The 57,671-nt window shown below is 46.5% G+C and carries 48 protein-coding genes (2 of these 48 cut by a window edge); 19 read left to right on the plus strand and 29 right to left on the minus strand.

From position 1 onward, the window contains the following. A protein-coding gene (locus AB432_RS03680) for a MocR-like pyridoxine biosynthesis transcription factor PdxR (RefSeq protein WP_048031083.1) crosses the window boundary here: on the plus strand, positions 1–681 show its end. 822 nt of this gene lie to the left of the window's left edge; the window shows 681 of its 1,503 coding nt (coding positions 823–1,503); its start codon lies beyond the left edge, outside the window; the stop codon is at positions 679–681. Between the two features lie 38 nt (positions 682–719). Here the strand turns inward: AB432_RS03680 and AB432_RS03685 are convergent, their stop codons facing one another. After that, complete coding sequence (locus AB432_RS03685) at positions 720–1,256, minus strand: hypothetical protein (RefSeq protein ID WP_048031084.1); 537 nt, start codon at positions 1,254–1,256, stop codon at positions 720–722. Positions 1,257–1,441: 185 nt separating this feature from the next. Then, entirely contained in the window at positions 1,442–2,203 is a 762-nt protein-coding gene (locus tag AB432_RS03690) for an IclR family transcriptional regulator (protein ID WP_048031085.1), read from the minus strand. 201 nt (positions 2,204–2,404) lie between these two features. On the opposite strand from AB432_RS03690, the gene AB432_RS03695 reads away from it, so the two are divergent. Genes AB432_RS03695 through AB432_RS03715 form a run of 5 tightly spaced genes read left to right on the plus strand, consistent with a single transcriptional unit; the run spans position 2,405 to position 7,418 of the window. After that, positions 2,405–3,523, plus strand: coding sequence for an ABC transporter substrate-binding protein (locus AB432_RS03695; protein WP_048031086.1), 1,119 nt, complete (start codon positions 2,405–2,407; stop codon positions 3,521–3,523). Positions 3,524–3,531: 8 nt separating this feature from the next. After that, a complete protein-coding gene (locus AB432_RS03700; protein ID WP_048031087.1) occupies positions 3,532–4,626 on the plus strand; it encodes an ABC transporter ATP-binding protein in 1,095 nt (364 codons plus the stop codon). Positions 4,627–4,629: 3 nt separating this feature from the next. Then, a complete protein-coding gene (locus AB432_RS03705) occupies positions 4,630–5,472 on the plus strand; it encodes an ABC transporter permease (protein ID WP_048031088.1) in 843 nt (280 codons plus the stop codon). Beyond that, positions 5,469–6,269 (plus strand): ABC transporter permease, encoded by an 801-nt coding sequence (locus AB432_RS03710; protein ID WP_048031089.1) that lies wholly within the window; start codon positions 5,469–5,471, stop codon positions 6,267–6,269. Before AB432_RS03705 ends, AB432_RS03710 begins: the two co-directional genes overlap by 4 nt. A 12-nt stretch (positions 6,270–6,281) precedes the next feature. After that, entirely contained in the window at positions 6,282–7,418 is a 1,137-nt protein-coding gene (locus AB432_RS03715) for a M20 family metallopeptidase (protein ID WP_048031090.1), read from the plus strand. An 80-nt stretch (positions 7,419–7,498) separates the two neighbouring features. On the opposite strand, the gene AB432_RS03720 is transcribed toward AB432_RS03715, so the two are convergent. The 22 genes from AB432_RS03720 to AB432_RS03825 all read right to left on the minus strand — a co-directional run bounded on the left by AB432_RS03720 (position 7,499) and on the right by AB432_RS03825 (position 42,953). Next, positions 7,499–7,795 carry a hypothetical protein gene (locus AB432_RS03720; protein WP_048031091.1) on the minus strand — a complete coding sequence of 99 codons (297 nt, stop codon included), beginning with the start codon at positions 7,793–7,795 and terminating at the stop codon, positions 7,499–7,501. Positions 7,796–7,974: 179 nt separating this feature from the next. Next, complete coding sequence (locus AB432_RS03725) at positions 7,975–8,328, minus strand: hypothetical protein (protein ID WP_048031092.1); 354 nt, start codon at positions 8,326–8,328, stop codon at positions 7,975–7,977. A gap of 86 nt (positions 8,329–8,414) precedes the next feature. Further along, on the minus strand, positions 8,415–10,853 hold the full coding sequence (locus AB432_RS03730; protein ID WP_048031093.1) for a hyaluronate lyase N-terminal domain-containing protein: 2,439 nt from the start codon (positions 10,851–10,853) through the stop codon (positions 8,415–8,417). Beyond that, on the minus strand, positions 10,853–13,951 hold the full coding sequence (locus AB432_RS03735; protein WP_082195865.1) for an SPRY domain-containing protein: 3,099 nt from the start codon (positions 13,949–13,951) through the stop codon (positions 10,853–10,855). Before AB432_RS03735 ends, AB432_RS03730 begins: the two co-directional genes overlap by 1 nt. 3 nt (positions 13,952–13,954) lie before the next feature. Continuing rightward, a complete protein-coding gene (locus AB432_RS03740; protein ID WP_053079541.1) occupies positions 13,955–15,052 on the minus strand; it encodes a discoidin domain-containing protein in 1,098 nt (365 codons plus the stop codon). A gap of 6 nt (positions 15,053–15,058) precedes the next feature. After that, entirely contained in the window at positions 15,059–16,198 is a 1,140-nt protein-coding gene (locus AB432_RS03745; protein WP_053079542.1) for a discoidin/SUN/FTP domain-containing protein, read from the minus strand. A gap of 41 nt (positions 16,199–16,239) precedes the next feature. Next, positions 16,240–19,098 carry a mitotic spindle assembly checkpoint protein MAD1 gene (locus AB432_RS03750; RefSeq protein WP_048031094.1) on the minus strand — a complete coding sequence of 953 codons (2,859 nt, stop codon included), beginning with the start codon at positions 19,096–19,098 and terminating at the stop codon, positions 16,240–16,242. A 20-nt stretch (positions 19,099–19,118) separates the two neighbouring features. Beyond that, the gene (locus AB432_RS03755) at positions 19,119–20,267 is read right to left on the minus strand and encodes a beta-xylosidase family glycoside hydrolase (protein ID WP_048031095.1); all 1,149 of its coding nucleotides are present in this window, start codon (positions 20,265–20,267) and stop codon (positions 19,119–19,121) included. A gap of 12 nt (positions 20,268–20,279) precedes the next feature. Continuing rightward, the gene (locus AB432_RS03760) at positions 20,280–24,905 is read right to left on the minus strand and encodes a hypothetical protein (protein WP_048035682.1); all 4,626 of its coding nucleotides are present in this window, start codon (positions 24,903–24,905) and stop codon (positions 20,280–20,282) included. A 44-nt stretch (positions 24,906–24,949) separates the two neighbouring features. Then, the gene (locus AB432_RS03765; protein ID WP_235617604.1) at positions 24,950–28,264 is read right to left on the minus strand and encodes a 3-keto-alpha-glucoside-1,2-lyase-like domain-containing protein; all 3,315 of its coding nucleotides are present in this window, start codon (positions 28,262–28,264) and stop codon (positions 24,950–24,952) included. A gap of 82 nt (positions 28,265–28,346) precedes the next feature. Beyond that, positions 28,347–29,438, minus strand: a complete 1,092-nt coding sequence (locus tag AB432_RS03770) for a hypothetical protein (RefSeq protein WP_048031097.1) — start codon at positions 29,436–29,438, stop codon at positions 28,347–28,349. 14 nt (positions 29,439–29,452) lie between these two features. Beyond that, positions 29,453–31,261, minus strand: a complete 1,809-nt coding sequence (locus AB432_RS03775) for a hypothetical protein (protein ID WP_048031098.1) — start codon at positions 31,259–31,261, stop codon at positions 29,453–29,455. Between the two features lie 13 nt (positions 31,262–31,274). Then, positions 31,275–31,694, minus strand: coding sequence for a hypothetical protein (locus AB432_RS03780; protein ID WP_007717420.1), 420 nt, complete (start codon positions 31,692–31,694; stop codon positions 31,275–31,277). Between the two features lie 6 nt (positions 31,695–31,700). Then, positions 31,701–32,120, minus strand: a complete 420-nt coding sequence (locus AB432_RS03785; protein ID WP_048031099.1) for a hypothetical protein — start codon at positions 32,118–32,120, stop codon at positions 31,701–31,703. Next, positions 32,120–35,155 carry a M23 family metallopeptidase gene (locus AB432_RS03790; RefSeq protein WP_048031100.1) on the minus strand — a complete coding sequence of 1,012 codons (3,036 nt, stop codon included), beginning with the start codon at positions 35,153–35,155 and terminating at the stop codon, positions 32,120–32,122. The genes AB432_RS03785 and AB432_RS03790 overlap by 1 nt, the downstream gene beginning before the upstream one ends. Before the next feature lie 11 nt (positions 35,156–35,166). Continuing rightward, positions 35,167–36,582, minus strand: coding sequence for a hypothetical protein (locus AB432_RS03795; protein WP_048031101.1), 1,416 nt, complete (start codon positions 36,580–36,582; stop codon positions 35,167–35,169). A 48-nt stretch (positions 36,583–36,630) separates the two neighbouring features. Continuing rightward, the gene (locus AB432_RS03800) at positions 36,631–37,242 is read right to left on the minus strand and encodes an S-layer homology domain-containing protein (RefSeq protein ID WP_048031102.1); all 612 of its coding nucleotides are present in this window, start codon (positions 37,240–37,242) and stop codon (positions 36,631–36,633) included. A gap of 12 nt (positions 37,243–37,254) precedes the next feature. After that, the gene (locus AB432_RS03805) at positions 37,255–40,626 is read right to left on the minus strand and encodes a hypothetical protein (RefSeq protein ID WP_048031103.1); all 3,372 of its coding nucleotides are present in this window, start codon (positions 40,624–40,626) and stop codon (positions 37,255–37,257) included. A gap of 59 nt (positions 40,627–40,685) precedes the next feature. Continuing rightward, positions 40,686–40,916, minus strand: a complete 231-nt coding sequence (locus AB432_RS03810) for a hypothetical protein (protein WP_235617605.1) — start codon at positions 40,914–40,916, stop codon at positions 40,686–40,688. A 98-nt stretch (positions 40,917–41,014) separates the two neighbouring features. Continuing rightward, entirely contained in the window at positions 41,015–41,419 is a 405-nt protein-coding gene (locus AB432_RS03815) for a hypothetical protein (RefSeq protein ID WP_048031105.1), read from the minus strand. A gap of 146 nt (positions 41,420–41,565) precedes the next feature. Further along, positions 41,566–42,417, minus strand: a complete 852-nt coding sequence (locus AB432_RS03820) for a hypothetical protein (RefSeq protein ID WP_048031106.1) — start codon at positions 42,415–42,417, stop codon at positions 41,566–41,568. A 104-nt stretch (positions 42,418–42,521) separates the two neighbouring features. Then, a complete protein-coding gene (locus tag AB432_RS03825; RefSeq protein WP_048031107.1) occupies positions 42,522–42,953 on the minus strand; it encodes a hypothetical protein in 432 nt (143 codons plus the stop codon). 134 nt (positions 42,954–43,087) lie between these two features. Between AB432_RS03825 and AB432_RS03830 the strand changes: the two genes are divergently transcribed. The 9 genes from AB432_RS03830 (at position 43,088) to AB432_RS03870 (ending at position 48,320) form a co-directional block, all read left to right on the plus strand. Further along, a complete protein-coding gene (locus tag AB432_RS03830) occupies positions 43,088–43,342 on the plus strand; it encodes a hypothetical protein (protein WP_048031108.1) in 255 nt (84 codons plus the stop codon). Between the two features lie 95 nt (positions 43,343–43,437). Then, on the plus strand, positions 43,438–43,698 hold the full coding sequence (locus AB432_RS03835; protein WP_048031109.1) for a hypothetical protein: 261 nt from the start codon (positions 43,438–43,440) through the stop codon (positions 43,696–43,698). A 91-nt stretch (positions 43,699–43,789) separates the two neighbouring features. Further along, positions 43,790–43,957: a hypothetical protein gene (locus AB432_RS30635; protein ID WP_164724532.1), complete on the plus strand. Its 168-nt coding sequence runs from the start codon at positions 43,790–43,792 to the stop codon at positions 43,955–43,957. A 318-nt stretch (positions 43,958–44,275) separates the two neighbouring features. Continuing rightward, the gene (locus AB432_RS03845; RefSeq protein ID WP_048031111.1) at positions 44,276–44,830 is read left to right on the plus strand and encodes a sigma-70 family RNA polymerase sigma factor; all 555 of its coding nucleotides are present in this window, start codon (positions 44,276–44,278) and stop codon (positions 44,828–44,830) included. Between the two features lie 37 nt (positions 44,831–44,867). Continuing rightward, positions 44,868–45,287: a hypothetical protein gene (locus tag AB432_RS03850; RefSeq protein ID WP_048031112.1), complete on the plus strand. Its 420-nt coding sequence runs from the start codon at positions 44,868–44,870 to the stop codon at positions 45,285–45,287. Positions 45,288–45,291: 4 nt separating this feature from the next. Next, a complete protein-coding gene (locus AB432_RS03855) occupies positions 45,292–45,867 on the plus strand; it encodes a dTMP kinase (RefSeq protein ID WP_048031113.1) in 576 nt (191 codons plus the stop codon). Further along, positions 45,861–46,442: a lytic transglycosylase domain-containing protein gene (locus tag AB432_RS03860; protein WP_048031114.1), complete on the plus strand. Its 582-nt coding sequence runs from the start codon at positions 45,861–45,863 to the stop codon at positions 46,440–46,442. Before AB432_RS03855 ends, AB432_RS03860 begins: the two co-directional genes overlap by 7 nt. A 22-nt stretch (positions 46,443–46,464) precedes the next feature. Continuing rightward, positions 46,465–47,271 carry a sigma-70 family RNA polymerase sigma factor gene (locus AB432_RS03865; protein WP_048031115.1) on the plus strand — a complete coding sequence of 269 codons (807 nt, stop codon included), beginning with the start codon at positions 46,465–46,467 and terminating at the stop codon, positions 47,269–47,271. A gap of 74 nt (positions 47,272–47,345) precedes the next feature. Next, positions 47,346–48,320 carry an aldo/keto reductase gene (locus AB432_RS03870; protein WP_048031116.1) on the plus strand — a complete coding sequence of 325 codons (975 nt, stop codon included), beginning with the start codon at positions 47,346–47,348 and terminating at the stop codon, positions 48,318–48,320. Between the two features lie 148 nt (positions 48,321–48,468). Here AB432_RS03870 and AB432_RS03875 read toward each other — a convergent pair whose 3' ends face one another. Next, the gene (locus AB432_RS03875; protein ID WP_048031117.1) at positions 48,469–49,968 is read right to left on the minus strand and encodes an IMP dehydrogenase; all 1,500 of its coding nucleotides are present in this window, start codon (positions 49,966–49,968) and stop codon (positions 48,469–48,471) included. A 117-nt stretch (positions 49,969–50,085) separates the two neighbouring features. Here AB432_RS03875 and AB432_RS03880 point away from each other — a divergent pair, with 117 nt between their 5' ends. Continuing rightward, on the plus strand, positions 50,086–50,880 hold the full coding sequence (locus tag AB432_RS03880; RefSeq protein WP_235617722.1) for a GNAT family N-acetyltransferase: 795 nt from the start codon (positions 50,086–50,088) through the stop codon (positions 50,878–50,880). A 33-nt stretch (positions 50,881–50,913) separates the two neighbouring features. On the opposite strand, the gene AB432_RS03885 is transcribed toward AB432_RS03880, so the two are convergent. Continuing rightward, a complete protein-coding gene (locus tag AB432_RS03885) occupies positions 50,914–52,329 on the minus strand; it encodes a sensor histidine kinase (protein WP_048031118.1) in 1,416 nt (471 codons plus the stop codon). Beyond that, on the minus strand, positions 52,326–53,027 hold the full coding sequence (locus AB432_RS03890) for a response regulator transcription factor (RefSeq protein ID WP_048031119.1): 702 nt from the start codon (positions 53,025–53,027) through the stop codon (positions 52,326–52,328). Before AB432_RS03890 ends, AB432_RS03885 begins: the two co-directional genes overlap by 4 nt. Before the next feature lie 179 nt (positions 53,028–53,206). Here AB432_RS03890 and AB432_RS03895 point away from each other — a divergent pair, with 179 nt between their 5' ends. The 3 genes from AB432_RS03895 (at position 53,207) to AB432_RS03905 (ending at position 55,385) form a co-directional block, all read left to right on the plus strand. After that, positions 53,207–54,262: a DUF3048 domain-containing protein gene (locus tag AB432_RS03895; protein WP_048035684.1), complete on the plus strand. Its 1,056-nt coding sequence runs from the start codon at positions 53,207–53,209 to the stop codon at positions 54,260–54,262. Between the two features lie 119 nt (positions 54,263–54,381). Further along, positions 54,382–54,672, plus strand: coding sequence for a YerC/YecD family TrpR-related protein (locus tag AB432_RS03900; RefSeq protein WP_007717484.1), 291 nt, complete (start codon positions 54,382–54,384; stop codon positions 54,670–54,672). 17 nt (positions 54,673–54,689) lie between these two features. Further along, a complete protein-coding gene (locus AB432_RS03905) occupies positions 54,690–55,385 on the plus strand; it encodes a heptaprenylglyceryl phosphate synthase (protein ID WP_048031120.1) in 696 nt (231 codons plus the stop codon). A gap of 51 nt (positions 55,386–55,436) precedes the next feature. On the opposite strand, the gene AB432_RS03910 is transcribed toward AB432_RS03905, so the two are convergent. After that, positions 55,437–57,137, minus strand: a complete 1,701-nt coding sequence (locus tag AB432_RS03910; protein ID WP_048031121.1) for a DUF4179 domain-containing protein — start codon at positions 57,135–57,137, stop codon at positions 55,437–55,439. Then, positions 57,134–57,671, minus strand: the 3' portion of a protein-coding gene (locus tag AB432_RS03915) for an RNA polymerase sigma factor (protein WP_048031122.1). It continues 20 nt past the right edge of the window; only the last 538 of its 558 coding nucleotides appear in the window; the start codon falls outside the window, past its right edge — the gene reads right to left on this strand; it ends in the stop codon at positions 57,134–57,136. Before AB432_RS03915 ends, AB432_RS03910 begins: the two co-directional genes overlap by 4 nt.

Raw genomic sequence — 57,671 nt, forward strand, 5'->3', positions numbered from 1 at the left:
GCCAAACGGCTAAAGCTGCTACACTGGGCGAATCAGACGGGGAGCTACATCATGGAGGATGACTACGACGGTGAGTTTCGCTATCATGGCAAGCCGATACCTTCCCTTCAAGGGCTGGATACGCAGGGACGCGTCATTTATTTGGGGACGTTCTCCAAGGCGTTGCTGCCGTCGATTCGGATGAGCTATATGGTTTTGCCACAAGCGTTATTGGCGGTGTATCAGGAGAAATTGGCGGATTTTGACCAGTCGGCATCGCGTATTCATCAGGAGACGCTGGCCTTGTTCATGAAAAATGGCGATTGGGAGCGGCATATTCGCAAGATGCGGACGCTTTACCGCAAAAAGCATGGGGTGCTGCTTCAGTGCTTGCAGGAACACTTTGGAACGTGCATCCGGATCAAAGGTCAGGATGCTGGGCTGTCCGTAACGGTAGAAGTGGAAAGCAAGAGCACACCGCAACAGTTGACACAAATTGCGGCTGCATCAGGCGTTCGTGTCTATCCAACCGCACATAAATGGGTTCATCCGCAGGAAAATGGACTTCCGGCTTTTCAGTTCGGATTCGGGGGGCAGACCATCGAGGAGATTGAGGGTGGGATTCGTCTGTTGAAACGTGCATGGGAGCCTTATTTGCAAGTGGAACGGGAAAATAAAAACCCAATCCAAGGGATCGGGTGAGGAAAAGCAGCATCCCAAAAAGGGAGTGCTGCTAATAATTAGGGGACGTACTGTTCTGTAACTTTTGTGATGATTCCATTCTTTACTTCAACGTGGAATGGTATCTGATAAGGAATTCCCTTGGATAGTACAAACTTTTTAAAAGTATCGGCGTTTACTGCTTCATTCCAATGGAAATTCTCGCCTTGAGTAGAGTTGGTTTGAAGAGTAAACGAAGCCTTTGGAGAAATTTCAAACGTTCTAATTTTAGGACTGCTATTACGAATGTAATATGGCATAGGATAGTCCTCTTTTTCTAATGGATGATCTTGACGATAAGCTTTTACAGCTGCCTCACCGAAAAACCATTGAACATAGTCCAGCGAGACGATTAGTTTTCCATTTTTCACTTGTAGCGTTTTCACATATGCCATTGATTTTTCAAGGGTATTTCCTTGTTTATCCTTGCTACTTGTTGGAACCATTACTTGGGGAGGAACAGGTGCAAGCGTTCCTTGCTGTGAAGCTGCATGAGCGTCAGGAACAAGCAAAGCACAGAATAACAAAGAAGAAAGCAGCAAATATGTTTTTCTCATAGGATGTCATTTCCTTTCTGTTTACACGTAAATACGTTTCACAATTAGTAGACGAAAAACGAACTAAACCGTTTCTCCTCAAGATGAAAAATTTGGCAGGCGATGAGTCAGCATAAAGAGAAACCTCCTGTCATCGGAGCAGACTGATGAACAGGAGGTTTTTTCATATGCAACTCAAGCTATGCTCAAGACATTCGATACCCTAACTGAGCAGACATCGCACGTACCGTCGCTAGCGTTTCTTGTAAAATCTCTTCTTGTTTCGGCATCACGCGGTCGGAGGGACCGATGACACTGACGGATGCAGTTACGTGTCCAGTTGAATCAAAAATCGGGGCAGCGATTCCGGTCACGCCTGTATTGCGCCGATTCGAGCTGATTTCATAGCCTCGCTTGCGGATCGTCACCAAATCTTCTTTGATTTGCTCGATTGACGTGTACGAATGAGGTGTGTAGCTTTTCAGCGGGTGTTCCTGCAAAATCTCATCCTGAAACTCCTCCGGCTGATAGGCGAGCAAAACCCTGGCGGCGGAGGTAGAGTAAAGGGGAAAACGTCGGAAGGATTCGACGGTAAACCGAACAGGATGAAGCGAATCCTCTTTGGCTACATAAATTGCGTCCTTGGAATCTTGTACACATAAGACCGCCAATTCGTTTGTCCGTGAGACAAGCTGGTCCAGAAACGGTTTGGAAAAATCAACGATATCGTGATTCGTGAGCACCTTCGTGCCCAGCTCCAAAAGCGTGTAGCCAAGCGTATACTGCTTGGTTTTTTCATTTTGGCGGATAAAGCCTTCAGACTCCAGCGTGGACAGGAGCTTGTGAACGGCTCCCTTAGACAGCTGGAGCTTTTTGCTGAGCTCCGTTACCCCGAGTTCCTTTGGCGAATCGAGAAATATTTTTAACAGCCGACAGCCATTTCGAACAGAAGACAATACTTGGTCCATACAAACGTCTCCTTTGCTTACAATAGCCTTATTTTACGTGTAAGAAACAATGCTGACAATCTCGCAATTCAGGCAATGATGATGGTATTACGACTACCTTGAATAGTCAGTATCTTTATGCTAGTATAACATTATCGTTCTCGAATAGGAAACGATGTTCTCTATTCGTGAACAATACAGACAATCGGGGGTCGAACTTACATGAAGAAAAAGGCATTATCCGTCTTGTCCATTTTCGCTTTGACTGGTTCCTTGCTGGCTGGATGTGGCTCCTCCACACCGCAAACATCTGCTCCTGCACCGGCTGCTGGCAACAATAGCGGCACCGAAGCACAAGCTCAGCTGGAAGACACTTTGGTAGTAGCAGGAAACGGCGCGACCGTTGAAAAGATGATGAAGGATGAAGTCTTCAAGAAGTTTAACGAGAAGTATCCGAATGTAAAGCTGACCTATGTTTCCGGAGTTTCTACGGACATTGTGGCGAAGGTTAAGGCACAGAAAAATTCTCCGCAAATCGACTTGACCATCGTGGAGGGCGGCGAGCAAGAGAAAGGTCGTCAAGAAGGCTTGTGGGAAACCGTATCGGCAACAGAGATTCCGAACATGAAAAACGTACCGGAAGATTTGCATGTGACAGAGGATAGCGGTGTCGTCGTAAACTTCACGCCGATGGGGATTTCCTACAATGCGGATCTGGTAAAAGAAAAAGGCTTGCCTGTACCGAAATCGTGGAATGACCTGGCGAAGCCTGAAGTGAAAGGCTACATCACGATGACAGACGTAGCGAGCAACTTCGGACGCTCTGCGATGATCATGCTGGCGTACGCAAATGGCGGGTCCGAGAAAAATATGGAACAAGGCTTCAAACAAATGGAAACGATTGCAGGATACATGCCGACCTTTGCGAAGAGTGCAGCACAGCTTCAGCAAAATCTGCAAAACAAGAGCGCAGCGTACACCACTTGGACGATGGCGCGCAGCTTGACACAAAAAGAAGCAGGCGTACCATTGGAGTTCGTTTTCCCTGAAGAGGGAGGAAACATCGTACCGAACGTAGCTACGCTGGTAAAAGGTTCGAAGAGTCCAAAAGCGGCAAAAGCATTCGTCGATTTCCTTTTGACAGATGAAATTCAAACGATGTACGCAACGAAGCTGTACTACAATCCGGCAACATCTGTGAAGCTACCAGACGATGTAGCGAAAACATTGGAATTCGATCGCACAAAAGTTGTCAACTTCGACTATAGCGTAGTGAGCAAGGAAACATCTGCTTGGCTGGATCGCTTTAACAAAGAAATCGCACCTAAAACAGGAAAGTAGGTATTCACGTGACCAAGGTGATTGACGTTGAACTGCGCGGCATCATGAAAAAATTTCAAAGCAATGTCGTGGTTCAAAACTTCAACCTGCAGGTGGAGCAAGGCGAATTCATCTCGTTCCTCGGCCCATCTGGTTGCGGTAAGACCACGACCTTGAATATGATTGCCGGTTTTTTGGACCCGGATGGCGGAGACCTCTTGATCAAGGGGCAGCGAATGAATGGCGTGCCTCCGTACAAACGGGAGCTGGGAATGGTGTTCCAGACGTACTCGTTGTTCCCGCATATGACTGTGGCGGAAAACATCGCCTACGGCTTGAAATTGCGCAAAGTGAACAAGCAAGAAATGCAAGAGCGTGTGAATCGTGTACTCGGGCTGGTCAAGCTGCCAAACGTAGCAGACCGCTACCCGAAACAGCTCTCTGGCGGACAACGTCAGCGGATTGCGATTGCACGGGCGCTTGTTATTGAGCCGTCGCTCCTGCTTTTGGATGAGCCGCTCAGTAACTTGGATGCCAAACTTCGTGAAGAGCTACGCGATGAGTTAAAGCGCTTACATCACGAAATCGGCGTTACGACTATTTTCGTTACCCATGACCAAGAAGAGGCGCTAGCGCTCTCTGATCGCATTGTGGTCATGAATCACGGATTCGTGGAGCAAATCGGTACACCGCTGGAGATTTACAATCAGCCCGCATCTGAATTCGTACATACCTTCATCGGTAAGACGAACCGTTTGGAAGGGGAAGTCATCGGATTGGACGGGGATGTACTCACGCTGCGGACGACTGGTGGAATGCTTGTGAAGGCAGCAAAGCAACAGCGAACAGTGGCACTCCATGAAAAAGTGATCATTTTTATCCGACCAGAGAAAATCAAGCTGACCGATACAGCAGTCAGCGAGGAAGCGAATCGGGTAAAAGGACATTTGCAGCTTGCCTCCTTCCTGGGCTCGTACACAGAATGTGAGGTCAAGGTCGGGGAGCATACGCTTTCGGTAAAAGTCCAAATGACCGATAGTTCGGTGGACCGCCAAGAAGGTCAAACGGTTTACTGTCAATGGAACGCGGACGACGTACTGGTCATGCCCGCAGGAAGGGGATGACGGATGAGCAAGCGTCTCTCGGTTACATTGTTGACAGCACCTGCGATGATTTTGTTGCTTGGCGTATTCATCATCCCGATGCTGATGATGCTTTTGCTTAGCTTTCAGGATGAGAATCAGGCGTTTTCTTTGCACAATTATTTATTGTTTGTACAAGATCCGTACTACTTGGAAGTTCTTTGGCGGACAATTCGCGTGAGTCTCTGGACGGTATTGGCGAGCCTCTTGCTTGGATTCCCTGTAGCGATGTACATGGCGCAGGCTACAGGGAAAATGCGTGGAATCGTCACGATGCTGATCCTGGCCCCTCACCTTATCAGTGTTGTTATTCGCAACTTCGGTTGGGTAGTAGTTTTAGGGGAAAAAGGGTGGATCAATGAAACGTTGATCAGTCTGGGGTTGATCGATCAACCATTGCGGCTGTTGTACAACGAGCTGGGTATTGTGATCGGTCTGACGGATTCCTTTATTGCCTACATGGTTCTGGCGATTGCAACGAGCCTGTATGCCATCGATCCGTCCCTGAATAAGGCGGCATCGATTTTGGGGGCTTCCCGCGTACGTACGTTTTTCAGTGTGACTTTGCCCTTGTGCTTGCCGGGGATTATTGCCGGTACGACACTGGTGTTCAGCTTGTCGATGAGTGCTTTTGTAACACCTGCCTTGATGGGGGGAACGTCCGTTAAGGTCATGCCTGTCATCGCCTATGAGCAAATCATGGCGACACTGAACTGGCCTTTGGGTGCGGCACTTGCCTTCCTGCTTCTGGGAAGCACGATTCTATTAGTGACTTTGTATACGAAGCTAATTGAAACCAAGCGGTATAAAGAGGTGTTTGCGTCATGAAAAAAATAAACGTACTCGGACTCATCACATTCTTTGTGCTTGTTTTGGTCAATCTGCCGTTTCTGGTCATTATCCCGAGCTCCTTTACCGCAGCAGGATATCTCGGGTTTCCGCCGGAAGGGTTTTCGTGGCAGTGGTATGAGATGATTTTGGATCGACCGGAGTTCATCGATTCGCTGTGGTTCAGTCTTAAGCTCGCTACGGTAACGGCAATTTTGGCGACTCTCATAGGGACATTGGCTGCATTCGCGCTGTCCAAATACAAGTTTCGTGGGAGCGGCATCATCAACGCACTGATGCTTTCACCACTTACCGTTCCTTCGCTCATTATCGGGATTTCCGCGCTGCTGTTTTTCACGCGAATTGGTATCGCTGGGACGTTTACGGGGCTTTTGCTGGCGCACATGCTGATCTCGATTCCGTATGTCGTAAGGCTGGTGCTCACAGGGCTTAGCTCGTTCGATTATACGTTGGAAAAAGCGGGATACATGCTCGGGGCCCATCCGTTTCGGGTGTTCTGGGATATTACGTTGCCACTGTTGCGTCCGGCCATCGTGTCGGGGATGATCTTTTCGTTCTTGACGTCGTTTGACAATGTGACGGTTTCCTTATTCTTGGTGGCACCGGATACAACGACGCTGCCACTCGCGATTTTCACCTATATGCAGGAAACACTTGACCCGTTGGTGGCTTCGATTTCCTCAGTGGTCATCCTGCTGAGTCTGGTGTTCATCGTCTTGTTGGAAAAAGTGTACGGACTAGAGCGCCTGTTCGGACTCAATTCACAATCTCACTAAGGAAGAGGCACTATGTCAATCCACACTTATGTACAAGAGAATATGTCCCACTATCTACAGCTACTCGAAGAGGCAGTCAACATGGACTCGCCTTCTCGTGACAAACAGCTAGGCGACCGCATGGCGGGCTGGTTCGCCCTACAGTTTCAACGGCTGACAGGGGGAGTAGCAGAGCTGATCCCGAATAAGACATATGGCGATCAGGTGCGTTGTACGCTGGGCAACGGGGAAAAGCAAATCCTCATCATTGGCCACTACGATACTGTATGGCTAGAAGGAGAGGCGGCTCGCCGACCGTTTGCAATCCGGGATGAGAAAGCGTACGGGCCAGGCGTATACGATATGAAAGCGGGCGTTTTGCAAGCCATGTTTGCGATGCGGGCATTGGTGAAGCTGGACCGCCTGCCTCCAGATAAAAAAATTGTACTTCTGCTAAACAGCGACGAGGAGATCGGCAGCCCGACTTCTCGCCGACTGGTAGAAGAAGAAGCCGCGCGTTCGGTGGCGAGCTTTGTGTTGGAGCCACCAACCGAACCGAGCGGCGCACTCAAAACATGGCGGAAGGGAAGCGCCCATTTTACCGTGGCAGTCAGCGGTATTTCCTCACACGCTGGCGTCGATCATCAAAAAGGTGTCTCTGCTATTGAAGAGCTGGCGAGACAGGTGCAATATCTGCATGCCTTGACCGATTACGAGAAAGGAACGACCGTCAACGTGGGCGTCATCAAGGGCGGAATCGGCTCCAATGTCGTAGCCGACTCGGCAGAAGCTGAAGTAGACGTGAGATTTATCTCGATGCAAGAGGCATTACGCATGGAGAAGGTAATGAGTGAACTCACACCAGTGCTAGCCGGTACAAACATCAGCGTAAAGGGAGGCATTCGCCGACCGCCGATGGAGCGAACCGAAGAGACAGGCAAATTATTTTCCCTTGCACAATCCATTAGCATCAATGAACTAGGGATGGCTTTGGAAGAGTCGGGTACAGGCGGAGTCAGCGATGGCAACTTTGCTGCTGCTTGTGGAGTCCCGACACTGGATGGACTTGGTGTAAAAGGTGGCTACGCCCATTCGCCGGATGAATGGATCGAACTGGGAGAAATATCGACGCGCGCTACCTTGTTGGCGCGGTTGATAGAGGAAGTATAGAGAGAAAAGAGAAGAGGCACCTGCCTTGATGCGTGTGACGTTGCATCAGGTCAGGTGCTTTTTTGTAGGGAAGAATGAGGCTATTGCTTCGAGGATGTATTCAGCTTTTTCACAAAGCTGTTGAGGTAGTTCGCTCCGCGGCTGGTGAGGATACCAGCCAGCACGGCAGAAACGTAGTAGCCGCTGCCCTCAAGACCAAAGGGGTTGACTTGAAAAGCAAGGGAGAGCGAAATGCCAATGAGGATAGAGAGGAGGTAAGTGGAGCGGTCTTTTAGTACGGGGAAGGCATTTTTTAAAATTTCCGTTACGGCTTCGATCAAGATCGCCATAAAAGTAAGCAGACTCAGGCTGTGAATGAATTGGTCAATGTCAATCAAAGGTTGTTCCTCCTTTTGTTAGTAAAGCGGGGCGTACTTCGGGGATGTAAATAGTGATCAAGACTGAGGCGAGGCGAGATTTCGCCCCAAGGAAGGTAGGTGTCACCTTCGTGGATGGCACCTTGGACCAAGCGGTCATTGATGAGGAACAAAAGGAGATGCGGCTGGATCAGTTACATCTAGGAGACCCTTCCCTGCATGTACGTTTTGAGCTCGGTCTCCAGCTCTTTTACACGAAACTCTAGCTGTTGTCTCTCTACTACCAGCGTCGTGTATTTATCTCGCCACTCCTGCACGATGGTTTCAAGCTCCATGCAACGGTTGCGCCAAACATGGAGTTCTTCCCGAAGCTTGTCCATTTCCTGACGAAGCTCCTGGCGAATTTGCTGGTTTTCCTGCGAGATTTGCTGCCTGTCTGTAATCATCAACTCTTTCTTGTTGTTGTGGCGAGCAACCAGATAGGTGACGATTGCCGTCAGCATACTGGATACTACCAAAGGGAGAGTGGAGGAGTTGAGTAGTGTTTGGATCATCCGTTTGTTCACCTGCTTTCTCTTGTGAGGTCTATATATAGAGTAGACAGTTCGGGGAAATTCTCACGGTGGTTTGAGTGGAAATGCTACCACAACTGCTTGATTTGGAAGTAAGAATAGGTAGGGAGGGCTTCTACGACGCCATTGGCAAAAAACGAGTAACCGAAAAGCTCTACATAGTCGCCGGGCTGTAGACGAACGATGCTTGAGCCGTTTAAGCACCAGGCATGATTCGAATAGGAAACGTTGCTGCTGAGTACTTTTTGGAGTTCACCATTGATTCGGACCTCTAGTTGCAGTCCGTTTGGAGAGCTTGTCGGGCTTTTGATGCGGGCTGATCCGATAATTAAGTAGTCGCCCGGTGCTTTTGCCACAAAACGGCTCTGGTTTTTATCGAATTCTTGCAGACCGTCTTCGGTTGTTGTATTGAAATTGATTTTGGTGAAGGTGTCCGGGGCGGATAGGGTTTGGTCTGCTGACATGGTAGCTGTTAGATTAGTCCCTGTTTGGGCCGGGGTGAGTAATAGGTTGGAACTGGTCAGGGTGTAACCAGAGATGGCAGGGGATTTCACGGAGCCAGAGGGCGAGGTAATGACTGCTTTTACTCGTAAATCTGCATAGAGCGGGTTCTTAAAGGAATGTTTGCGTCCAAGGACTGCTGATTCCCAAGTAGCGCCGCCGTTGTTGGATAGGTACCAGTCTATCGAGCCTTCTTGAAGGGTTTGGTCAGCGGTAAGCGAGGCATGGGCAATGGGAGATACGGAAGGGAGCTTGGTGCTTACAAACTCTTGGATGACCTCCCCTGAAAGAGTGCCTGTAATTACCCGATAACCATATAGCTCTGGGGATAGATTTGTAGTAGGTGAGTCTAATCTGGCTCGTATAAGTAGTGAGGTGGAAGGTGTTTGGAATGTAACTTCTTCTCCGGGTAAAGCATTTATCCAATCTAGCCCGTTGTTATTGGTTACCTCCAACGTAACGGTAGCTTTGGATGCTCCAAAAGTGTATTCGTCGATGGCCTGGTTTGTTTCATATCTGGAAGTTAACGATAACGAACGAAGAACTCCGTTGCTATCTTTAAAGGGAAAATGCTTGCCGGCATAGGTCGAGACCGTTACAGAAGAATCAATGACGGTTAAATCGGAAGCCTTGAAGGTAGTGAGATAGTATTTGTTTAACTCTGCATAGGAGGAGTAAACGAAGTGGTAATTTGAGCCGTCAGCAACTAGTCTGGAAACCCAATTTGCGTTGATGTTTGCGACTGTAGTGGTTTGAGCAAGTGTTTCAGGATGAAGAGAATAGAGTTTAACTGTGTAGGATGTCGTTGCGCCCGTATAAATCGTTTGTATAGCGATGTATCTATCGAGATCCGAGTCGTACATCATGTCCAGTGAGCCGTCATGTCCCCCGCCTACAGTTATATTGACATTTCGAACAATGCGAAATGCACTATCAAATAGGATTACTTTGAATGCATTTGAATTTATTACAGCTACAGCAATTTGATTTCTTATAGGGTCGTAGGTTGAACGTAAGTAACTCGTAGTTCCGGAACTAAGGATATTAGTCAAATCCTTAACTAAAGAACCATCACTGTTAAAAACGTGAATTCGTGTATAGTCGGCAACAGAATGAAATACCCAAATTCTGTTTTGCCTATCTACTGTTAGTGACGTTGCGACTACCTCAAATGATCCTAGATAAATGGGGGACCAATCCTTGAATGTGGTACCGTCGCTATTCACGCTACCAATTACACCGTCTAAGGATGCGTGTGAGATGGAGAACCAAACACGATTGTTGTAGTCGACGACGTAATCTATCGATTGAAAAGGAAGAGTATGAGTATTCCCTGTAAATGGCAAGATGGTTCTTTCAAAAGCCAGGCTGCCATCAGGATTTGTTACTTTTGCATAAATCCCCTTACCATTGACAAGCGCCACCTTCCAAGTACGATTCGTGCGATCTGTAAAACCCATAGGCTGCGAAAAGACACTTCCGGAATAAGAAAAGCGAGTGGCTTCTGAGAATGCGTATGCGCTAGGCTCGTTGGCTACAGCGTTAATGGTGACTTTACTTGTGTTAGGGATGGTAATCGGCTTGGCGTAAAAAATACCGTTTTTAATCCCTGCGGAATTCCTGATCAGACGGTTAGTTGTATCTACGGTGACTCCCAAAGAATTCGATCCGTCATAATAGTTTGTGGTACTGAAGTCTTCGGTAAAGTCAGGGGTAACCGTAGGAGTTACTCTTCCCCCTACAATTCCAGCAGTTGTCTTTTCGGAGTCGACATAGGTTAATGTATCAAATTCTTCGGTGTAGGTGCTGGACATGGTACTTCTGTTCATTTCAAGTTCTTCTACTCGATTTGCAAGAGTGGGATCAGATGCTGCGATGGGCACTACACTTTCACCTGTTCCGACAAAAAGTTCATGGGTATCGGTTGTAAAAAGAGGCTCTCCTGCTGATGCAGCGGAGGGGAGATTGGCTTTTAGACCGCGTTTTAGTTTGATTGGTAGTGTCATTAAAAAGTACCTCCATCTACTTCTGTGAGCGTGGAGCCGCTGCCGCCGCCAGAGCCAACGTTAATTTTGTAGTCTCCATTTGACAGCAAGAGGACTCGCAGATTGGTATTTCGATTATATCCATATTTGTAGTCTACTCCTGGCATCGCCATGTCCCAGGAATCTAGTAAGTCCACATCCATGGTAAGAGAGTCCAGACTTGTTTCATCAGCGGATGAAGACTGTTCGAAGTAGAAGGCGCATCGCAAGTTTCTAGCTTGGCCAATTTTCTCGTCCCATTCAGAGATGCTATTGAAATCGTCTATTGTCATTGCTTTTTCTTTGAATTCAATGGGGGTAGTAACATCGACTGTTGTCCACGAGCCATCCTTTTGTTTTGCTTCCCATGTTGTTCCACTGTCCGTACTTATTGCGACTCTTAGAACGCCTTTCTCTGTACCTGATAAGGTTAAAGAGTTGATTTTAGCTACGCCGAGAAAGCTAGTATCATTTTTCATTTTTACGATTCTTGGTACAGGAACTCCAACGAGATGAGCGACTGTTGGCTCTCTTTTAGGTTTTGAAACAAGGATTTTGAGGTTGGATTTGTCTTTTAAATCTTTCAAGTAGGGGGCGCATGTAGAGAGGTCGAGCATGCCTTTATTTAGAAACATATCGTCTGTGGGAGGAGTAGTACCAACGGTTTCCCAGCCGGAAGAAGTGTACGTTTTCACGTCTGTGCCGTCTAGTATGAGGAATCTGTTATTATTAATTGATTCAATCAGAAGAACTGGACGGAAGCCTCTACCTGGGGTTGTAAGATCTGTTGTACCAGATGTCCAGTTTGTAAGACCGTTATAACCCCGAATTACGCGGGCCTTTGCATTCGATTGATCGGTCGTACTTGTCCATGAACCGTGATTGACGTTATTCCAGATACGATCATCGGTCATGTATTTATCCCATTCATTGTCTTTATCGTTTGGGGAAATTCCTCCCGTTAGAAGTCGCAGAGTGAAAGCATGAGTAGGTGTAGGAACAAGACTGGAATAACCGAGAGGGACTTCATACCTAAAAGGATTGTGTCCAAAATTAAATACGGCTTTTAAATGATCTGAGCTTGATCCACTAAAGAAAAGTGGGTAGACGGTGCCTAGAGATTTTAAGTCTGTAAATGCGGCTCCTTGTGAGACTCCGTTTTTATAGAAAGTTAATGTCCCCTCATCCATATCCAAACCAATGCCAATTACGTCTCCGCTGGTGTAACTGGAGCCATAAGAAGCAGCTGATCCATTCCACTTTAATCCCGATCCCGCATAACTTCTAACCACTGCTCCTGAACCAACTGGATTTGATAGAGCAACATTGGATGTTGCAACCCCAATGTGAGTGTTGGAGCTGCCAAGAACGAAAGCTTCCCAATACCATTTTCCACTAGTAAGGCCTCTATCTGTTCTTACCCCGCCAGCACCGTTGATTAATACAGTGTTATGAGATGCAGATGCTCCACCGCCAACAAGGAAAGTATCTTTGAAGTCAGAGAGTGTCGTAGGAAGTCCACTGCCTGAAGCAATCCCTGCTGTATTTAAAACATCCATAGAGATGCCAGATTGAATGTTTCTGTCCGAAATCAGTATTTTTCGACCTTTATGATCTGTGTCAACCATGATGAAGTAGAAGTCACCATTTGGAGAAGTAGTGGGTACATTAGGAAGCAATTCTTTTGATTCTTCTCCTAGGCCAGACACAGTACCAAATAAGTTATTTGAAGCAATATAGTTAGCGCGTATTCGTTTTCCTACTTGTAAGTCATTTAGGTCTGTTACTTCATCAGGATGCAGGAGTCTGCCGTTGGAATCAATATCAATAGCATCCATCTGCACATTATTTGTCCCAACGTCAGGCGGAATACTAATTTCAACAGTATGCTCTCCCTCTGTCAATCCAGTTTTCTCGTAAAGCAATGACTGGTACTGTACTGCTGATTTAAATTGATTGTAAGTTTCGGAAACCCCATCAATCTTTATCGGCACAGCGATTGACTTATTCGGAGTCAAGGGCGCAATAATTCTAATCTTCGTGCCTGTAAATTTAAAAGATATTTTTGCGCTTATGTCGTTAGGATTAGAATGTTTTGCAGTTCCGCCATAATGAAGACCGCTACTTTCTGTAACCCATGTGCCAGAGAAATTAATTGACGGACTTGTGTCATCATATCTTTTCCATCCTATTTCTGGTTCAGTTAAACGTTGTCCTACACTGGTAGTAAGATAACCGGTGTCATCAATATCAATAGCGTCAAAAATAAATCCCAGACCATCAAATGGTTGCTGAACAATTTCAACAGTGTGGAGTCCAATTGGTAAATTCGCTCTTTCAAAAATTAGTGTCTGGTACAGTGAATTTCTATCGTTGATGAGGGTTGAGTATTTAACTCCATCAATGTAGATATCTATTGGGTCAGGCGTGTAAGCACTATTACACACGCTGATAATTCTTATTTTCGTGCCATAAAATCTAAATTTAACTGACGCTGGAGTCTTGTTACCACTTAATTGATGCCAATTGCCACCAGAGGTTGAAGTATTACTACCACTAACCCATGCACCTTCATATATGAGTTTTGGTGAATTATTTTCAATCCTTATCCAACCATTTTCGGGTGCTGTGTACTGTTGACCTATCCTACCAATTAGGTAACCACTTTCATCAATATCAATAGCATCAATCTGAATATTATTTGTTCCAATATTTGATGGAATACCAATTTCAACAGTATGTTCTCCCTCTGTTAGTCCAGTTTTCTCGTAAAGCAATGACTGGTATTGTGTTACTGATTTAAATTGATTGTAAGTTTCGGAAACCCCATCAATTTTTATCGGCACAGCGATTGACTTATTCGGAGCCAACGCCGCAATAATTCTTATCTTCGTACCTGTAAATTTAAAAGATATTTTTGCGTTAAGGTCATTAGCATTAGAATGTTTTGCATTTCCACCATAATGAAGACCGCTACTTTCTGTAACCCATGTGCCAGAGAAATTAATTGATGGGCTTGTGTCATCATATCTTTTCCATCCTACTTCGGGTGATGGTAAATATTGTCCCACTGTTGCCATATCTTACAACTCCTTGTATTCAAATACTGGGCGAAAGCATGCCAAACTGGCTGTTACATTAGAGCTTAAAATGTATCCAAATTCCTTTGCGTTTAAATGGCCTCTGCCCACTCTGGCTGAATTTACAGCAGATGGCATCGAGAGACTAGGCGTGTCTTGGCACCAAGTAGATACATCCATGAAATGGAATACATCATTAAGTGTTTTGTCTGGTCGTATCAAATGATTTGGGAAATTCACTACGTATTTATCCCATTCATTGTTAACTGGCCAAGCTCCATTTTCTTTTTCAGTAGTAGACAGGTTTCCTTGCCCATCTGCATAGGCTACTCCGCCTGTTAGAGATCGCGCAGTTATAGCATCCTTGCATTCTCCGAAATATAGCCCTGCTCTTAATGCTATCCAGCCTCCTACGTAGCCGTTAATGACAAGCCTGTAACCTAAATAGGCAGTCGAATTATTAAAGGTAATCACTTTCGTTCCACTACTCGAGTAGGAAGCATTTGCAAGTGTGATATTCCAAGTGGAACCATCACTTGTCGCTTGAACGGATACGTTTGATGTATATACCGAACTGTTAAAATCTGTGAAGCCTACTGCATTAACCACTTGTGGTTCACCAAAAATGTAACCTACCCATTGAGAAAGGACAGAAGTTCCCGCATTCCAGTACCCCTGGTCAGGATTAAACAAATTCTTTGCAGCTTCATTTCCAGAATTGTATTGATTGCTATATATAACCCGACCTCCATCTGAACCGTTATCTGACGTTGTTAAAGCAGGTACTTTATTTACCACAAGTACTGGAATTCCTTGAATGAATCGATTGGCGTTTATGGTATTCCACGATACAGAGTGAACAAGTACACGATCTGCAATAAGTAAACCTTTTGCAGATTTCAGGAAATAGAAACTACCAAACCCTGAAGCATTGCCGGTGAAAGGAAATTCTGGTGCAATTGTAGAGGGAGGGGTACCTAATCCCATAAATGCCATCTGGCTATTAGTCTTGTCATAATAAAATCTACAAGGAATGTAATCCCCAATTTCCATATCAGAAATTTTTGTTCTTAATTGTCCTGTAGTTGCGGGCATTGTCATTTTCAATCACTTCTCTCTATATTCAAATACAGGTCGGTATCCAATTGTCGTGCTGCTAATGCTACTAACCGAGAAATTGGAATAGTTCACTTCTTTTCGTACAGAACCACTTGTATTAGTAGAACCTCTCCATATTCGATGCCCAGAAGCACCAGTTGTGACTCCGTCATGGTGTCTCGTTCCAGTGACGGGTGTTTCTTGACACCAAGTAGCTACACCTACATTCCAATGGAATACATCATCCAGTGTCTTTCCTGGCTGAATTTTATCAATAGGGAAATTCACAATGTATTTATCCCACTCATTATTGGCAGGCCATCCACCTTTATTTTTATCAATAAGGGACAGTTGCCCGATTTCGTCTGCATTGGTTACACCGCCAGTCAAAGATCGCATAATACCCCCAAACTCAAACATTTCCAATTCACCAATGCTGAGAAATGCTGAGCCGTTATTTGCGAGAACGTTCATGCGATACTTCATATAAGGTTTGTTGTTATCGATAGGAAAATGGCGTTTCTGCGATTCAGACCAATTTATTTGAGAGGTAACATAATCTAATTGAATCCAATTGACTCCATCCCAACCTTCAAAAAACCATTCCTTTGGAGAAGAAGCTACCGTGTCAGTTGCTTCGCCGCAAGTAACAGCATATTTTCTCACAATTTTTGGTTCTGGGAATTCATAGGCCAACCAACCTTTAGACTCCCCATTTGTATACCATACATTTTTTCCTGCGCCACTTAATTTGCCATCGAACGCTTGAAAAGCACCATATTGATTGCTCCCTACACTACTTGCAGTAACGATACCGCTGGGAGACGTATTACTGGTCATAAAAGGAATGAGATTGGAGCTATTCCAACTATTTCCCTCTATTGCCTTTTGTTTGTTAAGACTGTCCCATGAGACGGAATGTGAACGAACCCTGTCTGCAATTAACAGGCCTTTTTCTACTTTCACCATGTAAATGAAGGTATTTAAGAGACTTAGTTTGGTTCCATGGATAGGAGTTTCTGTGTATCCTGCAGTACTTCCACCGAATTCGTGAAGACCTGTTGAAATCACCTTCATCACAATGTAATCAGCGATTTCCATGTCAAAAACATTTTCTCGGAGTTGCCCAGTTGTTGCTGGCACTGGCATTTTTTTCACCTCAACTCTTGAATTGAAGGCCAATAGAATATTTAAGTCACCTCAATTTTCTCAATACTCGAGTATTGATTAACATCGAGATTAAAAGAGTACACACTATTACCAGAGGAAAGCACGACGTCTTCTGTCATTTCAATCAAATAGTCGGTTTTAAGCCGTAACATACCCTCCAACTCCAGGTAATTGTCATGGTCAAAGTTAGAGGCTTCGTTGCTAGAAAAGGATGCAATTTCGAGGGAGTAATTTTGTTCACCGGGGGCAAATTTCAAAACCTCAATAGGGGGTAATTTATAGTCGGAAGTATATGGGATGGTTATGTTTACTTCTTCAGGTGTGTTAGGGGAGGCTATAACTCCGAATTTATTAATTTGGATTAAACCGGTTGATCCGGTGTTGCCACTTCCCGGTGTGACCTTGATGAATTCGACTGAATCATCGAACCATCCATAACCTAATGATGATAGAGTTGACCCTGTGGAGAGAGTGGCACGAATGCAAACTTCTTTCCCACCAGTTACCTCCAAAAACTTGTCGAGAGTAATGTTGTTCAACCAGGTATTTCCGCCGTTCATAGATAAATCGTAGATGACTTGCCCTTGGTGTTCCGCTATAACAATCATTTTCTTAGGTTCTACAGGAAGGGATTCCACGTTGGTATATATAGTGGTGGGACCAGTAGAGTACAACTCTATCTCATTGACAAATAAATGTTTTTGGTTCTCTCCCGTACCGCCAATAGAATAGCCTACGCGATAGTATCGATATGGGGTAGAGTTCGTGAAGGTAAAGTCAACCCATTTTCTAATACCATTGCCACTTAGACCACTTGGCTCATGAAAAAGCAGAGTCCAATTGCTGTTGTCATCCGATCCATAGACGTATAGCTCGGGAGGATAGAAAATTCCAGATACCTGATACTCACAAAACATGGCTTTGACACGATTAATTATTTCTGGAACGGTAAGGTCAAAGTCTACCGTAGAAATCGATCCAGGAATCCCTAACTGACTAATCCAAGAGCCATCAAGATAATCGGCAGCTGAGCCGTCTTTTCCGGCTTTACCATCAGTTAGTTTTGAGTATGGTGTATTATCTGGATAATTTTTTGTTGGGATAGGATTTAGATAGTAAGTCTTGCCTTTAACTGCGTTATGTCCCATGCGTTTGACTTCACCTTGTTCAACGATGAAGCCAGAAGATCTTGTTTTATCAATGCCCGAGTCGTCTATAAATGAGTCAATGATTAAATTTTTAGCGGTGTATTTGGGGAGATTGAGAGCTTCGGCAGCTCGGAAATTGGCTGTGATGAGGCCAATGGTATCGTATAAAAGGATCGAGCCAAGTGAAGGATCTACCTCTACTTTGGTACCACTATTACCGGGGTCTTTTCCTCCAGAACTACCGCCTACCGTATCTGTATAAGTGGGGAGAGTGTCTTCGTCATACCAAATGCAGCCAATGCTGTTGAGTAATGCTTTATCAGTAAGATTGGCTCGAATGACAAGAGAATTGCCTGGTAGGAAAGTGCTTAAGTCAACCAACTGATTCAAAGGAAAACCAGCTGTGAACGTGGTTCCTCCATCGAGTGACAAATCAATGCTGATATTGCCTTCGTACTCTGCATCCAGCACAAGATGGGTCGGAGCTTTTGCCAATGGAATCGGTTTAGAAACCATGACAGGATTTTTGTCAGATGCTTGCAGTATTTGTATTTCAGTAACGGTCATGTATGTGCTTTTATTCCATACCGTTACTTTGACCTCATTAATGAGATAGTCTAGGCTGATAGGGTAGTGCCATGAACCATCGCCATGTATACCTTTGTCAGTCGAAGAGGCGAGATTTATTCTTGGTGTTACTGCATCCCACTTACCTGAAAAAGGATTCTTAACAAAAATTTGATGATCACAATAGTGGTGACCGTTACTACCAAAACTCCCATTCATCCAAAGAATGACTTTCGAAACATCAACAAGGGCTTCCCATTTCATGAACAAGTCAGCACTTGTACCACTTTGTAACCAGTAATCAGAATATCCGCCTGGAGACGCAACGGCATTATCATCTGCGATTTTTTCAACAGAGTAGACAGATGTGGTGCCGTTTGCTTTGTATGGGCGATAGCCAGTATTGCTATTGCTGTAATCTCCAACAGAAGAAGCGATCTGTACACCTAGTGTCTTCCAGCTATAAACTGAGCCAGCTGATTTGGTGAATTTGCCACTTCCAATTTGAAATGATTCGGACTTTGATATATCAACCCCCGACGTATTTACAAAAGAATCGGCATACAAATTATGCCGTACCGTCGCTCCCTGCCCCGTACTTTCCAAAGTCCGATAAGCATTACGCAAAATATTAGTAGCAGCAACGACGTCAACTAACGGCTTCGTGGTAGTTGTTCCACCGCCATCGTCCCCCGTACCAATCTTCCCCTGCATATCATCCAACCGAGCTTTCAGACTGGGAAACGTCCTGCCATCCCGATCCCGACGTGCAGCAACCACCTCGGCGTTCGGGTTAGAGGAGACATCGCTTTGTAGCTTCAAAATGGCTTGGTCTTGCTGGGCGTTTTTTTGTTCGACTTGCGAAAGACGAAGATCTTGCGTCTGATTTTTCGCTTCTGCCGCACTGACCGTTGACGATAACGTATTCAGCCGCGCTTGAATGGTAGAAACATCACTTTTCACGGCATCAAGCTGACGATCCTGTTCGTCGTCTTTGTCTTTTAGCTCACGAAATCTATCCTTTAAGCTCGGTTTATCCTCTCTAGCGTCATCCAGCTCCTGAAGGTAGGAGTCGATTTCAGCGTGGGTACGTTTTCCCTTGTTGGCCAACTCATTATGATCCAGGACGACCTCGTTGCCTGTTCGGGTGATTCTGACCGACATACGTTCAGCTCCTTTTCGATTTATTTGGTATAAACGGCGGACAAATTGAGCCCAAAATGGACATGCGTCGTTTTATCTACGAGTGCTGGATCGATTTCTCGAGAAATCCGCGTCCAGAAAACTTGTTCTTTTCCTGCGGCAGTATCCGGCAGGGTGAAAGAATCGCCCCACGTGCCGGGCACACCGTTTTGGTCTACGGCGACATCTACAAGCCGCTTGTACTGATCGGTACCTGCATAGGAAGTGAGAACACCTTGGATACCCGTAAAAGTTCCATGAAGCATGGTATTTCGGGCGATCATTTTTACTTCCTTGTACTGGCCTTGGAGCATATGACCGAGAAACTCCTCTGTGTTGTCTTGCAGGTGGACCTCATTTCCTTCGCCATCGATAAAAAAGAGGGTGGGAGAGGGGGAAAAGTCGTATTCGTCGCCGCCCCACATTTTCATCTGGTCGCTGGAGCTAATCGTTGTTTTGCCGTCTGCTTCCGCAAAACGAAGAGAGCCAGTGAAAGGGATAGGACGCTGAGTCATATCAAATTGAATGGATGTTTGGCTTGTCCGACACGTTTTGGAGTCGACAGCGGCTCCTGTGGAATCGAGCAGCTCCACGCGGGTGCCGGGAGAGAGGTTTGAAACAGTGAGAGTAGGGAGGGAGAAAACGCGGACGTGTTCCATGTCCAGATAGTCGTCTGTAGCGCTGCTGTTGAGAAACATACCGATTTTGGGAGCAAGGCGATTGAATTCTTCCGAACCGATGATGTGCCAGATGACGCCGTCCTCGGACCAATAAGCGGTGTAGGTATTGTAGTCGCGTACTAGCCGGAGCCAGGGGAAGGTTTTCGCAGTGCCTTGCGTTGCATCGTAATATTCTTCGACGTGGAAAAAGTCATTGTGGTTTATGAAGACAGTCAATCCGCCTGTGCTTCCGGAAGCTTTCGGATTGTATGAATTTTTCATATCGAGGACGAATTGCTTCACGGGGGTAAGTGTGTCTAAAAAGAGTTGAAGTGGCTCAGCTCCGCCTTTTAAACGGAGAGAGCCTGGTGCGTCTGTTAAAGACCACCTTGAAGAATCATTCGGTGTCATGTTCCACTTGGAATCGAGGGTAAGAGAATCGAAAGAATCCTCGAAGAGAAACCCCGATTTACGCCGAGAAACTACACTCATAGAAGTACCTCCTTACGTAAATAGCCATATTCGTTTGCCAATCACACATGCCTCAGGGCGTTGTTTCCAGATCGCCAGCAAGCATTTGATCAGTGCTTCGACGCATTTGTCTCCGCTGCCGGGATCGCAGTAGGGGGTGACGAGGACCTTGTCGCAGATCCAGTTGGTTAGTTTGATGTAGTCGATATTGCAGTAATCCCAGACCTCTGTTGTACCTTTTGCTGTAAATACCCAGGTGAAAGTATGTCTTCCTCTATCTACTTGAAACACAGGAGATCCACCAGCATTTGTATAGCTGCCTCGAAGAACGCCATCAATGAAAAAGTCCAATTGGCTATTAAAAGGAGAGGGGACAATTGTCCAATTTTCCGATGCCTTGAAATTTCGTAGCTTGAACGTAGTCAAATAACTTTTACCAGTCCACTCGCTTATTTCGCCTTTTTGTTCTGTAGTAATTTCAACGCGTACTTTGGTAATGTTGGGTTTGGATAGGTTTTCGAGGGTAAAGTCGTAGTTTCCGGACAGATTAACAGTAGTGTTTTGAAGTTTGTTGCCTGTTTGATCATAGATGTTTACCTGAATATTGCTGCCATTGCATCCACCCATCCATATTGGGACGTTGGCTGTTGTTTTGAAATTGTAGACAAACGCCGATGATTTAGGGAGGGGGAGTTTATCGTGGAAGGTATATTCTCCATTACTTAATCTCGCTTCGGCATCGCAATCCGTATAGAACTTGATTCGGATAGAATAATTTTTCCCTTCGTCAGAATCATTGGTAATGGCAGCCTTAATTGTTTGGATATCATCAAAATCAGAGTATTTCTCTTCGGATAGGATGGTTCCGTTGTCTTCGTCGTGAACTCTTACGCGGACATAGGCATCACGGCATGGTTTTGATTTTTTACTTTGCCTGATCTCGATTGTATCGATCCAACACCAGGAGTCGTCAGGTATGATGACTTGAGTTGGTGGAGGGAGATTGGGTTCATATGGAGATTGGTCTCTTGGATAAGTGGAGCCTAGTTTATCGATACAATATTTAGACCACTTTTCTACCGCTTTTCCTTGACTTAGAGTAAAGACACCTCCGTTGTCATCTAATCCTCCCCTCTGGCTTATTCCCTTTAAAAGCTTGTAATCAAAACGATAGTGTTTACCTAGAGGGACATCGTACTCTATGAAATGTTCAGCCTGTCCTGTAGGACCTGCTGATAAGGGGTAGGAATCAATAATTCTTCGATTGGTTATATCCGTTACAGTAACTTCTACTTTAGTGTCGTCATAGTTGTTGCTGAATTTACGGTGTTTATTGGATGTTAATTTGAGATTGCGAATAGCGATGTAATAGGGGATACCATCTTTTCCAAACGTTGAGTCTTTAAAAAAAGTTCGTCGGACGTCAAAGACAATGCAGTAGGGACCTGGCTTATTACAATAAAATTTTTTGGGACCATGGTGTTTAGCGCCGCTCCAATCTTTTATTTTATAGGGATTCTGTATGTTCCCTACATTCATCCTCGTATTACCTGTGGCTGTGATTGTTGGGGTATTCCAGCCAATACCTCTACGTGTTACAAATAGATGAGAATTCGTTTTAGGATCATATTCCGTCGCTATTGCGTAACCATATAATCTTCTCGTAGAGACTTGTCGCCCATTTTTATTACCTTGTTGACTATCTAGTTCGTAACAATAGTATTGATAGTCAAACTCAACTTCTAAATGTTCGTTCCCTACACTGTCAAATACAACGTACCAATAAGTAGAGGAAATGTGTTTATTTGCAACCTGTTCGGATGTTATCACATAGGTATTGTCATAGTGTATCGGTGTCTTTTTAACAGCGTCAGGATGAGAGCGGAAAACCCATTTGACAGGGACATCGAATGCATTTGGAACATTATAGCCTTTACCAGCATAGATTTTTAATCGCTCTGAATATTTGGCTGTTGTAATGGGAGAGTTATTAATATGCCGTCTGATTGTAAAACCATCTTTTTCGGTACCTTGAGCAATGGGTACTGAACCATCATAGTAAATCTTAATGGGTCTATGAGCATTGGTGTTCCAGGCTACTCTAAACTTTCTTTTGGATTCACGAACTGGCTGAGGGTCATAGTTAACACCGTATTCAGCCAGATAAGTCTCTGTTCCAGCCGGATAGCACTGCTCGCCACCTGTAGAAGGATCTGGTTTCGTCGGCGGCTCATAATCGGAATCGGGGTCCTCAACCTCAACTTCATCGTAATCTTCAAATACCCACTTTAACGTTTGCTTTCCTCGGCTAAGTGGAACTACTACCGTATGACCAAGAGGATCACTTGTGCTTTTGTTTTCAGACCAAATTAACCGATTGTTACTATATAAACTGAGATATTCGTAGTCTGAAAAGGAACCGCCATATTCGAACTTTACGAACCCCGGTTCATCCAAATCTATATTCTCGACATAAAGGCGGTTCCGGGTACCGTCTTTATTCTCGACCTTAAGTACGCCGTCTCCTCCGTGACCTTCTCCATGATAACGAGTAACGATATCTTCCCATTCCCAATTGTCATCGACACGAATTTCACGTGCATAATTATCGCGATCATTGAAATCCTCAGAGAAAATTACTTCATATTCATCTTCCTCTGATTCATCAACGAGACTTTTCAGCTCCAGTTCTTCCGAAAAGTCAAAGGAGGAACCAGGGTTCAGGAAGATGTCGTAAACATTTTCTGCACGATCTTCTTTTGTATAACTCGAGTTTCTGTCTGTTTTCCATTCCCGGTCTACATCAATATAGCTGCTCATTGGTGTTTTATGTTTGCCGCTTGACGAGCGATAAGAGAATTCACCAGGATAAGTTTCTTCAAGGGGTTCTTCTGTCAGGTCATCTTGAATTCGAAAAATAACGGTATTGCGGCCTTTTACTAATGGGAGCTGTACATTTTTCTCCCATTCATCTCCCGTTGCTTCTAGTTGTTGTACGTCATTGATAATGACGAGGAGTCTTTCTGTATCACGTAAACCAGTGGTAAAACTAAACTCAATCCACCCATCAGCCTCCAGGTCAAAAGTATAGGTGGCATCTCCATTTCCAGAAACAATAGGGTCCTGCATATAAATTCCGCTGCCAAGTCCGGGAATCGACTTCCATTCCCAGTGACTCACCCCGGTGAAGGAGAAGTTTAAAGGATCAGAAACATTGGTGGTTCGTTCCTCATAGTGATCAATCTCTAGTGGTGGACAAATCAGTTGGACATCTCCTGTTAAATCAACGGTACAGTTGTCACCAATTTCAATATCATAGGAAATGATAGCTGAATCTTCTTGAGTGGAGGAGGAACGTCCATCTAATGACCACTGCCACCCATGTTGTGAGACCGCGGTACTTCCTCGTACTCCTTCGCCGATTTGGGTACGGGAAGCAAATCTTTCATCGAAAAATAGAGCAGATTCATCCGTATATGGCGGGTTATCCACTCCCATTTCGTATTGAAAACTGAAATCTCCAGCGCACTCCGCATCAAGTACTCTCTGAACTTTCCTTGAAAGTGTATCGTTTACTCCTGAAAAATAAGTGGTGATGATGCTCTTATCTGAAAACGTAATCCATTCCCACCCTGGAATGTTATAAGCTGCATCCCCCAACGTATCCACATCCGGCGGCGTCTGCTCATCCAAGCTCTGCACCACCTCAACACACTCTACATCTTTAACATAAACCGCATTTTCCCCAAACCGCCGATCACTCATCCTACGCACAAACCAATCAAACTTGTACGTCTGCCCCGGCTTGACGTGAAACTTCGCTTCCTGCCAGCTGCTGTTTTGATTCCATTCCCCGCCAACCTGATTATTGTTAATAAAAAACAGCAACCCATCGCCGGGAGCGGTGCTAGCCATGTACTTGAAACGAATGAAGCCTTGCTTTTTAAAGCGCCATTGAAAAGTTACTTTACTGGAGTTGCCATGCTTGAGTGTGGTCACATCCAGCTTCATGATATTTTCGTTCCCCGCCATCTCATTGGAGCCGACGGAGTGAACCATCTTCCATTCCTGATCCTCGGTGGAGGAGACGTAGCGGAACAAGCCGTGAAACTTGTCTGACAGCGGGAGGGTCCGCATATCGAAGGTCGGGACTTCTTTATCGATGGCATCGTAATGATTGAGATAGTAGCCACTAAAATGATGATAGTAAGGAGCCGGGCAGACTGGCAGCGAAACATTTTGGTGGGTTCCATCTGGCTGCTCAGCGTTTTTCAGGATTTTGTAAATGCAATCGCGTACCATGAGCAAGGCGCGCTGGTAGTCGTTTTTTTGCGGATCGATTTGCTGGTTGACCCACCATTCCAGGCGACGGTACATGTTCCAAAGCGCTTCGCGGCAACGAACCTTGGCGTACCAATTTTTGTCTCGGACAAATTGCTCAATCATCTGATCAATCATGTTTTCGAGAGAATCGAGATTGACCGTCTGCCAACGGCCGATCTGACCTTTGCCAGGATCACCTAAGAGCGGATTCTGATACCCAGCGTAGCGATCCTCTGCACGAGGCCGATTGGGGCTGTCCGGATTGTCCGGATGATTCGGGTGGAATGCGCCCTCTACCAATGAGGAGCGCATTTTTCCGAATGTGACGTTGCCCACTGATTTAGAAAAAATGCCAAACGTATGACCCAAAATGATCACCTCTAATCCGTAAAATCGTATTGCAGGTTATGATCTACCCAGACGCGGATGCGGTTACCCGTAACCCAAACACGCAGCGTGTACCATTTCTCTTTTTCCCAGGCAAACGGGTTCATCGGGGTAGAGTACATGATTGATCTACCATTCTCTACCTTAAAAAGCTGCATGGGTCGCGGCATACCGCTGGCGCTTCCGTCACTGACGACAAACATCCAGTAGTTCTGAGCGTTGTGATATTTGAACACGATGCCAGCGCTGTCACCATCTGCGGGCTCATCGACTTTGAAATCGACCTCAAACTGATAGTCTGTATAGGTAAAGTCGTTTCGGATGTAGCCACTCATGCCACTGGAGCCTTTTGGATGGGTAAATGTGCCTTGGTCGCGATTATGCTCCCATGTGCCAGAACCAAAACGAGTCCAGTTGTCTTGCCCCATCGCGAGAGCATTCATATCTGTCGTCCATGGATAGTACGCATTGAATGGATCGTGGGGATCGTATACTTCTGGAACAGAAAAACCACCTGACCAATGCTCTGGATCATGTTCAGATTCGAGTACATCATCCGAGTAGTCGTAGACTAAACCTTGTCCTATTTCTTCTATACGATCTGCCCACGCCTTCTTGTAGTCGCGAACGGAAAGTAATGGTTGCTCGATATGTCCTTTTCTGTGATCCAATTGGCCAGCCAAGTATTCCAGGATGACGGCGTCTGCGAGTTCTTTTTTACCCATGATTTGAGTGAGAAGAGAGGTAGCGCGCTCTTGGTTGTTTGCTATCCAATCCGTGTTGATAACAGCTTGATCCAGTTGCTTGTAGCTGAGGATGGATTCGATCAAATGAGCTGCTGCTTCTGGCTGATAGGCAATCAGTTGCTCATGCAATACCGTTTGTTCCAGCGCGAGTTTGGCATACTTTTGCCACTCATCGTCCTGCAGTTCTCCATCACGCGCGCTTTTTTCTGCCACATCGTATAAATCGAGGAGGTAACTGGCTCGTTCATGTGGGGAGGTAGCGAAGAGATAGCCGCTGCACAATTCCGTGATTCTGCTGCGCAGCAGTGCGGTGACCGGCAACTCGTCAAGATCGCTGGCGTGAGCAGATTTACGGGCTGTATGCTCGTCAAACAAAAAGGACGGATCGGGTTCCATGTAACTAAAAGGATGCTCAATTTGCAGCTCGGCTGGACGGAATACATCTTCGCCAACGAGTGCTTCTGCAATAGTTGCAGGGGCTGCCTCCATTTGGCTGGTGATTTCTGCCTCATCAACCGTGGAAGAGAGCAAAACTTCCCGTTTTCCTGCAACCCCGTCTTCCTCCAGATGCGAGAGAACCTCGTTCGGACGGGTGGACTCCCATGTCTCAAAGGAAAGAATGCCGGCCCTGTCTTGCAAGGCTTTACTGAAAATGACCTCCGATTCAATCAATGCCTGAACCCGCGTCCGCACACCCTCCAAAAATTCCTCATCTACGTAAGCATCGAAAGTCTTGTTGGTCAGTGCCCATTCCATGAGTGCTTCCAGAATGCTTTGGCCGTCTGTAAGGCGCGAGGCAAAAATCATGTCGTCCATCAGGTGGGAAGGAAATTCTTTGGAAGCAAGGATGTCTTCCAAAAGATGAGCGGGCAGTAAGCGTAACATTGCTGCGAAGATCATCTCTTCTGCCAACAAGCCATCCATAGTTGCTTCGCGAGAATAGAGCTGGGCAGCGAGCGATTCTTGTAGAAGACTTGGGCGTACATTTTCCAGGTTGGCGAAAATGTCATCCTCATTCTGATAAAAAGATGGCTTAGGTGCTTTGCCCCCACTAAGATCGATGGCGCGTTCCTTTTCCCAAAGATGAGCAGCATGCAAGAGCTGGCGATTTGCGCGAATATCATCCCTGATAATCGAAGTGGAGCGAGAAAGATCTTTCTTTCCGAGTTCGAAGTGCTGAGGAATCCAGAGCGGATTGGTTCTTTCACGAAGAGAATTATTGATGGGATTGGGAACAAACAAGGGGTGGCTGTTGTGGCGGGAGCTTTGTTCCAGATAGGTCATGAGCGAAGCATTTGTTTGAATCGTTCGGGTTCCCGTAATCTGTGATAGGAAAATAGCGAGGTCTGAAACCACGTCCCGATTCCCGATTGCATATTCCGTCATGAGTGTGCCTAAGGATTGATAGGGACGAGTAGCATGGAGTCGAGAGTGATTGATGAACAAGTCATTTTGGTAGGGTCGGAAGGCTGTTGGTGAAAAGGAATCGAGGGAGAGAAGACGCGTGAAATCTCGATAGCCCCAGTCGTGCGTTTGTAAAAGGGAACCATCTTGACGCATGCTTCGAAAACCTGTAGAAGCTCGATGGATAGCTAAGTCTTGCGTAGCAATCCTGCTTGCACGTTGTAGGAAGTGCAGCAAAGCGTCATACTGACGGGCTTTGAGGTAAGCCCAGTCCATGTCACGAAGCACCTTCGTTGGCTGTGTTTTCATCCGGTGGAAGGCTTGCACGAGGTGTCGGGTCATCTCGAACGTAAAATGACGCTCGCCAATGGAACGGGACCAATCCGTAAACATGGCATGTCTGTAATCCCGGCTGGAAAGAGGTAGGCTGTTCTCAATAGATAGGTTGTGAGTGATTGATCTGGTTGCGTATTCTCTTTCCATCTGCACAAAGAGAGAAGCCCAAAACTTTCGCTCAGCCAAACTTCTTTCGGTGCTGATGAATACATCAAATGTAGAAGTACGCTCTCCCGTGAACCATTCGTTTATCTTTTTTCCTGCGAATCGCTCAGTTCGTGTTGCGCTAGGTTTCTCTTTCTCAACGGCAGCTTCGGTAGAAATGGAACGGCTAGCCGATGCTGGTGGCAAATCAATATGCAGCTCATCCTTATTTACGCGCACGGACATTTGGGTTGGATCGAGCTGTGCCATCCCTGCTGTTTTGATCCGATCCGATAAATGAACGCGACGAATAACTTGTAATGGCTGCTTAATAATCCGGTCAGCGTCCAAGGTCTCGTCCTGAAGCAAGCTCTCTTTAAGCGGAGAGCGATCGGATACCACGACCAGCTCCATGGGACTGGCCATGCTAGTATCATTCCGGATCATATCCTGCAAGGAGTCTTGAAGGTCAGCGGCAAATGATTTTCGATTCGCGAGCAAATAATCCAGCATAACCATACTGGCACTTTGTCCGTAGGGAATATAGACGAAGGAATACTTACGGGAGGGCGAGGTCGTGAAGGTTACTTTTCCGATATAGTTGCGAATAGAAGCGTAGTGGTCTGCAAGTCTGAATTGATAGGTTGTTAGAGAAGAAATCCCGGTCAAATGGTTCACCTCCCAAAAAGAAGGGGGAACACCAGAGATGCGTTCTAGTTTTCCCCCTTTTGCTAGCTATACGGTTTTAGAGGGACTTCTTTTAGTAGCGAACTTCCTTCAGGAAAGCGACCCCCATTTTTACGTTGGCGGAGTAGTTCATGAAATTCTGCTCGGTATTGTGGTCGAAATAGCGGTAAACTTCCTGCTTGTGTTTCTTGGTCGTGTCGCTCGGATCGACATCAATGATCAACTCATCCAAGTGGAGAATGTTGTTTTTCGAAACAGCAATGCATGCATCCAGGCTGCCGCGGTATCCATCGTAGCCATGCACGACATAAATCGGACTCAAATGGTAACGGCGTGTCCAAGCAGATGCGTTAAAGCCTTGTGGCTCCAGAAGAAGACCCGTGTCCCCGAGCTTGCTATCGGAATATGCCTTGCCAGGCTGTGGAGCTTGGGTAATGAAGGCAGGGTAGTGTTTTTGGAAGCGAATGCCCGATTTTGTCGCCAGCATTTGCAAGGTGTTGTTGCCAAAAGAGGTGTATTGACCATAATCGTGTGGGGCGATTGGCGTAGCAGGCTCAGCAGCGACAGCACCAGCCGTCAGCATGATGTTTCCAACCACATCATCCATGTTGTACTTGAATGGTTTCAGTGCGCCCACATACAGGAAGCTCTTGCGATAATCTTCAAAGTGAACAGCCGGATCGCCAACGGCAACTAGAGAAAGGCGATTATTCATCACGTTCATGTACAGGTAGACAGGTTTGTCTATCGTACGATCTGTCGGTCGTTTGTCACTCGTGACGAATTTCTCGTCAGCCCATTCGAAATTGACTGGATGTCCTTCTGTTGCGAAGGTTTTGGCTGTCGCGTTGTATCCTTCCAATACTTGAACCGTCAAGGAACTATGCTCCTTCGGGTTGGTGAAGCCTGGATTGACGAATTTGACATAAAACTCTTTGGTCACGTTGTTAATGCTGGAGATGCCTTTCAGGACAAGCTCGGAGGTTTTGCCAGAAGCGGTATCTTTTTTAATCAGATCGGTCATGACCGTCCAGGTTGATTTTTCTTGTGTCTCTCCGGCGGCTGGGTTAAAGGTATAGTTGGTAAGTTGTTCAATTTCGGATTTAATCGTATCCAGGAGCTCTTTAGAAGTGGTGATTTTTTCAATGTATTTAAAATTGGCCATGTGAAATTCCTCCTTTAATATACTTCTTTTAAGATAGCGATGGTGCAATCAGTAGGGTTGGGGGAGTACTTGAAGAAGTTGACAGGGGTATTGATTCGAAAGAACTTGTAAACCTCTGTCCAGGTTCCGGCAGCGGGGTCCTTCGGATCTTTTGGTTCCTCTGTATCTACGACAAGCTCGTCCTTGTTGATCAGATTATGGTCCTCGATTGCTACGACACTGTCGAGGTAGCCCCGATAGCCTTCGAACTGGTGTACCAGATAGATTGGCGAAGCGTGATATTTCTTCGTCCATTTCGAGCTTTGGAAGCCGTTTGCTTCGAGTACCATCTTGGACAGCTCAGGGGGGATTGTGCCCACTCCATCGTATTTAGGGAGCTGGGTAATGAAGGCAGGGTAGTACGCTTGGAAGTAGACGGAGCTTCGGGTTTGCAGCATGGAGAAGGAGTACATGCCGTTGGAGGTATAGCGTCCCCAGCCTGAATAGTTAGGATTGGAGTCCTGTTTGATGTCGGCTGGAAGGAAGCCTGTCTTCTCTTTTACAAGATCCCCCATCCCTACCGTAATACCGAAGTTTCCTTTATGGTCGTAGTCGGCAAACGGGATAGATTTTCCGATATAAGCGAAGTTGGTATAGTAGGCATCCATATCAGGGGAAGGATCGCCTTCAATCACGATTGCTACTCGATCATTGCTGATAGAGAGGTTGTATTCGACCCAATAATCTGGGCGACGCTTCTTGTTCGGTACCCAAGAGACGACAGAGTCGGCGCCGTAGAAAAAGTGGGAGGAAGGACTTTTGATTTCGACCTTGTCATCGTAATCGAGAGCCCAAGCTTCGTGAGGTGGAGTATATTTGTCCGTTTCGTCAGGATTATTCCATTTCTTGTATTGGAGCTCGGCCTGTTTTTGGTCGAGGATGACTGGGACCTTACCAGGAATAATCGTGGTTTTATCGCAGGCCAGGAGGTAGGTATCAGCAGATTTTCCAACGGGATTTTTACCAGTGAAGCCTTTGCCGTAGGACACATCGAAGTAGTTGTATTGATTGTTAGGATGTTTTAACATGACGAAATATTCGTTAGATGTTTGGCCTGAAGGTACGTCAGGAACGGTTTTTAGGACGACAGTGCGATCGTAGTGGTGGACGGGATTGGCAATGTATTTGACCATTCCGAATTTGTAGGGAGTAGGGCGTACATAGGTCCATTCCCCTGATGCGTAATATGCTGACCATTGTCCTTTTGCCAGAAGATCATTCCAATCAGAAGGCATTTGTGTAATGGGTTTATACTCGTCCCACTCAGCTCCGGGAGTAAAAGTAACTCCATCTAACTCATACTTGCCTTGTTGTAATACATAGCATTTCTTTCCTACCGTATTAGTTGGATCTGGATCATTCACATTAACGACAAGAAGTCCGGGTACCGAGAGAATCATGTCGCTTCCATCCGAATCTTTGTAGGTAAACTCATTTACTTGGATTTTTCTACCTGTTTTTGAGTTGTTACGGTCACTTGTTTCGTGAATGTAACCATCAGTATCAACGAGAGGAACTCCTGCATATACAGCCCTCAACTCCCTCAAATCCGGCAAAACATAAACCGGATAACTCTTCCCATCCGTATGCTTGTACGTCCCTTGCGTATTCGCAACAGTCGTCTTTGTATACGTAACCCACTTATCTTCATTAACCTCAAACACCTTTTCCCAGCGGTTCTTCGTATCCGGGATTTTGGCATTGACGATTTCATCAGCCAGCTTGTTGATGAGCAAATCGGCTGTGACCTCGCCCTCGATCCAAGCTACTTGTTTACTAGGCATCCATACGCCTCCTTTACAGTTTCTTGCGTAAAAATTTCACATTGTACCAAACTTTCTTTTCCGTACCTGAAATGTTGTGGAAGTCAAAGCGGACCTGCGCATTTGGCTTCAACGGATAGACGATCCCAAAGCTGTTTCCCATCGAGACGGACTCCGGGAGCTCTTTGGTATAAATCGTTTCACAGACCTTCACGCCGTCCAGACTCAGCTCCCAGTAATCGCCGACGCAGTAATTATTGGTAGCAAAAGCTACGGATAAAAATTCTGTCGGATAGGGAAGGGCATAGGTATCGGAAAAGACTTGCTTGGACGCGGTCACATCAAGCATGCGTCCGCGAATGAAGGGCTCGGTAAATTTGGAAAAGTGCGGATAGGGGAGCTCTCGTACCTTGTCGATCACGCCCCCGCCCGAATAAACAACGGAGAAGCCCACTTGTACTCACCTCTCTTTCTCTATACGAAGGACATCGGTGCCAGTTAAGAGGCCCCTCGTATCATAGAGTAGACGGATCAGGTAAGATCCTACCGTTTTTCCGTCAGGTGCGTATCCCGCAGCGGTAACCGAGGTCAAGCGCCAAAGAGAATAGTACTCCCAGTCTGGATGGAGCTGATCGACTTCAAGCGGGAAGGTGGTAGTGTCTGTAGAGCCAAACGTGAGGGAAATATCCAGCATGTAGCCAGACTCGTAAAACAGCTTGGCACCCGTGACCTTTTCCGGGTCGAGGGGATGCTCCCGGATCAGACTTACAGAGGGTTCTTCTGAGAACGGGTCTGCTGTGACGGTCGTGGTACGGTGCACTTCATCACGGATCAGATCGAGGATGGGGTAAATCAAATAATCATTGGCAATCCCGGCCATTACACAATCGCCCCCTCGTTGTTGCTCCAAAATAAATCAAGGATTTGCATATAGCCGTTCTCTGCATCAAACATCGTGCGGATTCCTTTGATGGTATACGCTTCGCGGGTGGTTGTATTGGAGTCGATAATGTAAATGCGATCGAGGACATCCAAGGTAGGGTTGCCGGGGATGGAGATTTGCAGCGTACGGCACAAGCGTTTTATATCAAAAAACGATCGTCGCGCGGCCAGTCGCTTCAACTCATCTGTCTTCGCAAAAGGAACGTGCCTCACGCCTGTACGGACCTCGCCTTTCAGCTCCATCAAAATCTCCGTGTCTACGAAATGACCAGCCTTATTTTCTTCGTCCAAAATGACAAGATGGCTTCTGCCACGGGAAAAATCGATCGTCTTATGAATCGTGATCAAATTGTCGTGCTCCGTATACGTAGCCACAATCGGCCGATTCATATCAATCTCTTCCAAGCGATACGTACCATAACGGTCACAATAGGAACGGAAATCTGTATCCTTCATGATTTCCGCGATGGCTTCTCCCACTTTGTATTGATACGATTCGAATTTGCGGCCGGGCGGTTCGATAAAAGGATTTTTCCAACCTTTTGGGGTCAAAATGGATTCGGCATCGACTTCCACGAATTCGCCCTCTTTATCAGGCACAGCCTTGAAAACCTTGCCTGTTGCCTGCGTCACGTGGGTATAGCTAGTCTCTTGTACAATGGCATAGGGGTAGTAAATGTCTTGCGGATTGCTGCGCCAGCCATACATTCCTGCATGGGCGATCAAGTCTTGTACGATGGCCGATTTGAGATAGGCCGCTTTCGCAGCAGGCTCTGTCGGAACAGGTGCGGTACCCTCCCACTCTGGAATCGTATCAAACTCCGTGCTTGAACGGAACTTTTGATAGATTTGCCACACGCTGTTAGGCCAATTCGTATCGCCAGCCCATTGATAGGCTCCCTTGTCTCCTCCTTGCCAAAAAAATTTGACATCGTCGACAGATTGGAAACGCCACCCTTTGCTCGCCATGGCTTCCCGATAGCGAACGGCTCCGCGATAGAGCTGACGCTCGATCCCTTGGTATTGCGGGTCGCATTTTTCACCGGTAAAGCATCCATACCCGAGAATGAAGTCCCCTGGGGGCAGACCTTTCCCCAGCGTCCCCATTTTTGTCTCATGCTCGGCAATGGCAAGCAAAAATTTATAATCGAGCTCGGGACCCTGCTGCTTGGCCTGCTTTTTGGCCATTGAGATGATTTTGTCCCGACGAGACATCGAGGAAAAAACGTTGGTATCATGTGCAGCAGAATGTCCGACATCTGGGGGATATTGCTTGTCCTCGGTAATGACCTTGTTCAAAATCTTCTTATACATATCGCGGCAGTAAATGGTCATGGTCGATTCCTCGCCATTTAAATCGAGCTTGTCGATCAGGCCTGTAAAGACTCGCATCAAATTCAGACCATAGCCCATGTAGATCCGAACGGGAGTATTTTCAGAGAGGACACCGACATGGAATCCATTCACAAAATAAGACCAAGGGGTTTCCTTGTAGGTTTCGGGAAAGTAAAACGGATTATAGTCCGGGCTGTAGTAGCCGCCCGGGTTTGAAATTGTGATCCGTGCCTCACATGAATCCATTTCAAACTGGTCGTCCATTTCGATGTGGTTAATATTGTCCAGAGTAAGGGTGTCCATATAGACGAACTTTCCGACCTGGAGCGATACTTTTCGGGGCTGACCAGGCATGAAGGTGCTCGTAATTTCCCGTTCCTCAAAAAACTCCTGCTGGACAGTCGGGTCGACTTTGTCTTTGTTCCCGTACAGGTCAGGTCGCCCCTGCAATTCCTTGATCTGAATGTATTGGAGGGAAAAACGATTGACTTGTTTTCCATTCCAAAACAGCTCGATACGGATTTCCATTTCGCCATTGGGAAAGGGGATATCACGAATCTCTACGTTTTCTGTCCCGGAGAATTTGTTGACCTTGATTTGCATTTTTCCATTGAAAAAAACGCGCAGCTCGCCGGCACCTTCACCGAAGTTGGTGGAGAACCCCATGCTAAAAATGCCGGGGTGAACGGAGGTTAACTTGAGATTCATGCCTGTTGTAACGGTAGGGGATGGGAAGACGGTCTTGTACCCTTTGGGATCAAAGGTAAAGGTGAGGTTGCTATGCTCCGTCGAGCTTCTGGCGATCATGGATAGCTTTTTGGTCAGCTCGTCTACTTTATAGACAGATTTTGTGTGCCACGTATTATTGGTAAAGCGTTCGTCAAAAAGAGTTGCTCCTGGCGTTCCAACATAGGTGGCATCGGTTGTGACTCCTGCGCCGCTATTGGAAGAGGCAGCGAACAGATGCTTCGAGCCATTCATATAAGGAAACGGATCGATGACGGCTTGTCCGTTCCAGACCTCAAAGTGCAGATGAGCACCTCTTCCTTTGGAGCGGGGGGAATTGGGATCATCATAGGTGCCCATGTTCGTAACGCCGGCAGAGCGGACATCGCCTGTATTGCCACTTTTTCCGATTATGGTGCCCTGCGTGACATAATCCCCTGTTTTAACGTGGATTTCGCTCATATGGGCGTAGCGGGTCCATATGCCATCCGCATGCTGAATTTCTACGCGAAAGCCAAAGCTCGTATATTTTTCAGACACGGTCACTTTTTTTACTTTGCCAGCCCAGGCAGCTTTGATAGGCGTGCCGACTGGACAAGCGATATCGATCCCTTTGTGGTTGCGATTGTCGCCCATATAGGCTGTAATATCACGGATGCTTTTGCCCTCTACGGGAAAGACAAAAGGAATCTTGGATAGAGCAGTTCCGCCCTCTCCTGTACCATTTTGAATGATGGTGCGGGTCAGCGTCTTCTCTTCCCGCGGATCACTCATAATGAAATCGAGTTCTTCGGTACGGCCCGGCACGAAGACCAGTCGATCTACCTCGACGCGGCAAGCGGGCCTCGATAATTCTCCGAGTTTGAGTCTTTCGGAGAGAATTCTGCGCAACTCATTAGACATCGTTTGCATGAAAACACCTCCTATTTAAACCGTTCCAGGGACCATTTTCGAAAGCGATTCAAAAAAGAGACGGCCTGTGCCCGGGTGAGTAGCGAGTAAGGCATGAACCATTTTTCTTTCTCTTCCGCATTGGATGACGATACCTCGTACATATGGTTGACGACAGCCGCTCCATCGACGAAATTGTTGATCGCAATTCCTTCGATCAAGTAATCTCCGTTGCCAAACCGCTCGTCTTCCATAGAGAGGACGGATGGTGCCCACCAAGAAGGCTTGCTGCCTGCCATCCCACCGTTTAGCGCAATTTTTTCCCCGGTATTGCTGTTGTACATATATTTTTCACGCCCGACATCTTCAAAGCGGGTGCTCATCTCTTTGACATAGAAGAAATGAACGTTTTTACCTGCCGTAAGCGGCATGTTGAACAGTACCGTATGATCATCAAATTCCTGATAGTCGGAACTGCTCACCACTTTTCCATCCACTTTGACGGCAAGCAGCCCCTTACCCAAAGGGTAGGTACCGTTTAGGCGAAAAACACGTTGCCCCTCGTATGCCGTGTGGGATTCATCCAGCCGCTGTGTGGGAGGTTGTGAATCCGTAAAGCGTTGGTAAAAAGAGCGCCGAAGCCGGTCAATGAGCAGAAAAGCCTCTGCCCGATTGATGTAGGCGTTGGGAAAGAAGCGGTCGTTTCGCCATACACCAGGGCTTTTCACCGAAAAATAACCGCCTCGCATAAACAGAGCGCCGTTTTCGTAGCTGTTGTAGATGAAGCGCAACTGTACGCCGTTTAGATTGTAAGGAAGATAAATCGTGGCTCCGGGAGCAGGACTAACCATGTAGACGTCTTGCTTGAGTCCGATATATTTTTTGGCGAGATCTTGGGCAGGTGTCGATTTCCATTCCTCTTCTGGCACATCAATCCGCTTGAAGGAGCGTCCATATGCGTACAAATACTCGTTGAATTGGCGGCTGAACGGATTGTAGAAATACGTGTCTCCGTTATCGAGGCGTTTGTTCGGGTAAGCAAAGGAAGAGGAGTTGGGGGGGATCGGTTTTCCAAAACGGTCCAAGGCAGGCTTACCGAAGCTGGAAAAAGCGACAACTGAGTTGGCAGATGGTGCGTAATACAGCTCGACGTCCGTTTTGTTCGGGTCTGTTTGATTCGGCCGAATTTCTTTGAAAAGGGTTTGCGTGCCGTCAATATAGACAAAGAGGGGGTTATCTGCACTCGGTGTCAATTTGGCTGCGAGGGTAAATACTTTTTGTCCGGTGGAGCCCTTCTGCTCCTCATACAAGTAAGGAGCATTACTCTCAAAGGAGCCATAAGCAATTCCTTGAATGAACGGTTCTCCGTCAGCCATCAAATAATTGCTGGCCTCCATTACTTCATTAAAAAACCAGTCTTTTTCATTCACATCAGCCCAGCTGATCATTTTCATCACCTCCTATATAGAGTAGACAGAAACGCGGGACAGCTTCAGTTATTCCCGAATCATCCGCTCTACCAGCCGCCTTGTCCGATTCAAAAAAGCAATAAATTCGGCGCGCGTCACAAAATCATTGGGGCGGAAGTAAATGACGGGCTTCCCATCTCTGGTAATGACCGTGATTAGCCCAAGATCGGCCATTTCCTCGATGTTTTTCTGCGCCCAATGCCCTTCAATATCTTGAAACTGGAAGCGAGATTCGCGTTCGATCGAGTCTTTTTTGATAAGGATCAGGTCGACGGTTACGCTGTAGCGCCGTCCTGCCTCAAGCACATGGGGGGTGATGGATTCTGCACTTCCAAGGAAAATGCTTCCCTTTTCATCGTAAAACTTGTGGGTCCAGCCTGCGTAGCTCAAGTACTGGTTATACGATTCTTTGTCTGGAAAAAGCAAGGTCAATGAACATTGGTAGCTGCTAAAGCCGGCGTGGTGGATGTGCGAGGGAGCGTTGATGATTTTGATTTCACGCAAGGAAGGCTGGGGACTCGGCGGAGAATAGGGCTCGATGAGGCGGGCGTTTACTTCCATGAACTCGAAGCCTGTATCGACGAACAGCTTTTTTTTGTAGCGCTGATTGGCAGTGCCAAAGGCATATTGTTGGGTCATCGTTGTACCTCCTTACAATCTCGTGTAGCTCGTGGCGATGCCGGAGCGTACTTGTTGGCTCAATTCGGTGGAAAGGCTTGCTTGTGTACTGCGAATGGCTTCGCTGACGGTCGAGCCGATGCGCTGTAGGTCAGCCTCGGTTCCGCTCATGTTGGCGATGGTAATGTTCACATTGCTGTTGCCACCATAGGTAAGGTCGTAGGTGCTATGTGTTGCATTTGCGGTTTGCATGCCCCAATAGGTAAGAGGCTGCAAGCCGTCGGGCATGTTGAAGGTTCCTTTGGTGGGCCGCTTGGACATATTCAGGGATACGAGATTGTCGTATTTGGCTTTTTCGAGGCCTTTTTTAAAGTCCTCGATGCTTTTCTTGAATGTCTCGTTGTTTTGGTACTCGGACAAAAGACGATCCATGTCAGAATTCCCTGCATCTAACGACTCAATCGTACTGCGTAAATATTCTTCCTCGAGTTTCTTAATGACTTCAGAATTGGCACTGTGACCAGCTAAGAGTGCTTTGCTTCGGTCAATGTAATACTGATGCTCTTTATTTGCCAGGTCAGAGCTCACTTTGCTCATCGCAGATTCAATTTTGGTGCCGGCTGTATGGTTGGTTTTATCGAGGTTAATTTGTTCATAAGAAGCGTCTAAGCCCGCAAGTGTATATTGTCCTACTAGTTTGGCGTCGCTATTGTCAGGAATATTCTTGATGAGGCTTTCCAGTAAAAAACGAATTGTTCTGTTATTTGCTCTTCTACCATCTTGGTACTTTGCAAATAGGTCTAGAATTTCCTGGGAATCTTCTGTTTTGCCCTCGGACAAAAGTTTGCTCTTTTCTGTTTCGTATTTGGCTTTGAGATTTTTGTCATTATAGTCGAGTTTTTCCAGATGATAACCAACTACTTCCTTGCCAAGGTCGAGTGTTTTAACCTCTTTCCATGAAGTAATGGGGGAATTGTCCAACTTGGAGCCGTCGCCATCGATATCGATAAGCTTAGAGTTCTTATCTTTCTCCTCCAGTTTTTTCTTATCGGATTTCGTTTTTTCGAATTCAAGGTCAGCTTCCTTCTCGTCTAGCTGAAGCGTTTTATTTAACTCTTCTTTGAGCCTAGCACCGTCGTATTTATCACCGGCTTGCAAGGCTTTCGAGTAATCGCTCCATGAAGGAGCAGTGCCACCCATGAGGTTGATCGCACTATCTGTAACAGCATTAAAAGCTGTTGATATATAACCCATAGCCTTTAAAACAGGAGGCATTTTGTCAATATTCATGATGTCAGCCGCGAGGTTTTTTTGATTATCCAAGACCCTGCTTTGTCGCTGGGTGTCGGACATAAACAAAGGCTGTAACCAGTCTTTGTTAAAAGTATCCAAGAACGTGAGCGCCGTTAAACCAGCACCTAAGACACCTGCGCCTTTTAAAAATTTCCCAGCATTTTTTAATCCTTTTCGCCATGCTGGTACACTCTTGGTTGCATCATCAACAGACGTTGAAGCAGCTTTGCCTGCTTTGGATGGGCCTTTTGGAGTGGAGTCTGTCTCATCCGTATCGCTCGTTTTTTCGGCAGATTTAGGTTTAGGTTTAGATTCGGATTTAGGTTTAGATTCAGAATCGGTTTCAGAGTCAGAGTCAGAGTCAGAGTCAGAGTCGGAGTCAGAGTCAGAGTCGGAGTCAGAGTCAGCATCTTTCTTATCCTCCTTCTTTTTGCCTTTAAACATCTTGTCCCGTATCTTCGTCTTGAAATCACCAGATAATTCGTCAAAAAGGAGAGCAGCAACAGGAGCGAGTCTGCTAGCGGTAGAGGATGAACTGCTTGCGGCTGTAGCTGAGGGAGCGGCCTGAGAACCCGCTGCGGCAGTCGGAGGTTTGGGTACAGCCGTGGACAGTGCTTCTGTCAATTCGTTCAAGGCTTCCCGTGTTTTCTGGAGTTGTTCCTCCTGCTGCTTCAAATCGCTTGTCATGTCCGTGATCTGCTGGTCGGTTATGATAGACGTATCAGCAAGGGCACGCAGCTTCTCATCCAGCGAAGAGACAGAAGGAATCAAGGTGGTAATCGTGCTCTGCAATCCCCCAAATGCGCGCTGGACCAAAAGGATTCGGCTGGTGAGCAAATGTGCCTGACGCTCTACGTCGCGCATCTTCCGTCTGAGCAAATGCAACTGTTCAAGAAGCTTTTTCTCTTCCGCAATCAATGCCTTTAACAATCGATCATTGTACGGATACAGCTCTTGTACCCTTTTCTGTTCTAGCCTGTTGCGAATTATTCGAGTGCGGGCAGCCTGATAGGAAGACAGATTTTGCAATTGCCAGGACTGGATTTCCAGCGCCTCTTGTGTAAAGGGAGAAGAGGATTGACCAAGCAGTGCGGTAACACGCTCGTGTCTTCGCTGCTCACTTCCTTCATAAAGATTGCGCTGAGCTTTGACGTAGGAGGCTTTTCCTCCGTATTGATCCGCAGCATTTTTCAACAGACGCACAGCGAGCGATAATTGGTTCTGGCTTTCTCGCATGCGCTGAAGCAGGTGGATCAAAAGCGTAGGAAAGCTGCCGGGCTGATTTTTAAAAAGATCGAATGCTTCTACGGATGCTGCCTGCCAGATGGTTTGCTTCCGGTTTTGGGGAGCGAGAGGGTTATCTGGTAACAGAGCTGCTTTCTCCCGAATATCGGCTACAGTTACATACGGGTCATTGGATTGGCGGGAAGATGTATAGTAGGCTCTGGTTACTGCTTCAAGGCTGACGGCATGCGTTAGCGCGATATCCCGCAGGTCTTGTTTGACTCCCGATCGCAAGTATTCGCGCAAACCATGGGCTTCTTCTTCCACTTGTTTTTGATCCGTCGTTCGTCCAGAAACGCGTGCCTGCGCCAAATCCATCATGTTCGTATCTTTGAACAAAAAATTACGCTCTGCCTTCTTTAACAGACGGTTCAAAGATTTCGCTGACTCCCAATTTTCGATATCCATCGAGGTGATCAGCGTGTGAAGGCCGCTGCTCATCATGTTTCGCAACACATCTACGGCAGCCTCTTCCCAAGCTTGTGGATGGAGGGTGCTTCTCGTGCCATAGGACTTTTCCGTTCTTTTAACGGGAGCATCAGGAAAAGTCACAAAGCGGAACGGGGAAATGACTTCTCCTGTACTTACAGACAGTCGGGAAGCAGGAGCAGCATGGGAAACGGGCTGAGACTCGTACTTACGGGAAATGCTGAGCGGCTTCGATTCAATGTCCCGTATCATTTGGCGTAGTTCGTACAGTTGCTGATGCAGTGCTTGAAAAAATGGTGCAGCTTGTTGGGGACGAAATGGGGATGCCGACTGTTCTACTGAATTTCGTACAGTACTCGTTATAGAGCGGAGGGCATCGGTCAAACGTTGAGTTTCCATGAATATCACCTTCCTCAAAAGAAAAATCCCGTTCTGGTCTTAGAATAGACAGAAACGGGTTATAGACCACCTAACACTTTGCCAAGTACGGCAATATCGTCTTCGGAAATTTCCTGATAGTCTTGTGAGCTAGGTGCAAGGGGAGAGCTGTCGACAGAATTCGTTCCCTTTCTTCTCAAGAAAGGAAAACCCATGCGCGTCTCTACCTCAAATTGAATGTATTTGTTCACTCTCTTCATTAATTCTGCTACTTGGGGAAGGGTGTACTCCCAAATATCCCATTTCTTCAAACCACAGTCCTTATGGAGATGAAAAAATAGATCGCCCCAATCAAGTGGCTCACCAGATTCCATATCGCGAATGGTGGAACTGTCACCCTCGCCACTCTCTACTTTTTTAAGCCGTTTAGACCAATGAGGAGGTTAATAAGCTTTTTGGCCGTCTCCAAATCACAATGTTCATCCAAGTACTCACGAGTAACCGCAGGGTAGTTGCGAAAGCCTAGAAGCAGGATATCGAATAAATCTTCTTCCTTGTTTTCGTAGGGGAGGAAATTAAGGATAATCGCGTCGATATGGACGGTTCCTAGCTTTTTCATCAGGATGCGGGCGTCTTTTAAGGTCACAGGCGGAATCCGGTAGGTTTTGCCATCACGCAGCATGATTTCACTATCATCTTCAAAGAAGATAGCTTCGACCAGATCAGCCTCCTGCTGTTTTTTGATGCGCTCTACAGCTTCCTGGTTCATCATCTCTGCATGTTTTTTTTCCAGATCTTCTTGTTGGTTTAGCACGAAAGATCCCTCCTTGAAACATATATTTACTTGCTAAAATGAGTTGTCGTTCGCTATGATTCGTTGTAAGTTACTCCCTTTGAGAAAAGCAAGGCAAGAGCGAAGAGCACGGAGCTCTCCACTCAGCCTGATTAGCCTTGAAAGGTTTACACTTTTTTGGTCGATACGAAACGTTTCACACTGCCTAGCTTGCCATCTGCTCGCTCTGGATCAATAACGGACAAGGAAATAGCGGAAGTGCTGGCTGTGGAGCGGGCCGCATCGATCGAGAAGCTGCCTTTTGCCATGCAGGAGAACAGCTCAGTTTCAATGCCTGCATAGGTTCCGTCTTTTTGCAGGAAGGAGCCGTGATGGACGACATGAACCGGGAATGGCACTTCATCCATCAAAATGTCGACCACGTCTACGGTTTCGGTTCGCTGATAGTTGAAGACCACATCTTCATTGATCAGGGCAGGCGAGAAGATGAGACGCGTTTTATCTTCGCCGCCATCTTTGAAAGTATCCACCATGAATTCGTCAGCTTTTGGAGCAGCAGACGTACTCAAGCTAACTTGCTTCAACAGGCGATTGCTATTTTTCAGACGAACAGCAAATCCGCCGCCGTTGAAGAGGGTACCGCCAAAGTCGACTTCACACACACCAGCGTCGCCAGTGGATGCAGAACGATCAAGGCTGCCAGCAGTAATTACTTTCTGCTCACCCAGCACATAGACATAGTCGCTCTTTTGCTCTTGCAGCTTGGAGCCCATCATGAGCTCAAGTGCGGCCAGATCAAATTTGGCATCCGTTGCGGTAATCTCAATGCTTTTCGATTTGACGAGAGTGTCAATGGCGAAGAGTCCATCGCCGCCAAAGATATCCTCCATTTCAACATTCATGTCAATTTTCAGGTCCTGCATATTACCAAGCGTAATGACTTCGACGCCATTTCCATCTTTGGAAGCGCGTTTGGCAAGAAATTGACCGACACCTTTGATAATCATTTTTTTAGACAATGAAAGTCACTCCTTCTAGATAGGGGATTTGGATGCTGTTGCTGAATCGTGTGGAAAGGGAACCGCGATCAGCTTGTCATAGGATAGACGGGGTTTTGAAATGTCTAACAAACTTGCAAAGTAAACTTCGTGATCAGTGTGAAGCAGTACGCAGAGGAATGGCCCGTATCGGATTCCTGCTGCGAGACAACATACGTGTCCAATCCTTCTATTCCATTCAGCGATAAGCTTTTGCCGTCTAAGAGATGGAAAAGATGGTTCGTGATTTGATGCGCCAGCTCGACATCACCAGGCGTGATCACATCCAATCGGAAAAAGCTGGTGAGAAGGAGGGGATTATCGGTGTCGCGCTTTCCGGAAGTTGCGTAGAAGGAAAGGAGAGGCTTCGTAACATCAGATAGCTCGGTGAGCTTTCTTCGTTTGATAATCTGCTTGGACAGGGAGTCCTTGTCTTCTGGAGCAATTCCGAGTAATGCGAGCAACTGGCTATCTGTAGACAGTAATTCATAGAGATGATGATAGAGGTCGACAACCACGAATGATTCACCCCCTTTTGCTGAGAATTTTGGGAACAAAATGTGCTCCTTCTACGTTCATAGGTTAGACAGATGAGGAAGATGTCTCCCTTGGAATACATATTCGGTCGTCAATAAGCCAGGAGGTCATAACATTGCGAAGTGATAGGATACAAATCATCATTCAACAAACGAAGGAAAAAGTTTCTGCGAAGGCGCTCAAGGATCATGAAGCTGTTGTTGGGATTATAGCGATGGCCAAGAACTTCATGCTGAATGAAGAAAGTGTGCGTCACATTATCCACGAGGTTTTTGATGGAGATAAGGAGCGAATGGCAAAGGCATTGACAGTAGCCAGCCATTTGCTTGATGAAAGTTTGATTCAAAAAATCATCGCAGATGTAAAGTAGGCCCGTTTACAGCGGGCTTTTTCTTTTTAAAGGGAGAAAACTCATTCGAAACTGTCTATTCTATCTCAAACGAATAAGAATTGAGGGGGATAAGAATGAGAGATTCCAAAAAAGCCGTATTGTATGTCGTAGTTATTGCTGCATTAGCTGAATTTCTACTGGGAGAGGATATCGATCGCGAAGGCTGGGAGGAGCTCAGTGACGCGCTTGGCATGGTGGGAATGGACCTGAACGAGGTTTTCACAGAAAATGACTCCCTGCTGTTTGGATTTCAAAAAGTTTGCCAGGAATTTGGGAAGATGAAGATAACAGACGAAATGATAGAGGAATTATACGTAGAGGACCAGCTGGAATAAACGGCTGGTTTTTTTATTTTTCAAAATCTGCTTAATGCATCGCAAATCGCTTCGTATAGATTCGACAAGAAGCAAAAGGAGGGGAGAAACCATGTACTATCAGATTAGTTTTTCGGCAGATGGAGAGCAGGTGCAGGTCATGAAATATACGTCGACCCAAGACACCCCCATAGCTGTTTTGGAAGAGTTTTTTCGCGAGCATGTTCAAGTGAATCCTGAGTCCCTAAAAGGAATCGGGATCGTCAGGATCGGTGGGTAGCATGGCCTGTCAGGGATGTGATTATGAAAATGCCTGCCAAAAGAAAATCACAGTCAACGACAGCGTGATGTCAGCAAAGGAACAGGATGTCGTACCCATGACTTGTCGGTGTGTGGTTCATGACATTTGTCGCGATTGCCAGTGGTACCTCAAGCGTCAGTGTGCTTCCTGGAAGATTTTGAATGGAAAAGTATTCACGGCTGGTACCTTGCAAACTTGTCCGAAAAAAATTTTGAAAGCTGGTTGCTAAATCCCTCCTCCCATTACCTAGTGTGATAGAGCCACTGTGAATAGGAGCATGAGGAGGGGATGAAGTACATGACAGATCAACTTCACCAAATGGACGAGTTATTTTTTGCAGGGAAAGTCGATGATTTTTTGCAGAAGGCAAAAGAAAACTGTGAAGCCAAGCTGACCGGAATGACGTTTGCTGGAATGACCCATGATGATGTCGTTCAGGAGGTTCTCTTAAAGGTGTATCGCACGATGAAGGATTACGACCAGGAAAAAGCCAGAGTGACTACCTTTGTCGATCATGTGATTACGAATAAAATTCGCGACTGCTTGCGGAAAGCAGGCACGCAAAAAAACCTGACAAACAGTAATGCAGTTCTTGTCTCTGGTGGAGATGAGAATGAAGAGGAAACGATGATCAGTCGTATTGCTTCTCCGAGCGAGGAGTTTCGCTATGAGGAAGTAGAGATGATGATCGACATCATGGAGTATATGAAGCTGTCCACGCGAGACAAGCTGATTCTCCAGATGAGAAGTGAAGGCTATTACCATGAGGAAATTGGCCAAAGATTCAATATCAGCAAGGAAAGAGTGTGTCAAATCATCAAGGCGATTTTGAAGCAGTACGGTGAGCTGTAGACATACACAAATAATCAATGAAAAGGAATGATCCAGCATGGCAGTTTTGTTGAAAAAGTTGAATGAGGAATTGACCGAGGAGCTCTCCCATCAGGTCATTGGAAAATATGTACACGTTCCGACCAATATGCATACAACACCTACAGCCGAGGGTGGAGAAGAAGAGGTAAATATCTGGTTCGGCGGTTGCGTAGCGGGCATTGAAAAAGCAGTCATTGCTTTCGATTACGAAAAGCAGGAGTTTCGTGAGGAGCCGTTGACCTACACAAACTTTTTACTGACCGACGGTATGGGATACACGGTGAACCGACTCCATTCCGAGATTTATGAGATTACAAAGGAAGAATTCGAACAAATGCTAGCAGATCATCTGGCTACTCAGGCTGCTGAGCTGGAAGCAGAGAAAAAGCTTCGTGAAGCAGCAGAGGAAATCTCGACAAATAAGGAGACGATGTAGTGCCATGAGACAGCCCACGATTGTTGCTTTCGAAGGAATTGACGCCAATGCGAAGGAAGCCCAAGCGGCGTTACTAGAAGAAAATTTGAGATGCCTCGGATATAAAGTGAAAAGAGTATCGTTTCCGCGTTTAGATACCCCAATTGGAGCGGTCATTGGCATGTGGCTTCGCTGCGAAATTGAGCTGGATGAGAAAGCGGTAGGGAAGCTTTTTGAAGCCGATTTTCTGGACTATCAGCGAGAAATGGCGAGGCTTTCGAAGGAGAACGTTGATTTTATCATCATTGATCATTACGAACTGTCCAATTATTACTACTTCTATATAAAGGATACTCCTCTTTCCTGGTATTCCACGATGAGTGATTTGACGAAGCGACCCGACGCAACCTTTTTTCTGCGAACCGAAGTAGATGCGAATAATGCCATGCTGCTCAAGGTGCAGGAAGCCTATCTGTCCCTTGCCCAAGCTTCGCGACGATCGGTCCTTACATTGGATACGGCAATCGGGGTGGAGAGAATGCAGAAAAACATTCTGCAAGCAGTCCATCAGCTACATCTGAAAAGGCGAGTTACGTGCTAACAAAACTAATCGGCATTGTTGCCGCAGTGTTCATTCCCGCTAATGCTGTACTGCCAGCCGTAGAAAAGGGGCTGTCGGAAATTCATCCTGTGCTGAAACTGGCCAGGGACACAGATAGGCAGGTGCATAGAAAAAAGGAGCTTGCAAACGTAATCACACAGGTTGCGCCGAGACTGGATAAAGCCACAGTCGAGCTTTATACAGAAACGATTTTTGGATTATCCAAGCAATACGAAATAGATCCGGTTTTGATCATGGCGATGATCTGGCAGGAAAGCCGTTTTCAGCATGACGCGATCTCTGGCAAGGGCGCAAGAGGATTATTACAAATCATGCCACGCACAGGAAGCTGGCTGGGAGTTCATCCTGATGACCTGTTTGATCCAGTGATCAACCTGCAAGCGGGTATCAAGTATTTGGATCTCTTGCAAAAGAAATATGGAGACCTTCGTTTAAGTATCATCGCCTATAACCAGGGCGAGGGAAATGTCGACCGAAATCGTTATCACGATGGCTACTATACAAAAGTCATGACCCATTACAAAAAAATGAACGGCTTATTAAGCAAATCATAAAGATAGGCTGGGAGGAGGTATTATGAGTGAGCATGCGCTGTTCGTAAAACAGAGAGTGGGCAAGAATCAAGCACAATATTCCTTGTATAACATGGAGAATATTCGCCGCTGCAAGGAAGACAGTGAGTATCTTGGTGAAGTGATACTCGCAAATGAAGATCTCATTTGGCATTCTGTGCACAAATATATTGGAAAGCCAGAGACATTAGTGAGGCAATATTGCTTGGAAAAAGCGGATATCTTGCAATTGGGGAGAATGGGAATCATCAAGGCTATCAAAGCTTTTGATATAACAAGAGGCGTGAAGTTTTCGTCCTTTGCAGTCATAACGATTGTGAGGGAGATCAACTGCTTTTTGCGAGATAGCGGAAATATTGTACGGCCGACTAGAACGGCAACAACGATTCTCCAACACATCAGTAAAATAGAGGCAGACCTGGGCTATCTCCCTACCATAGAAGAATTGTCTGCACTGTTGGGTGAAAATGAGGAACAGATCAAAAAAGCGCTGGATGTCGGGAGACCTGTGAAGTATTTACAGGAGCCATACTTGAAGGCATCTGCTTCGAGCCATGAAGCTGCCACCGCTATGGACGTCTTGAAGGACGAAGGACGAGACGTGGAAGAGTACGTGCTGGACAAACTGTATGTTACTGCTTTGCTTGCGCAACTGCAAAATCAAATCTCATCAAAAGAGTGGCAAGTCCTGCAACTAAGGATGGCAGGATACAATCAGACGCAAACAGCAGATTTTTTAAATGTATCCCAAATGTGTGTATCAAGAACTATGAAAAAAATACAGAATATTTCGAAAAATAAACTTTCCTAATCTTATTTTTCAATCCCTCCCAAATAGGAGATAATGGAAGAGCACTCCTATTATGAAAAGAGGTCGATCACAATATGAAATACTACCGACTCGGTGGCAGTGGATTGAAGGTATCAGCATTGGGATTAGGCACGAACTCATTCGGAGGGCGTGCGGATGAGCAAACGTCTGTAAACATCATTCATACCGCAATCGAAAACGGGATTACCTTTATTGATACGGCAAATATTTACACGCAAACAGAATCGGAGCGAATCATCGGGCTGGCATTGGAAGGGAAGCGGCACGAGGTCGTTTTGGCGACGAAGGCTGGTTTGGTAAAAGGCGAAGGACCGAATCAGAGAGGCTCATCGCGTTATCACCTGATGCTGGAGCTGGAGAACAGCTTGAAGCGCTTGCGCACCGATTATGTGGACTTATATCAAATTCATACGTTTGATCCAGAGACGCCTTTGGAGGAAACACTCCGCGCACTAGATGACATGGTTCGGTCCGGGAAGGTGCGTTACATCGGGGCTTCCAACTATGCGGCCTGGGAATTGATGAAGGCAATCGGTATTAGTCAGCGGGAAGGGCTGAATCGTTACGTATCAACGCAGGTCAGCTACTCGCTTGCAGATCGGATGCCCGAGCGTGAACTCGTACCGCTTTGTCTTGACCAGGGGGTGGGGATCATTCCGTACTTCCCGCTCGCTGGCGGAATTTTAACAGGAAAATATACCTCCGCAGAACAGGCTCCGGCTGGTTCGCGTGCGGACAAGGAGCCGCGTTTCGTCCGGTTGCTGAGCGAAGACAAGCTGGAGTTTGGTCGCAAAATCAGTCAGGTAGCGGCGGAGATAGGCGTATCCCCCAGTGTGCTGTCCCTGGCTTGGCTCATGCACAAGCCGGCTGTCTCTTCGGTGATCGTGGGCGCGACCAGTGTAGGGCAGCTTACGGATAATTTGCAAAGTGCAGCTTTGACGTTGGATGAAGCGACATTGGCAGAGCTGGATCGATTGAGTGACATATACCGAAACGGGGAACCGTTTGCCGAATATCGTTTGCCGTAAACAATGGTGGTAGTTGTAGACTAACATTCCTGCTACTACTAACAAGATGCCTGGATATCCCCCCTCATCGCGTGAGGATTTTAAGAAAAAAACCAGTCTGCTAGCACTGTGAGCCGCAGACTGGTTTTTTGTGATTACGTCGATTGTATTACTCAGCAGCCATGCTGCTTTCTTTCAAGATAACGTCATGTGCGCCGCCTTCTACCAAGCTGGTAGCAGAGATAACGGTGATTCGCGCTTTTTGTTGAAGCTCGGAGATGGAGAGAGACCCGCAATTGCACATGGTCGATTTGATTTTGCTCAAGGTGCGATCCATGTTCTCGCGCAGGCTTCCCGCATATGGTACATAGGAGTCTACGCCTTCTTCAAAGACGAGACTGCTTTTGCCGCCAGTGTCATAGCGTTGCCAGTTGCGAGCGCGGTTGGAGCCTTCTCCCCAGTATTCTTTCACGAAGTTGTTGCCGATCTTCACTTTTTTGGTCGGGCTTTCGTCGAAGCGAGCGAAGTAACGGCCCAGCATGACAAAGTCTGCACCCATAGCCAAAGCCAGTGTCACGTGGTAGTCATGTACGATTCCGCCGTCGGAGCAGAGCGGAACGTAAATGCCTGTTTCCTTGAAGTACTCGTCGCGAGCTGCTGCCACTTCAATGAGGGAAGAGGCTTGGCCGCGTCCGATTCCTTTTTGTTCGCGGGTAATGCAGATGGAGCCGCCGCCAATCCCTACTTTTATGAAATCTGCGCCTGATTCCACGAGGTAGCGGAAGCCTTCCTTATCGACGACGTTACCTGCACCGATCGGAACATTGAAGTTTTCTTTTACATATTGAACCGTCTCGCGTTGCCATTCGCTGAAGCCGTCGGAGGAGTCGATGACCAAAATATCAACGCCTGCTTCCACCAACGCAGGGACGCGCTCCTTGTAGTCTTTTGTATTGATACCGGCACCAACGATATAGCTCTTGTTCGCATCCAAAAGGGACAGCGGATTGTTTTTGCGGGAATCGTAGTCCTTGCGGAAAACGAGGAAGTCGAGATTTTGATTTTCGTCCACGATTGGCAAGCAGTTGAGCTTGTGCTCCCAGATCAGGTCATTGGCTTCGGAGAGCGAGATGCCAGATTTGCCATAGATCAGCTTTGAGAATGGCGTCATGATATCGCTGACGAGTTTGTCCTGAGAGTCACGGCTGATGCGATAATCGCGACCTGTTACGATTCCGAGCAGCTTGCCTTTTGCCGTACCATCTTCCGTAATGGCAACGGTGGAGTGGCCTGTCGCCTCTTTCAATTCCAAAATGTCTTTCAGCGTATGGCTTGGTGTCAGGTTGGAACGGCTCACGACGAAACCAGCCTTGTAGCCCTTTGCTTTGCGAACCATGGTTGCCTGGCTCTCGATGGACTGGGAGCCAAAAATAAACGAAATACCGCCACATCTAGCCAATGCGACCGCCATATGATGGTCGGAAACTGCTTGCATGACTGCGGATGAGAACGGTATGTTTAGTGAGATGGCAGGCTTTTCACCTTTTTTATACTTGGTAATCGGAGTGGATAAGTCCACATTGTTCGGAGTGCATTCTTTTGTGGTGAGATTTGGCAACAACAAAAACTCATTAAACGTTCGAGATGGTTCTGTGTAATAAAAAGCCACGATTCTCTCCTCCTAGGTGAAGTTGGTCTCGATTTTTTGAACTGCCTCTTTAATAGAGAAATTTTTACCATGTTAACCGTGAAGTACGACAACGTCAATAGGGAATTGTTAGAAGGAGTGATTTCTTTGCTAAAATTGCGAACAGGTCATGAACAACGCCAGCTTTTGGAACAAATTTCGTTAGAAGATTCGTACATTTTATACAGAAATATGTATTTGCGAACGGACAGGAGCGTCGTTGTAACGGACAGCGCCCAAAAAGAATTAATTGCCATCGGGTCTTACTTAAAAGGGATGCCTTTTCACGCGTTTTCTCTTCATGTGGTAGAGGGGGAGGAAAATTACGAAGTGGAGCCGATGCTCTCCTATCTAAAAGAAGTGCTAGATGGCAGCCTGCCAGATGGACAAAAGGGCGTGCTTGCATTAGCAGAGCCTCTCCTTACGCGCGTACAGATTCCGAATATACTCGCCACACGTACCATGTATTTGATGAAACTAACCGATCCTGAGCGTCTTTTACCGGTGGGAGAATCACGAATACTGGAGTTATCCGAAGCACAAATCGTGGAGAATATGGCGGCAGAGCTTGGCATGATTAGTTTTCGAGCAGAGGAAGTAGCAGAAATGCCACACATTGCACTCTTTTCGGAAGGAAGAGAACCGATGGCTGTAGCAGGCTTTCATGTCTATGACGAAGCCTACGTAGAAATCGGGAACATTGGAACATCTGTTTATCATCGGCAAAAAGGGTTGGGTACGCAAATCAGCTCAGATATTTCCCGGATAGGCTTGGCGAAGTCTGCGAATGTTTATTTGATGGTTTTTGCCGATAATCCTACGGCGGTACACGTGTATGAGAAGCTCGGTTTTGTCACGGTATCTTCTTACGCTTTTATTGAATTTCTCTTTTAAAATAGAAAAAGAGAGGACAAGTGTCCCCTCCTGTCAATTCAATCGGCCTTTGAACTCAACGGGTACGATCATTGTAAAGCAAGGTCCATCTGGATCGTTGCGGGCATCAATCGTCCCTTTATGTGCTTCCAAGACGGCACGTGCAATAGCGAGTCCAAGCCCATGCTTGCCCGACTTTCCTTTGCGGAAACGCTGGAACAAATTCGGCAGCAGCGCCTCCTCAATAAGTGGCCCATCATTGGAAATCGCGACGACTACGCTTTTTCCCGCGTGTCTACCTGTGATGGTAAGTCGGCTTTTGGCGTAGCGCAATTGATTTTCCATGATATTGACAAACGCAGTGCTCAATTGCTCGCCGTCTCCCTCCACGATCAAGTCGGCTGCCAGATTTAACTCCCACTCGATTTGCGGATTGAGCACGGATAGCCGCTGCTTCAACAGGTGCATCATCTCTGACAGGTCGACGCGGTCGACTTGCATCATTTGAGAGACAGACTCGATCTTCGTGATGTACAAGAGCTGTCCGACGACCTTTTCGAGGCGCTTGCTCTCTTCCATGATGATGGAAAGCCCTTTTTCAGCCTGAGGGCCCTGGAAAACGCCTTCGATGAGCCCTTGTGTGTATCCTTGAATCGCCATGATCGGTGTTTTGAGCTCATGGGAAATATTTTGGACAAAATGTTGCTGTGACTCGTCGTATTCCTTCAGTTGGTTTTTCATCATATCGAATGAGCGGGCGAGCTGACCGATCTCATCTCCGCGATCCATCGCAAGCGGGATATCGAATTGACGACGAGCGATTTTTTTGCACAGCTCTTCAAGTGTACGCAAAGGTCTGCTCAAATACCCGCTAAACCACACGGCCAACAACCAGCTTACGAGCAGTAGCAGACCAAACACGAGCAAAAACTGACGAGTCAGGATCGAATTAATCTGGTTGAGCTCCTGTTCCTTGGAGAAGAGCACCATGTAGTAGGGGAAGCCATGGTAATCCATTTTTTTGCTGACGAACAAATAGCTCTCGGCTCCACGATCCAGCGAACCATGCTGGAGCTTGTTGCTTGGGTATGTGGCTGCTTTTAGGAACAGCTCCTTGGAATCCTCATACGGAATACGGCCATTGCTATTGCTTCGGCGCCCCAGCTCTTGACCGTTTTCAGCATAGACGATCATATCAAATGAGTACTCATAACGTTGGAGCAAGAGCTGTAAAAAGTAAGGGGCCGCAGCCGGAACAGGCAGCAGCTCATTATGCTCGTTAAAGGAGATATGCTGAGATAAGGTGTAAAACTCTTCTTCCAAGAGCGAGTAAGTGTTGGAGACCAGATACTGTTTGACAGCCATCGGATAACCGATGCCAAGGCCAACCCCGAGGACGCTTGTCAGGATCATGAACAAAATGAGGATTTGCCTTGATATCGGCAGATTTTTCAGCCGGAATTTGCTCATATACGCGTCATTCGGTAGCCGAAGCCATAGACCGTCTCCAATGGAAACTTGGGCATTTTCTTGCGGATGCGCTTCACCAAGTCATCGACAGCTCTGTCTGAGCCGATGTAGTCTTCTCCCCAGATGGAGGTCAGAATTTGCTCGCGATTCAAGGCCAAGCCTTGATTGTGCAAAAGGTAGACGATGAGCTCGAATTCTTTTGTGGTTAAATCAATGAGTTCGTCGCCTTCTTTTACTTGTCTGCCTTTTTCTGAGATCATATAAGGATCAACTGTTACCCAATCTTGGAAAGTTTGGGTAGAGGAAGCAGTAGCACCGGGCTTCTCATAAGTGCGCTGTAGCAGCTTTTTCGCACGGATGACCAGTTCGCGAGGGAGAAAAGGCTTCGCCAAATAGTCGTCGCTGCCCAGTTCCAATCCGATGATTTTATCGACATCCTGATCGCGAGCGGAGATGAAGATGATCGGGACATTCGACTTTTCGCGGATAAGACGCAAGAGCTCATAGCCGTCGATGTCAGGCATCATGATATCCAATATCCACAAATGCGGCTGTGTTTCTTCATCAAGTAACGGCAAGACGTCCTTGCCATTAGAAAACGCTTTCACCTGCAATCCAGCACTTTGCAAATACGATTGCAAGAGCTCCAACAGGTTCGTTTCATCGTCCACCAGATAGACGAGGTAGGGGGTATTCATAGATTGTGGCCTCGCTTTGCATCTGTTTTATATCAGTATTGTAGCATAGCCAAAAACAAGATGTGTGGCACGGACGTATGAGAATCGTGGAAAACGTGTGGAAGCAGGATTCCCCTGTATCGTTCTGGAAAAAGAAACAGGGAAAAAAAGACAACGAGAGATCGAAAGGAGCGATTCATATGAAACGAACAGTCAAATCGTCTCTCATGGTACTAGCCTTCATGCTCGTAACAACCGCTTGCGGACAAAAGCCGGTGGACACCCAACCTAGTCCGCAGATACCTGATCCGATTGTGCAAACGCCACCGGAAACGAATCAGCCCATCGAGTATGCGTATAGGGCACCGATGACAGGACTTGGCAGTCACGAAAACCTGGGGAGCAAACGACCCATCATGGTGATGATCAACAATGCTCCGCCCGCCCGTCCACAAACAGGCATCAACAAAGCAGACATGATTTATGAGGTACTGTCCGAAGGGGAAATGACCCGCTTTCTTGCGATATTCCAAAGCCAAAAACCGGAAGTAATCGGACCTGTCCGCAGTATCCGCCCTTATTTTATCCAGATCGGGACTGGTTTTGATGCGGTCCTCGTTCACGCGGGAGGCAGTCCGGATGCACTGGAAACCTTGGCGCGAAAAGACCTCAGTCATCTGGATGAAATCCCGAACGGTCAATACTTTTGGAGAGAAAAGTTCCGCAAAATGCCACATAACCTGTACACCAAGCCAGAACTCTTGGAAAAAGCGATGCAGGATAAAGGGATGCGTCAAACGGCAGAGGTGCCTCACTTCACGTTCCTGCCGGAGGATGCCGAGGTCAAGGAAGGCGAGCCTGCTACACAGGTAGATCTGACTTTCCACTCATTGAATAAAGCTGCTTTTACATATGATGCCGAGCAAAAGAAATACATGCGCTTTACGGCAGGCAAGCCGCATTTGGACTTGAGTGACAAGAAACAGTTGTCCACGACCAATCTGTTGGTCATCTCTGCCAAACACCGCGTGCTGGATAAAGAAGGGCGTCTATCGGTCGATGTAATCGGTCCGGGAGACGGTTATATATTCCAGCAAGGAAAAGCACGCAAGATAAAATGGAAGCGAAGCAATGGAGTTATCCGTGCCTATGAGGACGCGGCTTTGACGCAAGAAGTACCGCTTTTGCCCGGAAATACATGGGTGTCCATATTGCCGAACTCACCGGGTCTGTCGAAGTCGCTCAAGTTCCAGTAAGGATTAGGGCTTGCGGATGAAGGCGGTTTCTTCTAAGATAATTGTTGAAGCTTTAGTGCTTAAAAATTGTACAGTGAGAAACCGCTCGAAAGACGGACTATATAACAGAGGTGACAGACATGCAATTGGAAAAATTAAAAGGAAAAGGGCTCGAGCAGTTGTTTGAAGCTGTTCTTTCCCTGGAAACGATGGAAGAGTGCTATCAATTTTTTGACGATTTGTGCACGGTGAACGAAATGCAGTCGCTCGCACAGCGTCTGGAAGTGGCGAGAATGCTCCGCAAGGGCTTTACTTACAATCAGATTGAAGCAGAAACCGGCGCAAGTACGGCGACCATTTCTCGCGTCAAACGCTGTTTGAACTATGGAAATGACGGATATCAGATGGCGCTTGAGCGGATCGGAAAATAGCTAGGAGGCAGGCAACGTTGATTGACTATCGTGGCTGGCGCCATACATTTAAACTAGACCCGGATAAAACAATCGATGACGAGGCCTTGGAGGCGATTTGCGAGTCCGGAACAGATGCGATCATTGTAGGCGGCACGTACGGTGTGACCTATGACAATACACTCGAATTGATGTCGCGATTGCGTCGTTATGCAGTACCGGCTGTCCTGGAGATTTCCTCGCTGGATGCGGTTGTGCCGGGATTTGATTCGTACTTGATCCCGCTCGTACTGAACGCTGGCGATCCAGACTGGATTTTTGCTCCGCATGTATCGGGGCTTCAAGCGTTTGGCTCTTATATTCATTGGGATGAGATCATTACAGAAGGATATATCATCGCCAATCCAGAAGCGGGCGTAGCACAACTGACGAAAGCACGTCCGATTGCGGATGCCTCGCAGGCCAAAGCGTATGCGCAGGTAGCGACGAACATTTGTCGTTTGCCGATTGTCTACATGGAGTACAGCGGTACATACGGCGATCCGGCAATCGTAAAGGCTGCCAAAGCAGGCGCTGGTGAAGCCCACCTCTTTTATGGCGGCGGGATTCGTAACCCTGAGCAAGCGGCAGAAATGGCTGCGATTGCAGATACGGTTGTTGTAGGGAATGTCATTTATGATGATCTCGCTGCTGCATTGGCTACCGTGAAGGCCGTTAAGGGAACAAGCAACTAAAAAGCCACCTCCCCAACTTATGATTGGGCGAGGTGGTTTTTCATGTTTGCTTTAGTTTTTCAAGGGAAGGGTTACGCTCCAGTCGACATCTTTGTTTTCTATCAATTGCTCTTTAATTGTAAAAGTCAGTTCTTTCGGGATAGCTTTCAGATCTTTCACCAAATCGAGTGGACCGCTCAAGACAATATTGCCTTTTGCATCTCTTGTGAGTGAGCCTTCGAAATAGCCGATGTATTTATTGCCATTTTCATCAACTGCTGCAAATTTATTTACGTCTGCAACGCCTGGTGCCAAGGTTGCATCCAGTTGCATCGTTGCATTCATTCTCTTCTCGTTCCGAATCGTTTCTTCTTTTACCGTAAAATTCGAGAAGGTGAACACGTTTCCATCATGTTCTGTTGTGACGGGCTTGTTTTTCATCTCATCAATGGACAGCTTTTGCTCAAAGTCTGCGGGAGTGGTTTGATAGGTCGCTCCCACTCTAAAGGTCAGGTCTTTATCCGTTGGCAAGGAGTGAAATGTGAGAAAGTTAACGATTTTGCCTGTAGGTGAGTCATCGACAATACGGACATCATAGTTTCTGGCTACATTTTTGTAATATGGCTGCGGGTACCTCTCCTTGTTCCCTCGGTCCATTTCGCTCCATTTCGCAAGCACCTCTCCCGTATCATCCACAATTTCATAGGTAAGATCCTGAGAGGTATACTCTGCCAAGGTGTTCTCGATGACGAATTCCATCTGGCCTGGTGTCACCATGACTTGTTTGAGATCAATCAATTCGCCATTTGGAGCAGTGTATTGTTTATGGATGGGAACAATTTTTGTGTCTTTTTTCGCTTTGGAAATGTCAATCGGAAAGGTAACCTTCCATTTTCCGTCAAGGCCTTCGACATCCTTGATCACAAGATCGATGATCAATTCATCTGGAATCTCGCTCGTATCACTAAAAAACGTTTGGATGGGACGACTGAGCATAACTAGCTCGCTCTGTCCTTTTACTGATATCAAATCATTATGCCCGTTTTGAAATTCCTCATCGTAGTTTGTATACGTCTTGCCATCCTTATCTGTTATTTTCAATTCATAGGATGTACCTTCGTCCTGCAAAACACGAGAGAACAGATCCTCAATTGGTTTTCCATTCTGATCCTTGATGGTAAATAGAATTCTGACATCCCTTGAGTCCGCCATGACTTCTTTTACTTCAAGGGTCATTCCATTATCGACAGCTTTCAGATCCACTTTTTTGTTATAGCCTTCTTGAAGGCCACGTTGGATGAGGAGGTTTGTGGAGGCTAGTGTTTCAAAAAGGCTGCTCTCTTGCGTCTGCTTCATCTGAGGTTTGATGGTAGAGGCATACAAACCATGTACATATGTTGCAAAAGAAGGCGAGGTAAGTGTTCCAAAATAGACGACTGCTGCTATTCCTGCTACGGCGATCGTTGCTTTTTTCACGATATCCAGACTCCTTTTTTTCCAATTGATTTTTTTTTGTAATTTTTGTCTTTCTGATCGTTTCAGAACGTGTATAGGGTAAGGGGGAAGATTCGCCATGATGTCATGAATGACTGTTTCGGACGGTTCGGCTGTCGCCAGTGATTCTTCCGGGTCCTCCAGCTCATCCAGCTCCTGCTTCAACTTACGCTGGCAATGACGGCATTCTTCCAAATGGGCGGCCATGACCTCGGCTTCCTCTGGCTCAAGAAGGTCGTATAGATACAAAGCAATTTGCCCTTTATCTAAGCATTTCATAGATGAAAGTCCCCCCTTTGCCCTGCATGCCCGATTGCTTCCCTGAGCTTGTCTTTTCCACGAGACAGGCGCGTCCGCACAGTACTCGACGGAATCGACAGCCGATGGCTGATTTCCTCACAACTCAATGATTCGAAGTAGCGCATTTCGAGGACGATCCGATACTTTTCTTCGACGGACATCATCCTTTGACGCAACAGGCGCTGACCCTCCTTATTCAGAAAGGCAACCTCCGGTGTATGGCTATCCACTGGTTCTATCTCTTCGCTGGCGGTGAGCTGCTGCTTTCGCTTGCGTTTACGCAGCTCGTCCAGACAGTGGTTGGCTGCTATCCGGTACAACCATGCAGAAAAATCGTAGTTTGTTTTATATTCTGGTAAATGGTAGTACGTCTTGATGAAAATTTCCTGCACGATATCTTGGGCATCTGGTGTGTGTCCCAGCATTTTACGAAGAATGGAACTTACTTTTCCGTGGTATCTGGAAATGATCTCGGAGTAGGAGTCTTTGTTTCCTTGCAAGACCCGCCCGATG

The organism is Brevibacillus brevis, assembly GCF_001039275.2.
Taxonomy (GTDB): Bacteria; Bacillota; Bacilli; order Brevibacillales; family Brevibacillaceae; genus Brevibacillus; species Brevibacillus brevis_C.

Bases quoted from the DNA above. Each gene is read 5' to 3' on its own strand.
- AB432_RS03770 (WP_048031097.1), bottom strand. From the start codon at position 29,438: ATGGCCAATTTTAAATACATTGAAAAAATCACCACTTCTAAAGAGCTC.
- AB432_RS03695 (WP_048031086.1), top strand. From the start codon at position 2,405: ATGAAGAAAAAGGCATTATCCGTCTTGTCCATTTTCGCTTTGACTGGT.
- AB432_RS03795 (WP_048031101.1), bottom strand. From the start codon at position 36,582: ATGATCAGCTGGGCTGATGTGAATGAAAAAGACTGGTTTTTTAATGAA.
- AB432_RS03855 (WP_048031113.1), top strand. From the start codon at position 45,292: ATGAGACAGCCCACGATTGTTGCTTTCGAAGGAATTGACGCCAATGCG.
- AB432_RS03845 (WP_048031111.1), top strand. From the start codon at position 44,276: ATGACAGATCAACTTCACCAAATGGACGAGTTATTTTTTGCAGGGAAA.
- AB432_RS03910 (WP_048031121.1), bottom strand. From the start codon at position 57,137: ATGAAATGCTTAGATAAAGGGCAAATTGCTTTGTATCTATACGACCTT.
- AB432_RS03800 (WP_048031102.1), bottom strand. From the start codon at position 37,242: ATGACCCAACAATATGCCTTTGGCACTGCCAATCAGCGCTACAAAAAA.
- AB432_RS03725 (WP_048031092.1), bottom strand. From the start codon at position 8,328: ATGATCCAAACACTACTCAACTCCTCCACTCTCCCTTTGGTAGTATCC.
- AB432_RS03740 (WP_053079541.1), bottom strand. From the start codon at position 15,052: ATGACAATGCCCGCAACTACAGGACAATTAAGAACAAAAATTTCTGAT.
- AB432_RS03870 (WP_048031116.1), top strand. From the start codon at position 47,346: ATGAAATACTACCGACTCGGTGGCAGTGGATTGAAGGTATCAGCATTG.
- AB432_RS03865 (WP_048031115.1), top strand. From the start codon at position 46,465: ATGAGTGAGCATGCGCTGTTCGTAAAACAGAGAGTGGGCAAGAATCAA.
- AB432_RS03900 (WP_007717484.1), top strand. From the start codon at position 54,382: ATGCAATTGGAAAAATTAAAAGGAAAAGGGCTCGAGCAGTTGTTTGAA.
- AB432_RS03890 (WP_048031119.1), bottom strand. From the start codon at position 53,027: ATGAATACCCCCTACCTCGTCTATCTGGTGGACGATGAAACGAACCTG.
- AB432_RS03710 (WP_048031089.1), top strand. From the start codon at position 5,469: ATGAAAAAAATAAACGTACTCGGACTCATCACATTCTTTGTGCTTGTT.
- AB432_RS03750 (WP_048031094.1), bottom strand. From the start codon at position 19,098: ATGTCGGTCAGAATCACCCGAACAGGCAACGAGGTCGTCCTGGATCAT.
- AB432_RS03805 (WP_048031103.1), bottom strand. From the start codon at position 40,626: ATGGAAACTCAACGTTTGACCGATGCCCTCCGCTCTATAACGAGTACT.
- AB432_RS03785 (WP_048031099.1), bottom strand. From the start codon at position 32,120: ATGGCCGGGATTGCCAATGATTATTTGATTTACCCCATCCTCGATCTG.
- AB432_RS03885 (WP_048031118.1), bottom strand. From the start codon at position 52,329: ATGAGCAAATTCCGGCTGAAAAATCTGCCGATATCAAGGCAAATCCTC.
- AB432_RS03755 (WP_048031095.1), bottom strand. From the start codon at position 20,267: ATGAGTGTAGTTTCTCGGCGTAAATCGGGGTTTCTCTTCGAGGATTCT.
- AB432_RS03850 (WP_048031112.1), top strand. From the start codon at position 44,868: ATGGCAGTTTTGTTGAAAAAGTTGAATGAGGAATTGACCGAGGAGCTC.
- AB432_RS03790 (WP_048031100.1), bottom strand. From the start codon at position 35,155: ATGCAAACGATGTCTAATGAGTTGCGCAGAATTCTCTCCGAAAGACTC.
- AB432_RS03690 (WP_048031085.1), bottom strand. From the start codon at position 2,203: ATGGACCAAGTATTGTCTTCTGTTCGAAATGGCTGTCGGCTGTTAAAA.
- AB432_RS03730 (WP_048031093.1), bottom strand. From the start codon at position 10,853: ATGACACTACCAATCAAACTAAAACGCGGTCTAAAAGCCAATCTCCCC.
- AB432_RS30635 (WP_164724532.1), top strand. From the start codon at position 43,790: ATGTACTATCAGATTAGTTTTTCGGCAGATGGAGAGCAGGTGCAGGTC.
- AB432_RS03775 (WP_048031098.1), bottom strand. From the start codon at position 31,261: ATGCCTAGTAAACAAGTAGCTTGGATCGAGGGCGAGGTCACAGCCGAT.
- AB432_RS03735 (WP_082195865.1), bottom strand. From the start codon at position 13,951: ATGGCAACAGTGGGACAATATTTACCATCACCCGAAGTAGGATGGAAA.
- AB432_RS03705 (WP_048031088.1), top strand. From the start codon at position 4,630: ATGAGCAAGCGTCTCTCGGTTACATTGTTGACAGCACCTGCGATGATT.
- AB432_RS03745 (WP_053079542.1), bottom strand. From the start codon at position 16,198: ATGCCAGTGCCAGCAACAACTGGGCAACTCCGAGAAAATGTTTTTGAC.
- AB432_RS03835 (WP_048031109.1), top strand. From the start codon at position 43,438: ATGAGAGATTCCAAAAAAGCCGTATTGTATGTCGTAGTTATTGCTGCA.
- AB432_RS03715 (WP_048031090.1), top strand. From the start codon at position 6,282: ATGTCAATCCACACTTATGTACAAGAGAATATGTCCCACTATCTACAG.
- AB432_RS03895 (WP_048035684.1), top strand. From the start codon at position 53,207: ATGAAACGAACAGTCAAATCGTCTCTCATGGTACTAGCCTTCATGCTC.
- AB432_RS03685 (WP_048031084.1), bottom strand. From the start codon at position 1,256: ATGAGAAAAACATATTTGCTGCTTTCTTCTTTGTTATTCTGTGCTTTG.